Annotated in this window: 56 protein-coding genes (2 of these 56 cut by a window edge); 35 read left to right on the top strand and 21 right to left on the bottom strand. The window is 65.4% G+C overall.

What is annotated here, in order from left to right; translation table 11 throughout:
* On the top strand, positions 1 to 318 hold the 3' end of the coding sequence (locus AAEO60_RS14065) for a PQQ-dependent sugar dehydrogenase (RefSeq protein ID WP_341674338.1). It extends 1,143 nt beyond the left edge of the window; 318 of the gene's 1,461 nt are visible here — the last part of the coding sequence; its start codon lies beyond the left edge, outside the window; its stop codon occupies positions 316 to 318.
* A gap of 3 nt (positions 319 to 321) precedes the next feature.
* On the opposite strand, the gene AAEO60_RS14060 is transcribed toward AAEO60_RS14065, so the two are convergent.
* On the bottom strand, positions 322 to 1,149 hold the full coding sequence (locus AAEO60_RS14060; protein WP_341674337.1) for an ATP-binding protein: 828 nt from the start codon (positions 1,147 to 1,149) through the stop codon (positions 322 to 324).
* A 26-nt stretch (positions 1,150 to 1,175) separates the two neighbouring features.
* On the opposite strand from AAEO60_RS14060, the gene AAEO60_RS14055 reads away from it, so the two are divergent.
* Positions 1,176 to 2,117, top strand: coding sequence for an L-threonylcarbamoyladenylate synthase (locus AAEO60_RS14055; protein WP_341674336.1), 942 nt, complete (start codon positions 1,176 to 1,178; stop codon positions 2,115 to 2,117).
* On the opposite strand, the gene AAEO60_RS14050 is transcribed toward AAEO60_RS14055, so the two are convergent.
* The 6 genes from AAEO60_RS14050 to AAEO60_RS14025 form a co-directional block, all read right to left on the bottom strand.
* The gene (locus AAEO60_RS14050; RefSeq protein WP_341674335.1) at positions 2,114 to 2,443 is read right to left on the bottom strand and encodes a hypothetical protein; all 330 of its coding nucleotides are present in this window, start codon (positions 2,441 to 2,443) and stop codon (positions 2,114 to 2,116) included. The two genes, AAEO60_RS14055 and AAEO60_RS14050, sit on opposite strands and share 4 nt — an antisense overlap.
* 134 nt (positions 2,444 to 2,577) lie before the next feature.
* Positions 2,578 to 3,318, bottom strand: a complete 741-nt coding sequence (locus AAEO60_RS14045) for a head GIN domain-containing protein (RefSeq protein ID WP_341674334.1) — start codon at positions 3,316 to 3,318, stop codon at positions 2,578 to 2,580.
* 183 nt (positions 3,319 to 3,501) lie between these two features.
* The gene (locus tag AAEO60_RS14040; protein ID WP_341674333.1) at positions 3,502 to 4,035 is read right to left on the bottom strand and encodes a CarD family transcriptional regulator; all 534 of its coding nucleotides are present in this window, start codon (positions 4,033 to 4,035) and stop codon (positions 3,502 to 3,504) included.
* 262 nt (positions 4,036 to 4,297) lie between these two features.
* Positions 4,298 to 4,636: a ferredoxin FdxA gene (fdxA, locus tag AAEO60_RS14035; protein ID WP_341674332.1), complete on the bottom strand. Its 339-nt coding sequence runs from the start codon at positions 4,634 to 4,636 to the stop codon at positions 4,298 to 4,300.
* 38 nt (positions 4,637 to 4,674) lie between these two features.
* A complete protein-coding gene (locus AAEO60_RS14030) occupies positions 4,675 to 4,968 on the bottom strand; it encodes a S4 domain-containing protein (RefSeq protein WP_341674331.1) in 294 nt (97 codons plus the stop codon).
* Positions 4,968 to 7,619, bottom strand: coding sequence for a helicase-related protein (locus AAEO60_RS14025; RefSeq protein WP_423970203.1), 2,652 nt, complete (start codon positions 7,617 to 7,619; stop codon positions 4,968 to 4,970). The genes AAEO60_RS14030 and AAEO60_RS14025 overlap by 1 nt, the downstream gene beginning before the upstream one ends.
* Positions 7,620 to 7,814: 195 nt before the next feature.
* Between AAEO60_RS14025 and AAEO60_RS14020 the strand changes: the two genes are divergently transcribed.
* Genes AAEO60_RS14020 through AAEO60_RS13995 form a run of 6 tightly spaced genes read left to right on the top strand, consistent with a single transcriptional unit; the run spans position 7,815 to position 14,088 of the window.
* Entirely contained in the window at positions 7,815 to 9,431 is a 1,617-nt protein-coding gene (locus AAEO60_RS14020) for a M23 family metallopeptidase (RefSeq protein WP_341674330.1), read from the top strand.
* 52 nt (positions 9,432 to 9,483) lie between these two features.
* Positions 9,484 to 10,479: a porphobilinogen synthase gene (gene hemB / locus AAEO60_RS14015; RefSeq protein ID WP_341674329.1), complete on the top strand. Its 996-nt coding sequence runs from the start codon at positions 9,484 to 9,486 to the stop codon at positions 10,477 to 10,479.
* The gene (locus AAEO60_RS14010) at positions 10,472 to 11,047 is read left to right on the top strand and encodes a GNAT family N-acetyltransferase (protein ID WP_341674328.1); all 576 of its coding nucleotides are present in this window, start codon (positions 10,472 to 10,474) and stop codon (positions 11,045 to 11,047) included. Before hemB ends, AAEO60_RS14010 begins: the two co-directional genes overlap by 8 nt.
* Positions 11,044 to 13,248 (top strand): spermidine synthase, encoded by a 2,205-nt coding sequence (locus AAEO60_RS14005; protein ID WP_341674327.1) that lies wholly within the window; start codon positions 11,044 to 11,046, stop codon positions 13,246 to 13,248. The genes AAEO60_RS14010 and AAEO60_RS14005 overlap by 4 nt, the downstream gene beginning before the upstream one ends.
* 41 nt (positions 13,249 to 13,289) lie before the next feature.
* Positions 13,290 to 13,829: a gamma carbonic anhydrase family protein gene (locus tag AAEO60_RS14000; RefSeq protein ID WP_341674700.1), complete on the top strand. Its 540-nt coding sequence runs from the start codon at positions 13,290 to 13,292 to the stop codon at positions 13,827 to 13,829.
* Positions 13,810 to 14,088 carry a DUF167 domain-containing protein gene (locus tag AAEO60_RS13995; RefSeq protein WP_341674326.1) on the top strand — a complete coding sequence of 93 codons (279 nt, stop codon included), beginning with the start codon at positions 13,810 to 13,812 and terminating at the stop codon, positions 14,086 to 14,088. Before AAEO60_RS14000 ends, AAEO60_RS13995 begins: the two co-directional genes overlap by 20 nt.
* Here the strand turns inward: AAEO60_RS13995 and AAEO60_RS13990 are convergent.
* The 4 genes from AAEO60_RS13990 to AAEO60_RS13975 all read right to left on the bottom strand — a co-directional run bounded on the left by AAEO60_RS13990 (position 14,085) and on the right by AAEO60_RS13975 (position 19,892).
* The gene (locus AAEO60_RS13990; protein ID WP_341674325.1) at positions 14,085 to 15,347 is read right to left on the bottom strand and encodes a SulP family inorganic anion transporter; all 1,263 of its coding nucleotides are present in this window, start codon (positions 15,345 to 15,347) and stop codon (positions 14,085 to 14,087) included. The genes AAEO60_RS13995 and AAEO60_RS13990 overlap by 4 nt on opposite strands.
* A gap of 46 nt (positions 15,348 to 15,393) precedes the next feature.
* Positions 15,394 to 17,091: a M1 family metallopeptidase gene (locus AAEO60_RS13985; RefSeq protein WP_341674324.1), complete on the bottom strand. Its 1,698-nt coding sequence runs from the start codon at positions 17,089 to 17,091 to the stop codon at positions 15,394 to 15,396.
* 32 nt (positions 17,092 to 17,123) lie between these two features.
* Positions 17,124 to 19,517: an ATP-dependent Clp protease ATP-binding subunit ClpA gene (gene clpA, locus AAEO60_RS13980; RefSeq protein WP_341674323.1), complete on the bottom strand. Its 2,394-nt coding sequence runs from the start codon at positions 19,515 to 19,517 to the stop codon at positions 17,124 to 17,126.
* 168 nt (positions 19,518 to 19,685) lie between these two features.
* Complete coding sequence (locus AAEO60_RS13975) at positions 19,686 to 19,892, bottom strand: DUF1192 domain-containing protein (protein WP_341674322.1); 207 nt, start codon at positions 19,890 to 19,892, stop codon at positions 19,686 to 19,688.
* Between the two features lie 115 nt (positions 19,893 to 20,007).
* Between AAEO60_RS13975 and AAEO60_RS13970 the strand changes: the two genes are divergently transcribed.
* The 5 genes from AAEO60_RS13970 (at position 20,008) to AAEO60_RS13950 (ending at position 24,826) form a co-directional block, all read left to right on the top strand.
* On the top strand, positions 20,008 to 21,000 hold the full coding sequence (locus AAEO60_RS13970) for an NAD(P)H-quinone oxidoreductase (RefSeq protein WP_341674321.1): 993 nt from the start codon (positions 20,008 to 20,010) through the stop codon (positions 20,998 to 21,000).
* Between the two features lie 2 nt (positions 21,001 to 21,002).
* Positions 21,003 to 21,884 (top strand): DUF8021 domain-containing protein, encoded by an 882-nt coding sequence (locus tag AAEO60_RS13965; protein WP_341674320.1) that lies wholly within the window; start codon positions 21,003 to 21,005, stop codon positions 21,882 to 21,884.
* Between the two features lie 111 nt (positions 21,885 to 21,995).
* Positions 21,996 to 22,910, top strand: a complete 915-nt coding sequence (locus tag AAEO60_RS13960; protein ID WP_341674319.1) for a UDP-2,3-diacylglucosamine diphosphatase — start codon at positions 21,996 to 21,998, stop codon at positions 22,908 to 22,910.
* A 19-nt stretch (positions 22,911 to 22,929) separates the two neighbouring features.
* A complete protein-coding gene (locus AAEO60_RS13955) occupies positions 22,930 to 23,973 on the top strand; it encodes a glycosyltransferase family 4 protein (RefSeq protein WP_341674318.1) in 1,044 nt (347 codons plus the stop codon).
* A gap of 124 nt (positions 23,974 to 24,097) precedes the next feature.
* Positions 24,098 to 24,826, top strand: coding sequence for a cell cycle transcriptional regulator TrcR (locus AAEO60_RS13950; protein ID WP_341674699.1), 729 nt, complete (start codon positions 24,098 to 24,100; stop codon positions 24,824 to 24,826).
* A gap of 72 nt (positions 24,827 to 24,898) precedes the next feature.
* Here AAEO60_RS13950 and AAEO60_RS13945 read toward each other — a convergent pair whose 3' ends face one another.
* Together AAEO60_RS13945 and AAEO60_RS13940 are read right to left on the bottom strand one after the other, a co-directional pair.
* Positions 24,899 to 25,306 (bottom strand): bactofilin family protein, encoded by a 408-nt coding sequence (locus tag AAEO60_RS13945; protein WP_341674317.1) that lies wholly within the window; start codon positions 25,304 to 25,306, stop codon positions 24,899 to 24,901.
* Entirely contained in the window at positions 25,299 to 26,420 is a 1,122-nt protein-coding gene (locus tag AAEO60_RS13940; protein WP_341674316.1) for a M23 family metallopeptidase, read from the bottom strand. The genes AAEO60_RS13945 and AAEO60_RS13940 overlap by 8 nt, the downstream gene beginning before the upstream one ends.
* 315 nt (positions 26,421 to 26,735) lie before the next feature.
* On the opposite strand from AAEO60_RS13940, the gene AAEO60_RS13935 reads away from it, so the two are divergent.
* The 10 genes from AAEO60_RS13935 to AAEO60_RS13890 all read left to right on the top strand — a co-directional run bounded on the left by AAEO60_RS13935 (position 26,736) and on the right by AAEO60_RS13890 (position 35,448).
* Positions 26,736 to 28,010 (top strand): glutamate-5-semialdehyde dehydrogenase, encoded by a 1,275-nt coding sequence (locus AAEO60_RS13935; RefSeq protein WP_341674315.1) that lies wholly within the window; start codon positions 26,736 to 26,738, stop codon positions 28,008 to 28,010.
* Between the two features lie 24 nt (positions 28,011 to 28,034).
* Positions 28,035 to 29,096 carry an aldo/keto reductase gene (locus AAEO60_RS13930; RefSeq protein ID WP_341674314.1) on the top strand — a complete coding sequence of 354 codons (1,062 nt, stop codon included), beginning with the start codon at positions 28,035 to 28,037 and terminating at the stop codon, positions 29,094 to 29,096.
* Positions 29,096 to 29,755: a nicotinate-nucleotide adenylyltransferase gene (locus AAEO60_RS13925; RefSeq protein ID WP_341674313.1), complete on the top strand. Its 660-nt coding sequence runs from the start codon at positions 29,096 to 29,098 to the stop codon at positions 29,753 to 29,755. Before AAEO60_RS13930 ends, AAEO60_RS13925 begins: the two co-directional genes overlap by 1 nt.
* Before the next feature lie 134 nt (positions 29,756 to 29,889).
* The gene (rsfS, locus tag AAEO60_RS13920) at positions 29,890 to 30,273 is read left to right on the top strand and encodes a ribosome silencing factor (protein ID WP_341674312.1); all 384 of its coding nucleotides are present in this window, start codon (positions 29,890 to 29,892) and stop codon (positions 30,271 to 30,273) included.
* Between the two features lie 281 nt (positions 30,274 to 30,554).
* Positions 30,555 to 30,977, top strand: a complete 423-nt coding sequence (locus tag AAEO60_RS13915) for a 23S rRNA (pseudouridine(1915)-N(3))-methyltransferase RlmH (RefSeq protein WP_341674698.1) — start codon at positions 30,555 to 30,557, stop codon at positions 30,975 to 30,977.
* 5 nt (positions 30,978 to 30,982) lie between these two features.
* Positions 30,983 to 32,188: a murein hydrolase activator EnvC family protein gene (locus tag AAEO60_RS13910; protein ID WP_341674311.1), complete on the top strand. Its 1,206-nt coding sequence runs from the start codon at positions 30,983 to 30,985 to the stop codon at positions 32,186 to 32,188.
* Between the two features lie 109 nt (positions 32,189 to 32,297).
* Complete coding sequence (locus AAEO60_RS13905; RefSeq protein ID WP_341674309.1) at positions 32,298 to 33,635, top strand: S41 family peptidase; 1,338 nt, start codon at positions 32,298 to 32,300, stop codon at positions 33,633 to 33,635.
* A gap of 123 nt (positions 33,636 to 33,758) precedes the next feature.
* Entirely contained in the window at positions 33,759 to 34,229 is a 471-nt protein-coding gene (locus tag AAEO60_RS13900; RefSeq protein ID WP_341674308.1) for a disulfide bond formation protein B, read from the top strand.
* Positions 34,226 to 34,744, top strand: a complete 519-nt coding sequence (locus AAEO60_RS13895; protein ID WP_341674307.1) for a demethoxyubiquinone hydroxylase family protein — start codon at positions 34,226 to 34,228, stop codon at positions 34,742 to 34,744. The genes AAEO60_RS13900 and AAEO60_RS13895 overlap by 4 nt, the downstream gene beginning before the upstream one ends.
* Before the next feature lie 104 nt (positions 34,745 to 34,848).
* The gene (locus AAEO60_RS13890) at positions 34,849 to 35,448 is read left to right on the top strand and encodes a hypothetical protein (RefSeq protein ID WP_341674306.1); all 600 of its coding nucleotides are present in this window, start codon (positions 34,849 to 34,851) and stop codon (positions 35,446 to 35,448) included.
* Between the two features lie 19 nt (positions 35,449 to 35,467).
* Here AAEO60_RS13890 and fabI read toward each other — a convergent pair whose 3' ends face one another.
* The 3 genes from fabI to AAEO60_RS13875 are packed head-to-tail and all read right to left on the bottom strand — an operon-like array spanning position 35,468 to position 38,300.
* Complete coding sequence (fabI, locus tag AAEO60_RS13885) at positions 35,468 to 36,271, bottom strand: enoyl-ACP reductase FabI (RefSeq protein ID WP_341674305.1); 804 nt, start codon at positions 36,269 to 36,271, stop codon at positions 35,468 to 35,470.
* Positions 36,268 to 37,293: a YihY/virulence factor BrkB family protein gene (locus AAEO60_RS13880; protein ID WP_341674303.1), complete on the bottom strand. Its 1,026-nt coding sequence runs from the start codon at positions 37,291 to 37,293 to the stop codon at positions 36,268 to 36,270. Before AAEO60_RS13880 ends, fabI begins: the two co-directional genes overlap by 4 nt.
* 53 nt (positions 37,294 to 37,346) lie before the next feature.
* Entirely contained in the window at positions 37,347 to 38,300 is a 954-nt protein-coding gene (locus AAEO60_RS13875; RefSeq protein ID WP_341674302.1) for a DnaJ C-terminal domain-containing protein, read from the bottom strand.
* Positions 38,301 to 38,517: 217 nt separating this feature from the next.
* On the opposite strand from AAEO60_RS13875, the gene pdxH reads away from it, so the two are divergent.
* The 3 genes from pdxH to AAEO60_RS13860 are packed head-to-tail and all read left to right on the top strand — an operon-like array spanning position 38,518 to position 40,891.
* Complete coding sequence (gene pdxH / locus AAEO60_RS13870) at positions 38,518 to 39,132, top strand: pyridoxamine 5'-phosphate oxidase (RefSeq protein ID WP_341674301.1); 615 nt, start codon at positions 38,518 to 38,520, stop codon at positions 39,130 to 39,132.
* Positions 39,129 to 40,076, top strand: coding sequence for a cation diffusion facilitator family transporter (locus AAEO60_RS13865; protein WP_341674300.1), 948 nt, complete (start codon positions 39,129 to 39,131; stop codon positions 40,074 to 40,076). The genes pdxH and AAEO60_RS13865 overlap by 4 nt, the downstream gene beginning before the upstream one ends.
* Entirely contained in the window at positions 40,073 to 40,891 is an 819-nt protein-coding gene (locus AAEO60_RS13860) for a PhzF family phenazine biosynthesis protein (protein WP_341674299.1), read from the top strand. The genes AAEO60_RS13865 and AAEO60_RS13860 overlap by 4 nt, the downstream gene beginning before the upstream one ends.
* Here AAEO60_RS13860 and AAEO60_RS13855 read toward each other — a convergent pair.
* Positions 40,876 to 42,018, bottom strand: coding sequence for a serine hydrolase domain-containing protein (locus AAEO60_RS13855; RefSeq protein ID WP_341674298.1), 1,143 nt, complete (start codon positions 42,016 to 42,018; stop codon positions 40,876 to 40,878). The genes AAEO60_RS13860 and AAEO60_RS13855 overlap by 16 nt on opposite strands.
* Before the next feature lie 32 nt (positions 42,019 to 42,050).
* On the opposite strand from AAEO60_RS13855, the gene AAEO60_RS13850 reads away from it, so the two are divergent.
* Positions 42,051 to 42,398, top strand: a complete 348-nt coding sequence (locus tag AAEO60_RS13850; protein WP_341674297.1) for a hypothetical protein — start codon at positions 42,051 to 42,053, stop codon at positions 42,396 to 42,398.
* Here AAEO60_RS13850 and mnmA read toward each other — a convergent pair.
* Entirely contained in the window at positions 42,395 to 43,546 is a 1,152-nt protein-coding gene (mnmA, locus tag AAEO60_RS13845) for a tRNA 2-thiouridine(34) synthase MnmA (protein WP_341674296.1), read from the bottom strand. The genes AAEO60_RS13850 and mnmA overlap by 4 nt on opposite strands.
* Positions 43,547 to 43,662: 116 nt before the next feature.
* Between mnmA and AAEO60_RS13840 the strand changes: the two genes are divergently transcribed.
* From AAEO60_RS13840 to AAEO60_RS13810, 7 genes are all read left to right on the top strand, one after another.
* A complete protein-coding gene (locus AAEO60_RS13840; protein WP_341674295.1) occupies positions 43,663 to 44,001 on the top strand; it encodes a hypothetical protein in 339 nt (112 codons plus the stop codon).
* A complete protein-coding gene (gene sciP, locus AAEO60_RS13835) occupies positions 43,998 to 44,297 on the top strand; it encodes a CtrA inhibitor SciP (RefSeq protein ID WP_120076290.1) in 300 nt (99 codons plus the stop codon). Before AAEO60_RS13840 ends, sciP begins: the two co-directional genes overlap by 4 nt.
* Positions 44,298 to 44,420: 123 nt before the next feature.
* On the top strand, positions 44,421 to 44,687 hold the full coding sequence (locus AAEO60_RS13830) for a GlsB/YeaQ/YmgE family stress response membrane protein (RefSeq protein WP_341674294.1): 267 nt from the start codon (positions 44,421 to 44,423) through the stop codon (positions 44,685 to 44,687).
* A 154-nt stretch (positions 44,688 to 44,841) separates the two neighbouring features.
* Positions 44,842 to 45,108, top strand: coding sequence for a GlsB/YeaQ/YmgE family stress response membrane protein (locus tag AAEO60_RS13825; RefSeq protein ID WP_341674293.1), 267 nt, complete (start codon positions 44,842 to 44,844; stop codon positions 45,106 to 45,108).
* Positions 45,109 to 45,361: 253 nt separating this feature from the next.
* On the top strand, positions 45,362 to 46,537 hold the full coding sequence (locus AAEO60_RS13820; RefSeq protein WP_341674292.1) for an efflux RND transporter periplasmic adaptor subunit: 1,176 nt from the start codon (positions 45,362 to 45,364) through the stop codon (positions 46,535 to 46,537).
* A 10-nt stretch (positions 46,538 to 46,547) separates the two neighbouring features.
* Positions 46,548 to 49,973, top strand: coding sequence for an efflux RND transporter permease subunit (locus AAEO60_RS13815; protein WP_341674291.1), 3,426 nt, complete (start codon positions 46,548 to 46,550; stop codon positions 49,971 to 49,973).
* A 55-nt stretch (positions 49,974 to 50,028) separates the two neighbouring features.
* Complete coding sequence (locus AAEO60_RS13810) at positions 50,029 to 51,237, top strand: DUF445 domain-containing protein (RefSeq protein ID WP_341674290.1); 1,209 nt, start codon at positions 50,029 to 50,031, stop codon at positions 51,235 to 51,237.
* Here AAEO60_RS13810 and AAEO60_RS13805 read toward each other — a convergent pair.
* The 3 genes from AAEO60_RS13805 to AAEO60_RS13795 form a co-directional block, all read right to left on the bottom strand.
* The gene (locus AAEO60_RS13805; protein WP_341674289.1) at positions 51,234 to 52,145 is read right to left on the bottom strand and encodes a hypothetical protein; all 912 of its coding nucleotides are present in this window, start codon (positions 52,143 to 52,145) and stop codon (positions 51,234 to 51,236) included. The genes AAEO60_RS13810 and AAEO60_RS13805 overlap by 4 nt on opposite strands.
* 71 nt (positions 52,146 to 52,216) lie before the next feature.
* Positions 52,217 to 53,143 carry an electron transfer flavoprotein subunit alpha/FixB family protein gene (locus tag AAEO60_RS13800; RefSeq protein WP_341674288.1) on the bottom strand — a complete coding sequence of 309 codons (927 nt, stop codon included), beginning with the start codon at positions 53,141 to 53,143 and terminating at the stop codon, positions 52,217 to 52,219.
* On the bottom strand, positions 53,143 to 53,889 hold the full coding sequence (locus tag AAEO60_RS13795) for an electron transfer flavoprotein subunit beta/FixA family protein (RefSeq protein ID WP_341674287.1): 747 nt from the start codon (positions 53,887 to 53,889) through the stop codon (positions 53,143 to 53,145). The genes AAEO60_RS13800 and AAEO60_RS13795 overlap by 1 nt, the downstream gene beginning before the upstream one ends.
* A gap of 134 nt (positions 53,890 to 54,023) precedes the next feature.
* Between AAEO60_RS13795 and AAEO60_RS13790 the strand changes: the two genes are divergently transcribed.
* Positions 54,024 to 54,702 carry the 5' portion of a DUF6265 family protein gene (locus tag AAEO60_RS13790; protein WP_341674286.1) on the top strand. The gene runs 200 nt beyond the window's last position, so the window shows 679 of its 879 coding nt (coding positions 1–679); its start codon is at positions 54,024 to 54,026; the stop codon falls past the right edge of the window.

The following is a 54,702-nucleotide window of genomic DNA, read 5'->3' as shown; positions in this document are numbered from 1 at the left end:
GGCTATGACGTGGTCTTCGTGCGCTTCACCGATCGCGGCAGCCCCGAGGGCATGCCGGTTCCGGTGCTCACCGGCTTCCTGACCGGCGAGGGACAGACCCGTGGCCGCCCGACCTGGGTGGAATGGGACCAGACCGGCGCCCTGCTGGTGAGCGATGACACCGGCAACATCATCTGGCGCGTTACCGCACCGGGTGCCGAGGGTGCCCCGGCGATCGGACGCAACACCGGTGAGCCGTTGCCGCCGCGCCGCGAGCTGATCGGCGATCCGGCCCGCGCGTTCGAGGAAGGCGCGGTCTCCATGGAAGATATTTTCTAACGGCTAGTCGAGCGTCTTGCCGGCGCGTCCTGCCAGTTCGGTGATGAAGTGCCATGCCACGCGGCCCGAGCGTGCACCGCGCCGCTTCGACCATTCGAGCGCCTCGGCCTCATCGAGATCGAGGCCCAATTCCTCGGCATAACCGCGCAATATGGCAAGGTAGTCGTCCTGGCTGGCGTTGTGGAACCCCAGCGACAGCCCGAACCGGTCTGCCAGCGCAAGGTTGTCGTCCACAGCATCGCGCGGGTTGATCGGATCGTCCTGCTCGCTGCCATGGCGCGAAAGGATCGCCCGGCGGTTCGAGGTAACGGCAATGCGCACATTTTCCGGGCGCGCTTCCACTCCGCCATCGAGCCAAGAGCGCAAGTGCCGCGGGGATACCGTGTCCCCTTCGGCAAAGCCGAGGTCGTCGATATAGACGAGGAAATTCCGTTTAATTCCAGATAATTGGTTGAATAGCGCGGGTAGTGACGTCACGGCGTCCGTTGCCACCTGGACCAGGGCGATATTGCCGCCGCTCGCCTGGGCATCGGCCACGGCAGAACGCACCGTCGCCGACTTGCCCATGCCGCGCGCCCCCCACAGCAGCATGTCGTGCGCCGGGTGGCCCGCCGCCATGCGCGCGACATTGGTGGTGACGGCGACCTTCTGCTTGTCGATCCCGCGCAGCAGGCCAAGCGCGGGTGCGTCGATCGCGGATACGCCGCGCGCGCCGTGCCGGTCCCAGACATAGGCGGGAAAGGCGCTCCAGTCCGTGGTTGCGGCCGCGGCGGGCACCAGGCGCTCAAGCGCATCGGCAATGCGGGCGAGGAGTTGGGCTTGGTCTTCCATCGACTTCGTCACTATAGGCGGGCGTAATGAGCGGCAAGCAACACCTCCTGGAACCGGACGATGCAGGAATCGCCAAGGCGGTCGACACCATCCGTGCGGGAGGGCTCGTCGCCATGCCGACCGAAACGGTCTACGGGCTGGCTGCACGGGCGGATAGCGTCAAGGCAGTAGCCGAGATCTACCGCACCAAGGGGCGGCCCGATTTCAACCCGCTGATCGTCCACGTCGCCTCGCTCGACATGGCCCGCGAACTGGCGGTGTTCGACCAGGTCGCGGAGGACCTGGCCGCGCGTTACTGGCCCGGGCCGCTCACACTGGTGCTGCCCCTGCGCAAGGGCGCGCCAATTGCCCCTGCTGTTACTGCCGGACTGCCGACCATCGCCTTGCGCCAGCCCGCACATCCGCTTGCCTCGCGGCTGCTGGCCGAATTGCAGCTGCCCGTCGCCGCGCCGTCCGCCAATCGCAGTGGCGCGCTCAGCCCGACGCGGCCCGAGCACGTGCTGCAAAGCTTCGGCGAGGCGAGTCCATTGGTGCTCGACGGCGGCGCCTGCGATGCGGGGCTCGAATCAACGATCATCGCCGTGCGCCCCGAAGGCGGGTGGAAGCTGCTGCGTCCGGGCCCCATCACCGGGGAGGAGTTGTCTGACATGCTCGGCCCGGAAGCGGAGTCGCGCGGCGCGACTATCGAATCTCCGGGGCAGCTGGCGGCGCACTATTCGCCCGGCAAGCCGGTGCACCTGCACCGTCGCGAGCCGGTGCCCGGCAGCTACATGATCGGCTTTGGCGCCATACCGGGCGACGTGAACCTCTCACCCACAGGCGACAAGGCCGAGGCAGCCGCGCGGCTTTACGAATGCCTGCACTTGGCGGCAGCTTCGGACAAGGCGGAGATTTCGGTGGCGGAGATCGACCCCGAAGGGCTGGGCCGCGCCATCAATGACCGACTGGTGCGCGCGGCGGCGGGCTAGTCCTCCGGTTCTACCGGGATGCCTGCCCGCAATTCGTCCATCTCCGCCCGCATGGCAACGGCTTCACGGCAAGCTTCGTTGTCGCCGTCGAGGCAGTCTTCCTGCAGTTCCTGGTAGTCTTCGGACAGTTCGCCCAACCGTTCCTCGCGGCGGCGGATCTCGCGGCCGCGTTCGCGGTCAGCCTCGTCCTGGCTGGTCGTGGCCCAATCCGCGGCTTGTCCCGCCGCACGCACCGGTGCGGTCGCAACGTTGACCAGAGTTCGTGCCACGCAGCCGCTCAGGGTCAGGGCAGCTAGCGGGATGACAAGGTGGGAAGTTCGAAGCATTGCGGGCCCAGGATAGCGGAACTTCCGCCATCATGGACCCGCAAGTTTCGGCTGGCAATGCAGCCCTGTCGGCGCTGTGGGGGAGACCGGGGGCAAGGCCTCCTCTTCCCTGGCCCCCGATCAAACCGTGCCGTTTATTCGCCGCTGTCGCAGACCAAGGTGCCCGAACCCATCGATTCGACCGAGCAATTGGCCGACCCGCTGACGCGCACCGTTCCCGAACCCATGACCTGGGCTTCGACTGCGCCATCCGACGCGAATTCGGCGCTGCCCGAACCGGCGATGGTCACGTCCGCATTGTCGACCTGCAGGTCGGCCATGTTGGCATTGCCGCTGCCCAGGACATTGAGATCGAGCGTGCCGACCGTGCCCGAAGCCGTCAGCGTGCCGCTCCCGGCGATGGTTACGTCGAGGCTGTCCGCCGCCACGCCCGTCGCCGTGGCCGAACCGGTGCCGGCGATGGTCACGTCGGCATCGCTGCTGAGGCCGTCGGTGGTCAGTGAGCCCGAACCGGCGATCACGATAGTGTTGGGCGGCGGCATGGTGACATTGATGGTGGCCCCATCGCCGACCGACCAGTCGCCTTCGCGCATTACGGCAAAGGTGCCGTCTTCGAGCGAGAAGCGCATGTTATCCTGCGCTTCCTGCGAACCTTCGACATCGACGGAGAAATCTTCTCCCGTGGTGATGACCACGGTGTCAGGGCCTGCCAGCACGATGCCTTCCGGCGCATCGCCGCTCATGTCGAGTTCGGACAGCGGCACGCCGTCACCTTCGTTGACACGGACATCGACGCCATCGCAGGCGGACAGCCCCACCAAGGCCACGGCGGCGAAGGCTCCAGCGGCCTTTCCAATAATCTTGCCCAAACGCATTCCCACTTCTCCTGTCTTTGCGTGTTATCTTACTAATACACAGGAAGTGGAGTGCAAGCAAAGCCGTTGGTCGAAGTGATTCGGCAATTGGCAGAGGCGGTTGCCGGGGCAAAGGAAAGGGGCCGCTCGCACCTGGCGAACAGCCCCTGGAACCTTGTCAGACCTCTTCGGACCCCGTTGGGATCAGGCGTCTTCGGTGTTCTCGTAGTACTGCGGAGCATGTTCCTTCAGCACGTCGAGGATCTTGGTGAGCGCGGTCGGCTCGTCGGTCTTTTCCATGGCAGCCAGCTCACGGGCGAGACGCGACGAAGCGGCCTCGAAGATCTGGCGTTCGGAATAGGACTGTTCCGGCTGGTCTTCCGGACGGAACAGGTCGCGCGTCACTTCGGCGATCGACACCAGGTCGCCCGAGTTGATCTTCGCTTCGTATTCCTGTGCGCGGCGGCTCCACATGGTGCGCTTGACCTTGGGCTTGCCCTTCAGCGTTTCCATGGCCTCCTTAAGGGTCTTGTCGCTCGACAGCTTGCGCATGCCGATCGATTCGACCTTGTTGACCGGGACGCGCAGCGTCATGCGTTCCTTCTCGAAGCGGAGCACGTAAAGCTCCAGCTGCATACCGGCGATTTCCTCGTTCTGCAGCTCGATCACACGGCCAACGCCGTGCTTGGGGTAAACAACGTAATCACCAACATCAAAACCGGGCGCATTCGCAGCCATGGACATTCCTTTCTTCAGCGGCCCCACAGCGAAAGGCTCCTCTACGCCGCAAGAATTAGCGGCGTACATGGAGTGCCAATACTGTTGCTAAAAGCGGGGACCTGCCTTCCTATCCGCCTGCTTTCCCCCAAAGGGACCAGCAGTTGCGGTAAGTATATAACACAATCGGGACATAATTGCGAGTCCTGCAACACACACGAAATGCGCCGCCGGACTCGTGTCCGGCAGCGGTGCATTTCAGGCTCGAATTGTAGCGGTTCGACTAGTCGCCTTCGCCGGGTTCGGCGGAGAAGAACTTCTCGTACTTGCCGTCTTCGCCCTTGTGTTCGTCGGCGTCGGCAGGCGGGTCTTTCTTCTCGGTAATGTTCGGCCATTCGGCGGAGAACTTGGTATTGATCTCCAGCCACTTCTCCAGCCCGCCTTCGGTATCCGGCAGGATCGCTTCGGCCGGGCATTCAGGCTCGCACACGCCGCAGTCGATGCACTCGCTGGGGTTGATGACGAGCATGTTCTCGCCCTCGTAGAAGCAGTCGACCGGGCAGACCTCGACGCAGTCGGTATATTTGCATTTGATGCAGGCGTCGGTGACGACATAGGTCATGGTAGCAATTGTCCTTCAAACTCGCCCGGCTGCGGGCGTTACGGCGACCCTGCTATGGCGATAGAACGCGAGGCGTCAAGATCACGATAGCAAGCCCGGGCCTCGGCTGGCGGACCTCGGCGCTCGGGTAAAGCAAGGATTTCTATCACCCGGACAGCCCGCGCCGAAGACAGGAGCGGGGGGAGTGTGAGCACGTCGCCAACTTCCACGGCGTGATTCGCAGCAGTGACGCGCTGGCCGTTGCAGCGCATGTGCGCTTCGCCGATCCACCGCTGGGCGACCCTGCGACTCCTGGCGAATCGCAAGCGCACCAGCAGCAGGTCGAGCCGCATCAGTCCTTCTTGAGCAGGTCAGCCAGGCCGGCGAAGGCCTGTCCGCCATCGCCGGTCGGCTCACGCCGACGGGGTGGCGGTTTGCCGCGATTGTCCTGTTGCTTGCCCTGAACCTTGCCCTGGGGCTTGCCTTGTTGCTTGCCCCTCGGCTTGCCCTTGTGCTGGCGCGCAGGCAGCCGTTCGCCGTGGCCGAAGTCCTTGCGCGGGGCGCGCCATGTCCACAGCACAGGGCGCGGCGGGCCGTACATGCCTTCGGCCAGCTCCTGCGCCTGACCCGGACGGAACCCTGCGTCCTTCATCAGGCTGCGATAGCTTTCGGGCAGCAGGCCCATCGAGGTCGGCAAGGCCAGGTCGATCGGGAAACCGCGCTGGTCCCTTTTCTGGTCAGCGCTCTGCGATGCCTTGGCGCGCTGTTCGTGCGCGGCGCGGAACAGCTTTTCCGCCATGTCGATGCGGATCGCCTGCTTGCCAGCGCGGCGGTAGCCTGCCGGAACGTGCTGGGCGCCTTCGATCACGGCAGCCATGTTTTCCTGCAAGGACCGGTTGTCGAGCCCCAACCGCTTCAGCAGCGCACGCGGTGCGGGCTTGAGCAGGGCGGACACGAAGACGTCGAGCGAGCCGATGGTGACGCCAAGCCGCCGCAGGAAGGGGCGCTTTTCCTTGGGAACATGCGCGAGGCCGGCATCCTCGCGGCGCGTGGTGCCGTTGCGATCGGCGAGGGTCAGCAGCAAGGCGCGCACTTCGGTGCCGGCTTCGGGATCGAGCGCCGCCTCTTCCAGCGCGCGCAGCGGGGCGAGCGGGGCGAGCTGGCCTTCGAGCCAGTGCTCCAGCGCTCCTTCCAGCCGTGAGCGGTGCGCGGGATCCAGCTGGCCCAACTCCTTCGCCATGACCAGCCGCGGGCGGCTGGGGCTCTTGCCCTTTTCCAGCGTGCCGACAAGCTGGTCGCCGCGCAGGATCTGCCCGCGCTCGATCCGCAGGTCTCCCAGTTCGTCGGCCACCAGCTTCTGCGCCTTGGCTGCCAGCAAGGCCGCCATGTGCTTTTCGGCAGCGGCAAGCATCAGCTTGCGCTCTTCCGAACTCGCATCGGCGTCCACCACGAAGCGGAATCCCTCGAGATGGCCGATCGGCTGGTCTTCCACCATCACCCTGCCATCGTCTTCAAGCTTTACGCGCAAGAGGCCTGCATCCTTTCCCATTCCCTTCATCAATACAGAGGTTCGCCGGTTCACGAAACGCTCGGTCAGCCGCTGGTGCAAGGCGTCGGAGAGCTTTGCTTCGGCTGCCCGCGCTCTGGCGGCCATTTCGTCGCGTGCCAAGACCCAGTCGGGCCGCTGGCAGATATAGGCCCATGAGCGGATCGCGGCGAGACGGCCCTGGAGGGTGTCGATATCGCCTGACACATTGCCCAGTTCGCCAATGCGCGCGGCAACAAAGTCCGCGCCGATGTGTCCGCCCTGCAGGTCGGCCCACAGGCGGGCCACGAAGCGGGCGTGGGCATCCGCGCCTTGCTGGCGGAAATCGGGCAGCTGGCAGGCCTCCCAGAAGCGTCGCACGAGGCCGGGCGAGGTGAGGCCGGCGGCGATCTGCGGGTTTTCCGCCAGCCGCTTGAGCACGGCAAGGTCGATGGCTTCGGGCGCGGGCACCAGCCCTTCGACCTGCGGTTTCGCCTCGAGATCGCCGATCAGCACTTCGAGCCGGTCGAAACGCGGATCGGGTTCGCGCCAGAACAGCCTGGTGACAGGCGCGAACCGGTGGTTCTCGATGGCATAGACCTCGTCCTCGCTCATTTCGAGCGGGGCGCCGCGCCGGTTGCCGGACAGGGTGCCGAAGCTGCCATCGGTCTGGTGCCGCCCGGCGCGTCCGGCGATCTGGCCCATCTCCGCCGGAGTCAGCCGCCGCTGTTTCAACCCGTCGAATTTCGACAGCGCGGCGAAGGCGACGTGGCGCACGTCGAGGTTGAGGCCCATGCCGATGGCATCCGTGGCGACAATATAGTCAACCTCGCCAGATTGGAACAATTCGACCTGCCGGTTTCGCGTATCCGGTGAAAGCGCCCCCATGACCACGGCGGCGCCGCCACGGAAGCGGCGCAGCAGTTCGGCCATCTGGTAAACCTGCTCCACCGAGAAGGCGACGACGGCGGAGCGCGGCGGCAGGCGCGAAAGCTTGGTGCTGCCGGCATATGTCAGGGTGGAAAATCGCGGACGCTCTTCCACGTGGGCTTCGGGCACCAGCTGCCGCACCATCGGCTCCAGCGTGCCGGATCCCAGCAGCATCGTCTCTTCCCGCCCGCGCGCATGCAGCAGGCGGTCGGTGAAGATATGGCCGCGCTCGCGGTCCGCGCCCAATTGTGCTTCGTCCAAAGCCACGAAGGCCTTGCCGCCCCCGTCGCGCGGCATCGCCTCCGCAGTGCAGAGGAAATAGCGCGCGTTCGGGGGTTCGATCCGCTCTTCGCCGGTGATCAGCGCGACCTGGTTCTCACCCTTGATGCGGCAGACCTTGTCGTAGACCTCGCGCGCCAGCAGGCGCAGCGGAAAGCCGATCACGCCGCTCGAATGGCCGCACATGCGCTCGATGGCGAGATGGGTCTTGCCGGTATTGGTCGGCCCCAGGACCGCGCGAATCCGGCTGTCTGCAGGAGGTCGATTCACGATGCCCCAGACATGGCGACATAGAGCGGTATGCGCAACCGGACTCGCTTCGGCGCTCCAGCGACTCGACTCATCGCCGTTAATTGCAAATTTACTTTATTGCGGCACGCTTTGTGACAATTACTCGGAGCCAGGACCGGGTCGTACCGCAGTCCAGACGGAAAGCGGAGTTGCGCGGCCGCAAGGAGGGCGCGTTTGTACAAGGATCGCGACAGCGAGGATGCCAAGACGGCGGAGGGCAACTACCCTCCCGCTGACCTGTCGCATGCGCATGTCGTGACCGATGCCCAGACCACCCCTGCCAAACGCAAGCGGCGCAGCTCCAGCCTCGGCGAAAGCCTGGGCAACTGGCGTTCGCGCATGTCGGCCAGGCTGGAAGACGTAGACCTGGCGCCGGACCTCGCCCGCGATATCGGCTCGAAGCGCTGGCTGCGCGGAGCGGCTACCTTGCTGGGCCTGTCCGCCATCGCGCTGGCCGGCTGGCCGGGCTTCTCTGCCGTGGAAGCCGCACCCGCGATGCGGATCGACGACCGCGTCCGCGACGAATTCCGCAGCCAGATGATCATGCCGCTCGCGTTGGGCGGCGACAGTGGACGCCGCATGGGCGCTACGCTGGCGGTGCAGCCGCTGGCCAGCGCTCCCGAACGTCCGCGGATCGACCTCGTGGCGACGCTGGCCCAAGGTGACGGCTTCGACCGCATGCTGCGCCGCGCTGGCGTGAGCCAGGACGAAGCCCTGCAAATCGCTTCCATGGTGGGCGATGCGATCCCGCTGGCTGATATCGAACCCGGCACGCAGGTAGACATTACCCTTGGCCGCCGCGCCGGACCCGATGCACCGCGCCCGGTCGATGCCATGTCGTTCCGTGCCCGCTTCGACCTGCAACTCGCGGTCGAACGTCGCGGTGACCAGCTCGTGCTCGATCCGCGCCCGATCAATGTCGATTCAACCCCCTTGCGTATCCGCGGTACGGTGGGCGACAGTCTCTATCGTTCCGCCCGCGCAGCCGGAGCCCCGGCCGGTGCCGTGCAGGAGTTCCTGCGCACCATCGGGGCGGAGATGGACGTAAACCGCGAGATCGGTGCCAATGACCAGTTCGACCTGATCGTCGAATATCGCCGTGCCGCCACTGGCGAAGTGGAGGTGGGCGACCTCCTCTATGCCTCGATCATCCGTGACGAGCGCCCGCGCAAGCAGCTGATGCGTTTTGGCCGAGAGGGCCGCTTCTACGATGCGGCAGGCGAAGGCGTGCAGACCGAAGGCCTGATGGCTCCGGTCCCGGGCGTGATCCTTTCGCGCTACGGCATGCGCCGTCACCCGGTGCTGGGCTATCGCCGCATGCATTCGGGTCTCGATTACCGCGCCCGCACCGGAACGCCGATCGTGGCTGTCGCCGATGGCCGGGTCAGCAGTGCCGGGCGTGCCGGCGGCTGCGGCAATGCCGTACGGCTCAACCATGCTGCCGGCCTTTCGACCCGCTATTGCCACATGAGCCGGATGGCCGTGCGCACGGGGGACCAGGTCCGCCGCGGTCAGATCATCGGCTATGCCGGGGCCACCGGCCTCGTGACCGGTCCGCACCTGCACTACGAGATGTATCGCAATGGCCAGGCAATCGACCCCGCCTCGGTACGTTACGTCAACCGTGCGCAGCTGACCGGGCAGGAACTGGCCAGTTTCCGCGAACAGCTGGTGCGACTGCAACTGGTTGAACCTGGCGCAGCCCTGGCAGACCTGCCACCCGATCCGAGCCAGTCCGAAGAGCCGGTGCGCGAGATCGACCGCATCGAGAATCGCCAGCGCGTCAGCTAGGGCGCTTGAACCGATTGCCCACCTGCGGCTTTTCCGGCAGGAGTCCCGCCCGATGACCTGCAGCTATCCCAACACCCGCCTTCGCCGCACGCGCACCCACGGCTGGAGCCGTGCCATGCACCGCGAAACCGTGCTGACGCCGGCTGACCTGATCTGGCCCCTGTTCATCACCGATGGAAAGGGCGTCGAAGAACCCGTCGCCAGCCTCCCCGGCGTATCGCGCTGGTCTGTCGACGGCATAGCCAAGCGCGCGAAAGAGGCGGTCGACCTCGGCATTCCCTGCATAGCGCTGTTTCCCAACACCCAGGCGGGCCTGCGCAGCGACAAGGGAGACGAGGCGCTCAACCCCGACAACCTGATGTGCCGCGCGATCCGCGCCGTGCGCGATGCCTGCGGCAACGACGTGGGTATCCTGACCGACGTCGCGCTCGATCCCTATACCAGCCACGGGCAGGACGGGCTGGTCGACGAGGCCGGCTATGTCGTGAACGACGATACCGTGGCCGTGCTGGTCGACCAGGCTATCAACCAGGCGGAGGCCGGCGCCGATATCGTCGCCCCGTCCGACATGATGGACGGACGCGTGAAGGCAATCCGCATGGCGCTGGAAATGGGCGGGCATCACAATGTCCAGATCATGGCCTATGCGGCCAAGTACGCGAGCGCCTTCTACGGTCCGTTCCGCGACGCCGTGGGCTCGGGCGGACTGCTGAAAGGCGACAAGAAGACCTACCAGATGGATCCGGCCAATGGCGACGAAGCGCTGGCAGAGATCGCCATGGACATTGCCGAGGGTGCGGATTCGGTAATGGTGAAGCCGGGCCTTGCCTATCTCGACATCATCTGGCGCGCGAAGCAGCAATTCGGCGTGCCGGTTTTCGCCTACCAGGTCAGCGGCGAATATGCCCTCATCGAAGCGGGTGCGGCCGCCGGGGTGGGTGACCGCGACGGGCTGCTGATGGAAAAGCTGGTGGCCTTCAAGCGCGCGGGCTGTTCGGGCGTGCTGACCTACCATGCCCCGGTGGCGGCGCGATTGCTGAATGGCTGACTTTCGTCGTGAGACGGAACGGCTGGTCCTGCGCGACTGGCGCGATGGCGATTGGGAGGCGCAATGGCGCGTCACCAACACGCCGACGGTCATGCGCTGGCTGGGCGGCGTGCTCGATGACGAAGGGATCGCCAAGCAGATCGCCCGGGTGGAGACCTGCCAGGCGAACAACGGCTTCTGCTTCTGGGTGGTCGAGCGCAAGGACGACGGCGGCCATCTCTCGGGCGAGATGCTCGGCATGTGCGGCCTCAAGCGCGCCGATGCTCCCGGCAGTAGCGTAACCGGCACGATGGAGATCGGCTGGCGCATGCGTGAAGAGGCCTGGGGGCACGGCTACGCGAAGGAAGCCGCCATGGCTGCCATGGAACTGGGCTTTACCCGTTTCGGGGCGGACCAGATCGTTGCGCTGACCGTCCAGGGGAATGAACCAAGCTGGGGCCTGATGCTGCGCCTCGGCATGACCCGGCGCCAGGATCTCGACTACGAAGACACCCGCTATTCGGCGGAGCTTAATCCCACCATCGTATACGCGATCGCGAAGGACGAATGGGAGCAGCAGGCACAATGACCGTAACACCGGGCGCACCACGCCGCTGGCTGTTCACGCTGACCATCCTCGCGGGCAGCTTCCTGCTGTTCCTGGTGCAGCCCATGGTCGCGCGCATGGCCCTGCCGCAGCTTGGCGGTGCGCCCAACGTCTGGAACAGCGCCATGCTGGTCTACCAGGCCCTGTTGCTGGGCGGTTACGCCTATGCCCACGTGATCGGGCGCTTCTCGCTGCTGAAGCAGGGGATCATTCACCTGGGGGTACTGGGACTTGGTGCGCTGACCTTGCCCCTCGCGCTGGCTGAAATTGCCCCGGCGACGTCCGGATACGAGGCACTGTGGGTGCCATGGCTGTTCCTGCTGACGGTTGGTCCGGCCTTTTTCGCCGTTTCCGCCCAGGCACCGCTGGTGCAGCGCTGGTTCGCCGCGCACCCGCATGCCGGCAATCCCTATCCGCTCTACGCCGCCAGCAATCTCGGCAGTTTTGCTGGCCTGCTGACCTATCCGCTGATCGCCGAACCGTTGCTGCCGCTGGGCGAGCAATCGTTGTTCTGGGCCTTCGGCTATGTCGCGCTGATCGTGCTGGTGGCTGTCGCCGTGTTCAGCCGCCGCGGCGTGGCCGATATTCCGCGTCCGGCACCGGAGGAGGACGATCACGCGCCTGCTACCGGGTGGAAGACCATTGGCCTGTGGCTGGCGCTGTCTGCCGTACCGTCCGGTCTGATGCTGTCGACCACGACCTTCCTCACCACTGACATCATGGCCATACCCCTGCTGTGGGTGATCCCGCTGGGGCTCTACCTGCTCAGCTTCTCCATTGCCTTTGCCGAGAGCCGGGCGATTGCGGCCGTCTTCGTCTTCCTCGCGCCGGTGATCCTGCTGCTCGACGGCGGGCTGTCGATGTTCGCGGCAGACCGGTCGGACCTGCTGGCCGCCTTCGCCAGCGTTATCCTGCTGTTCGTCACCGCCGTTGCCCTGCACGCGCGGCTCTACGACCTGCGGCCGCACCCGTCGCAGCTGACGCGGTTCTACCTCGTCATGTCAGCGGGCGGCGCGCTGGGCGGGCTGTTCACCGCGCTGGTGGCACCGGTGGTGTTCGACTGGACCTGGGAGCACCCGCTGCTCATCCTTGCGGCGGCCGCGCTCGTCCCTCTCGGTCCGTGGCAGCACCTGTTGGCGCGTTTCAGCAAGAACCCCCAGACCACGCGGACCGTGCTGATCGTCAGCGTCTTCGTACTCTTCAACGCCGCCATGCTGCTGTACGACGACGTGCGCGGCAAGGCATCGCTCGAACCGCTCGAGTGGCTGGCGCTGGGCGGCATCCTGCTGGTCGCCGTGCTGATGGCAGCGCGGCGCTGGTCCTACACGCTGGCCACGCTCGCGCTACTGGTGGCGCTCGGCGGGCTGACCAACGTGAAGATGAGCCTCGAAGGCATGCGCGAGCGCAGCTATTTCGGCATCTATTCGGTGCGCGAGCAGTCCGATGGCGACAAGGTGCTGATGCACGGCACCACCATCCACGGCATCCAGCGCACGGGCGAGAACCACCTCGAACCCACGGCTTACTACGGCCGTGCTTCAGGGGTGGGCCTGGCGCTCGCCACGGCGGGCGACCAGTTCGGCTCCGGTGCGCGGATCGGCGTTGTCGGCCTGGGTGTGGGCACGCTCGCCTGTTACCACCAGCCCGGCCAGCACTGGACCTTCTTCGAGATCGACCCGGTCGTGCTGTCCTACTCGCGCGACGGCCAGTTCACCTTCATCGAGCAATGCGCGCCCGATGCGGACATGGTGATCGGCGACGCGCGGATCGAATTGCAGCAGCTGCCTGCCGACAGCTTCGACGTGCTGGTGATCGACGCCTTCTCCTCCGACGCCATCCCGCTGCACCTGCTGACGACCGAGGCGCTGGAGATCTACCAGCAGGCGCTCGCGCGCGAAGGCGTGCTGCTGATGCATATCTCCAACCGCTACATCAAGCTGGAGCCGATGATCGCGCGGCTGGTGGAGGCGCGCGGCCTGCAGGCCATGGTACTGGAAGACCCCGCGGACGAGGCAGAGGAACTCTATTCCTCCAGCTGGGTCGCCCTTGCGGAAACGCGCGCACCGCTGGATACCCTGTCCGCCACGGCCGACTGGCGCCTGCTGGTGGAACCCGAAGGCGAAGTCTGGACCGACGACTACGCCTCGATCCTGCCTTACCTCGTGTGGGAGAATTTCCTGTGAGCTTCGACGGCATCGACCCGCGCTTCCCCGGTGCGACCATCATGCCCTTCGCGGGCAAGGCGCCGCAGATCCACGAAAGCGCCTTCATCGCCCCCGGTGCGCGGATCATCGGCGATGTCACGATCGGGCCGGACGCCAGCGTCTGGTACAATTGCGTATTGCGCGGCGACATCCACCGCATCGTGGTGGGCGCGCGCAGCAATGTGCAGGATGGTTCGGTCTTCCATGTCGAGGGCCCGCGGCCCGATACCGAGGGCGAACCGACCATCATCGGTGAAGACTGCGTGATCGGCCACATGGCCGTGGTCCACGGCTGCCAGCTGGAAGACCGCGCCTTCGTGGGCATGGGTGCTGTCGCCATGGACGGTGCGCGCATTGCCGAGGGCGGCATGCTGGGAGCGGGCGCACTGCTCAGTCCCGGCAAGCAAATCGGCCCCGGCGAGATCTGGATCGGCCGCCCGGCCAAATACTACCGCACGCAGGACGAGGCGCAGATCGCGAAGATCAAGTTCCAGACCGACCGCTATTGCCAGCTCGCCAAGCGCCACCTGGCGCAAATCCATGGCACGCCCGAAGACTGACCTGCCGGATGCGGCTGCCGTCCGCGCGCTGGTCGATGGCGAGGGACGGTTGGCAGTGCGCGTCACGCCCGGAGCAAAGACCGAAGGCCTGGTGATCGAACAGGGCCGCCTGCTCGCCAAGGTGCGGGCCAAGCCGCAGGACGGCGCGGCCAACAAGGCGGTTGCCGGATTGATCGCGAAAGCTCTCGGGTGTGCACCTTCCAAGGTCGAATTGTCGCGCGGCGCAACTTCGCGCGAGAAGCAGTTCCGCGTCAGCTAGCGTTTGGGTTCGTCCCATTCAGGCGGCTTGCGCGAGCTTTCGCGAAGTCGCAGCGCCAGGCCGAGGGCAACCCCTACGCCAATCGCCACGGTAAGGTCTGCCACCACGGTCAGAACCAGGGTGAGCACCAGCAGGCCACGCTCTTCCACGGGGGAGCGCCAGTAGTCTGCCCACTTGTGCGGTTCGGTCATGTTCCATGCGGTTAGGATCAGCAGCGCGGCGAGCGCCGGCATGGCCATGTATCCGGCCAACGGTGCAGCCAGAAGCAGGACCAGGAGGATCGCCAGGGCGTGGACAATGCCGGCAACCGGCGTTCGCCCCCCGGCGCTGACATTCGTGGCGGTGCGCGCGATGGCACCCGTCGCCGGAAGCCCGCCAAACAGCGCCGAGCCGATATTCGCACACCCCTGGGCCAGAACCTCGGCATTGGGGCGATGCTGTCCCTCGATCATGCGATCGGCGACCATGGCGGAGAGCAGCGATTCGATGGCGGCGAGGAAAGCGATCACCAGCGCGCTGGGCAGCAGTTCGACCATGCGGTCCACGGTTATCGCAGGCAGGCTGGGTGCGGGAAGGCCGCGCGGCAGCTCGCCGTAGCGCGATGCGATGGTGTCGGTATCGAAGCCGAACAGCGCGATTGCGGCCGAAACCAGCGCCACGGCGATAATCGGGCCGGGCACACGGGCCGACAGGCGCCTCAGCGCGACAATCAGCACCAGCGCCGCCAGCCCCACACCGAAGGCGGTGACATCGAGGGTGTCTCGCGCTGCCCACAGCACGGCAACCTTGTCGAGGAAATCCGCCGGGACGCTGTCGACACCCAGGCCAAGGAAGTCCTTCAGCTGGCTGGCGCCGATGATAACGCCGATACCGATGGTAAAGCCGTTGACGACAGCCTGCGGGACGTAGGCGACCAGGCTTCCGGCGCGAAGCAGGGCGGCGACCAGCAGGATTCCCCCGGCCATCAGGGTTGCCAGCACCAGGCCATCATAGCCGTGTTCGACGATCACCGAATAGACGACCACGATGAAGGCGCCAGTCGGCCCGCCGATCTGCACCCGGCTGCCGCCAAGCGCAGATATCAGCAGGCCGCCGACAATCGCGGTGATAAGCCCGGTTTCAGGTGCCGCGCCCGAGGCGATGGCGATCGCTATGCTCAGCGGGATCGCCACCATGGCCACGGTCACCCCGGCAAGCGCATCGGAGGCGAACTGCGGTGCGGAATAGTCCTGCAGCGTGGTCAGCAGTTTGGGTTTCATTGCGGGCGGGCCATGTCACGGGTGGCCGGGCGACGAGCCACGGCCATTATCTGTTGCGGTTCTGGTAGGCCTCGACGGCCGCATCGTAGCGCAGCACGCGGTTGGCGGGATCGAGCAGGACGTGGCGTGATGTGCTTTCGAGCTCCAGCCTACCGCGCCCTCCGGTCATGGGCAGGGTGACGCGCTCGCCGTCGATCTCCACTTCCACCGGCATTTCGAAGGGCAGGTCCGAGGGCGTCTGCCATTCGAGCAGCAGGTCCGTGCCGTCATAGGCGGATTCGAGGCGCGGCAGCGGGGCCTGGTAGAAATAGGCGTCGAAGAACCATGCAAGGTCGCGTCCGCTCATTTCCTCCAGGATCGCGCGGAAGTCCTCGGTGGTGCGGTTCAACGGGCGGATTTCTCCCGGCTGCGGATCGTTGGTGCCATAGGTCAGGCGGGTGATCGCAGGGAACAGCACGTCGTCGCCCACCAGGTAGCGCAGGCTGTGCATGATCCACGCGCCCTTGAAGTAGATGTCGTCGCCCCATTGCGCCTGCCGGTCGTTGTAGTCGGGCAGCGTGCCTTCGGGCGGCACCAGCGGTACGCGGCTCCACACGCGCTGGCGGTTCTCCCACATCTCGGCATCGTAGAGCATCTCGCCGCGCGACCACTCGAGGTAGAGCGGCTGGGTCCAGGTGGTGATCCCTTCGTGCAGCCACATGTGGTTGATGCTGGCATGGGTCAGCTGGTTGGCGAACCATTCGTGGGCGAATTCGTGCTGCAGCAGCCAGTCGTGGCCATAGGCTTCGGGTTTGAACTGGTTGCCGTAGGCGTTGATCGTCTGGTGCTCCATGCCGAGGTGCGGGGTCTCGGCAATGCCCGCCTTCTCGTCGGCGAAGGGATAGGGCCCGAAGGTCGCTTCCATGAAGGCGATCTGGTCTTCCATCTCGTCCAGCAGGCGCTCGGCGCCCTCCTCGTTGCCCGGCAGGTGCCAGAAGCGCAGCGGGATCACGTTGCCGAAGCGGCTGGCATAGTCGCGCTGCGCAACTTCGTAGGGGCCGATCTGCAGCGTCACGCCGTAGTTCGACGGATCGCGCGCGCGCCAGTGGTAGGTGGTGGTGTCGTCCTCGTTCTCGGTGGTTTCGACCAGCCCGCCGTTGCCTGCCGCGACGAGACCGTCCGGCACGGTGACCAGCAGGTCGATCGTGTCAATCCGGTGCGCGGAGTGATCGATGCAGGGCCAGAAGGTGTCGCAGCCTTCGCCCTGGATGGCCGTGGCGATCCAGGGTTCCCCGTCCGGGGTTTCCGACCAGACGAAGCCGCCATCCCACGGCGGATTGGCCGCCACGTGCGGCTGCCCGGCATAGCGGACGGAAAGGTCCACCACGTCTCCGGCGCTGACGGGGTCCGGCAAGTCGATCTGCAGCAGGCCGTCGGGATTGCGCCAGGCGCTGGCCTCCAGTTCCGTCCCGCCCACGGCCACGCCGCTGATGGCGTACCGTGGATCAAGGTCCAGCGCGAGGTGATCGAGGTCCTGCGACACGGCGATGCGGTACCGGCCCTCGCCGCTGATGCGCTCGTTCTCGGGATCGACCGTGATCGCCAGCGTCACGTGGTCGAGATGCATCGCCGCCCGCGCGCCTTCCAGCGGCAAGTCGCTCTGCGCGGTGCGCTCGGCGAGCGGTTGCACTTCCTGGGCGGAAACGGAAACGGCGAGGGCACAGGCCCCCGCCGCTAGCGATGCGATGATGAAGCGTGGCGTCATGACGCAGGCTTAACCCGCACCAGCCGATCCGCCTAGTCTTCGCTGTCGTCCTTGGTCTCGTCAGCCTTATCGGCCGCCGAAGTATCGGGCTTCTTGGGTGCCGCCTTCTTCGCTGCCGGCTTGCGCTTGCGCTTGGGCCGGGCCTTGGGCGGAGCAGGCGTCAGTTCGAAGGCGAGCGCGTCGTCCTTCACGCTGACATGCACCTCGCCGCCGCTCGACAGCTTGCCGAACAGCAGTTCCTCGGCGAGCGGTTGCTTGACCTTTTCCTGGATCAGGCGCGACATCGGACGGGCACCCATCAGCTTGTCGTAGCCGCGCTTGCCCAGCCATTCGCGGGCATCGGTATCGAACTGGATGTGCACGTTCTGGTCTGCCAGCTGCAATTCCAGCTGGAGGATGAACTTGTCGACCACGCGGCTGACCGTTTCCGGGCCGAGATAGGCAAAGGGCACGATAGCATCGAGGCGATTGCGGAACTCGGGGGTGAACATCTTCTTCACCGCCTCTTCCGAAGCCTCGATCTTCTGCCCGGCACCGAAACCGATGCCCTGCTTGGCCGCGTCCGACGCGCCTGCGTTGGTCGTCATGATCAGCACGACGTTGCGGAAGTCGACCGTCTTGCCGTGATGGTCGGTAAGCGAACCGTTATCCATCACCTGCAGCAGGATGTTGAACAGGTCGGGGTGCGCCTTCTCGATCTCGTCGAGCAGCAGCACGCAATGCGGGTGCTGGTCGATGGCGTCGGTCAGAAGGCCGCCCTGGTCGTAGCCGACATAGCCGGGAGGCGCGCCGATCAGGCGGGAGACGCTGTGACGCTCCATGTATTCGGACATGTCGAACCGCTTCAGCTCGATCCCCATGATCGAGGCGAGCTGGCGCGCGACTTCGGTCTTGCCGACACCGGTGGGGCCGGAGAACAGGAACGAGCCGATCGGCTTGTCCGGATCGCGCAGGCCTGCGCGGCTCAGCTTCATCGCGGTGGACAGGCGGGTGATCGCCTCGTCCTGGCCGTAAACGACGCGCTTGAGGTCCCTCTCGAGGCTGCCGAGCGCCTTCTTGTCGTCCTTCGACACCGACTTCGGCGGGATGCGCGCCATGGTCGCCACGACCTTCTCGATCTCCTTGGCGGTGATCGTCTTGCGGCGGCGGCTGGGCGGCACCAGCATCTGCATCGCGCCGACTTCGTCGATCACGTCGATCGCCTTGTCGGGCAGCTTGCGGTCATTGATGTAGCGCGCGCTCATCTCGACCGCGGTCTTGATGGCATCGGGCGTGTACTTGACCTTGTGGTGCTCTTCGAAGGCCGAGCGCAGGCCCTTGAGGATCTTGATCGTGTCCTCGACCGTGGGTTCGTTCACATCGATCTTCTGGAACCGGCGCAGCAGGGCGCGATCCTTTTCGAAGTGGTTGCGGAATTCCTTGTAGGTGGTCGAACCGATGCAGCGGATCGTGCCCGACGACAGCGCGGGCTTGAGCAGGTTCGAGGCGTCCATGGCCCCGCCGCTGGTGGCACCGGCGCCGATCACCGTGTGGATCTCGTCGATGAACAGGATCGCCTCGGGCATCTTCTCGAGCTCGTTGACGACCTGCTTCAGCCGTTCCTCGAAATCGCCGCGATAGCGCGTGCCCGCCAGCAGCGCGCCCATGTCGAGCGCATAGATGACGGCTTCTTCCAGCACTTCGGGCACGTCGCCTTCGACGATCTTGCGCGCCAGGCCCTCGGCGATGGCCGTCTTGCCGACGCCTGGATCGCCGACATAGAGCGGGTTGTTCTTCGACCGGCGGCAGAGGATCTGCACCGTGCGGTCGACCTCGGGGCCGCGCCCGATCAGCGGATCGATGCGGCCGTCCAGTGCCTTCTGGTTGAGGTTGACGCAGAACTGGTCGAGCGCCGAGTCCTTCTTGTTCTTTTCCGGCTTTTCGTCGCTGTCGCGCGACTGCCCTTCCTCTTCCGCGCCGGTGGGGGGGCGGCCTTCCAGCTGGCGACCACCCTTGCCGATGCCGTGGCTGATGAAGCTGACGGCGTCGAGGCGGCTCATGTCCTGCTGCTGCAGGAAATAGACCGCGTAGCTGTCGCGTTCGGAGAACAGGGCGACCAGCACGTTGGCGCCGGTGACCGTGTCCTTGCCCGAAGACTGGACGTGCAGGATGGCGCGCTGGATCACCCGCTGGAAACCCGCCGTGGGTTGCGGATCGGCATCCTCATCCGTCTTAAGTGATTGATATTCCTGATCTAAATACTGGCGGACCACGGCGCCGAGTTCGTCCATGTCGACACCGCAGGCATTCATCACCTCGCCCGCTTCGGGATCGTCCACCAGCGCCAGCAGCAGGTGCTCCAGCGTCGCATATTCGTGCGCGCGGTCGATCGCGTGCTGGATCGCCGTGTGGAGGGTCTTTTCGAGGTTCTGTGCGAAACTTGGCATCTTGGTCCTTGGTGGGTCAGCGCGAGGATAGGCAGGCTGCGCCCGTTTTGGTGAACATGGCCCTAATGCGGGTGGTGAATTCCCCGAGAGGAGGGGGAATGGCTTGGCGAAATACCGATATGGTGCGCAACCGCGCGATTTCGAGGGGCGATGCGGGCCGGCGGCCCATCAATCGGTCTCTCGCGGCTTGAACAAGGCATCGGCCACCTTGCGATGGTCTGATGCCTTGGCATGATGGGCCTTTACTCGTGCGATTTCGGCTTCGAGCAATTGCACCCGCGCCATCAGTTCGTCTTGCGAATATGTGTCTAGGTCCTCCTTGGCGAGGAGGGCGGCCGCGTCCGAACGCATGCGGGGAAGGTCGTCGTCTTCCATTGCATTGCAACATTCCCCTCGCGACGCTTGCTGTCAATGGTCCTCCACCCTAGGACTGTGCATCGCCGGAGGGGCTCAACAGGGGAAGTAAGTGTCGGAGACATTGCCGAATAGGATGTCCGTGGTCGCGATCAGCGAACCGGGCGGACCAGAGGTGCTGTCGCTGGAAACGCGCGACGTGCCGCAACCGGGCAAGGGCGAAGTGCTGGTTCGGGTCAGCCATGCCGGGGTGAACCGCCCCGATTGCCTGCAACGCGCTGGCCGCTATCCGCCGCCCGCCAATGCCTCGCCGCTGCCAGGGCTGGAGATTGCGGGTGAAGTCGTAGCGCTTGGCGAAGGCGTCGATCCTGCCCAGCAAGGCAAGCAGGTCTGCGCGCTGGTGAATGGCGGCGGCTATGCCGAATACTGCATCGCGCGCCCCGAACATTGCCTGCCGGTGCCCGAAGGCCTCACCATGGCAGAGGCGGCCGCGATCCCCGAGACCCTCTTCACCGTGTGGCACAATCTCTTCCAGCGCGGCTATGCTCGCGACGGCGAGACGATCCTGATCCACGGCGGCACCAGCGGCATCGGCACCATGGCCACCATGCTTGCCAAGCTGTTCGACCTGACCGTCATCACCACCTGCGGGTCAGACGAGAAATGCGCCGCCTCGCTCTCGGTCGGTGCAGACCTGTCGCTCAACTACAAGGTCACCGATTTCGTCGAAGCCGCTCGCGACTTTACCGGCGGCAAGGGCGTGGACCTGCTGCTCGACGTGGTTTCGGGTGACTACACCCAGCGCAATCTCGATACGCTCGCCGAGGACGGCCGCCTGGTGGTGATTGCCACGCTTGGCGGGCCCGTGTCGGAGATCAATGTTGCCAAGATGATGGTGAAGCGGCAGTCGATCACCGGTTCCACGCTGCGCCCGCGCACCAACGTGTTCAAGGGCCTGCTGGCGGACGAGATATTCCGCGAGGTCTGGCCGCTGGTGGAAACCGGCGAACTGCGCCCCGTGATGGACAAGACCTTTGCCATGGCCGACGCGGCCAAGGCCCATACCCGCATGGAAGCGGGCGAGCACGTCGGGAAGATCGTGCTCGACATAACCGGAGAGACTGCCTGACCATGACTGACCGTGCCGACCTCTATGCCCATGTCGACGCCTATCTCGCTGCGCTGGCCAAGCGCGATTCGGCCAGCCTGCCCTGGGCGGACGATGCCGTGTTCACAGAGAACAATGTCCAGCTCGCGCTCGATGATGGCCTGTGGAACACGTGCGACGCGGTCGATCCGAACTATGACCTGAAGATTGCCGACACCAGGTCCGGCGAAGTCAGCTGGATCGGTCACGTGGTCGAAGGGCCGGACAGTTCGGTCATGTGCCTGCGGTTGAAGATTGCCGGCGGCAAGATCGTCGAAGCGGAGACAATCGTCTGCCGCCCACACGAGCTCGGACCCTTCCCGCTGGTGCAGCCCGATCGCCGCCCGCGCGAAATCTTCTTCGAGGACGTACCCGAAGGCGAGCGGAGCAGCCGTGAGGAGCTGATCCGCATTTCCGATGGCTACTTCGAAACTCTCGAGCTCAACGATGGCACGCTGCATTCCGAGTTCACGGATGATTGCGACCGTATCGAGAACGGGCTGCAGACCACCAATACCGAGATCGAAGGCTACCCCATCGCCCGCATGGGCTGCGCTGACCAGTTCCGCCTCGGCCAGTACCGCTACGACGATCGCCTGCGTGACCGCCGCTTCCCCCTCGTCGACGAGGAAAAGGGCGTGGTTCTGGCGGGCGGCTTCATCGACCATGCCGGCAAGCTGATCGACCTGACCTGGACCGACGGCAGCAAGCACAAGTCGATCTTCCACTTCCCGCACTCCTTCGTGCTGCTGGAAATGTTCAAGATCGTGGGCGGCAAGATTGCGGCGGTGGAGGCGGTCTTCGTTACCGTGCCGTACAACATGGCCTCGCCCTGGATCGCACCGCAGCCTTACGTGGTGCGCTGACTCCCGAATGTCATAGTGTCGCCGAACTGCCGCAGGACTGTGGCTGCCCTGTAACAAACAGGTCATACAGAATCGAAGCCAGACCCATGGTGACAAGGGATTCTGGCTTCCATGTTCGGCTCATACCTTGAAGGCGACTTCGGCAACGGCAGGCAGGTTTCGGCCTTCCCCGATCTGGAGCGACACCAGCCCAGCGTGCCCGAGCGCTCTCCCGAGAAGCGGCGCACCTATCGCACGGTGTGGATCTCCGACGTGCATCTCGGCACCAAGGGCTGCAATGCCGAGCTGCTGATCGACTTCCTCGACTCGGTCGACAGCGAGACCATGTACCTCGTCGGCGACATCATCGACGGCTGGCGGCTGAAGAAGCGGTTCTACTGGCCCGACGCGCACAACGATATCGTCTGGCGCCTGCTCAAGCGCGCCAAGCGCGGCACCCGCATCGTCTATATCCCCGGCAACCACGACGAGATGTTCCGCCAGTTTACCGGCATGCATTTCGGCGGGATCGAGATACGCCGTGCGGCCTTCCACGATACCGCCGACGGCCGGCGCCTGATGGTGCTGCACGGTGACGAGTTCGATGCCGTCATGCTGTCGCACCGCTGGCTCGCCTTCCTCGGTGACGCGCTCTACCACTTCATGATGGGGCTGAACCGCTGGGTGAACGCGGCGCGCAAGGCGCTGGGCCTGCCCTACTGGTCGCTCAGCAAGATGGCCAAGCACAAGGTGAAGAACGCAGTCGAGTTCATCGGCAAGTACGAAGAGGTGGTCGCCCGCGCTGCTGCCGAGCGCGGTGTCGACGGCGTCGTTTGCGGCCATATCCACACCGCGGAACACCGCATGTTTGTCCAGGACGGCAAGAGCATCGAATATTGGAACGACGGTGACTGGGTCGAGGGCTGCAATGCCCTGGTCGAACATGCCGATGGCAGGATGGAGATCCTCAACTGGCCCGAAGTGGTTGCCGCGCGCAAGGAAGCGGAGCTGCAAGGGGCCGAACCCGGGGTAGCGGCTGCTGCCTGAGGACAGCGGGAGCACTGGCATGCGGATAGCCCTCATCACCGATGCCTGGTTGCCGCAGGTCAACGGCGTGGTGCGCACGCTGACCACCGTGATCGCCGAACTGCGCAGCCGCGGGCACGTGGTCGAGGTGACCTCGCCAGACCTCTACCGCTCGATCCCCGCGCCCTCCTATTCCGAGATCCGGCTGGCACTGGTCGGCCCGCGAGCCGTGGCCAGGCGGATCGAGGCCTTCCGGCCCGACACGATCCATATCGCTACCGAAGGCCCGCTCGGTTGGGCGGCACGGCGTTACTGCCTGCACAAGAAGCTGCCATTCACCACGGCCTATCACACCCAGTTCCCTGACTATATCGCGCGCCGCACACGGCTGCCGGCGAGCTGGTTCTGGCCGTTCATCCGCTGCTTCCACGGTCCTGCCGCGCGCACCATGGTGGCGACCGGGACGATCCGCGCGCAGCTCCGCGAGCAAGGGGTGGAACCGCTGCACCACTGGAGCCGCGGCGTCGACGTCGGCACCTTCCACCCCGATTACCCACCGCCGGACCTGTTCTTCACCCTGCCGCGTCCGATCCAGCTCTATGTTGGCAGGGTGTCGGTGGAAAAGAATATCGAGGCCTTCCTTGGCAACGCGCATCCGGGTTCCAAGGTCGTGGTCGGTGCTGGCCCCGCGCTGGAGAAGCTGCAGGCAAGGTTCCCCGAAGCGCACTTCCTCGGCAAGCGCACCGGCGATGAGCTTGCGGCCTGTTACGCCGGCGCGGACGTCTTCGTCTTCCCGAGCAAGACCGATACGTTCGGCCTGGTGATGATCGAGGCGCTGGCTTGCGGCACGCCGGTGGCGGCCTATCCGGTGCCGGGACCGCTCGACGTGCTCGAGCCTGCCAGTGGCGTCATGGCGGAGCGGATCGAGGACGCGATCGCCGGTGCGCTCAGGCTGGATCGTGCTGCTTGCCACCAGCTGGGCAAGGCCTTCAGCTGGCACGCCAGCGCGGACCAGTTCGTCTCCGGGCTCGCGCCGATTGCCCGCGAAACAGCGTCCGCTCGCCTCGCCAAGGCGCCCGCCTGAGGCAAACGCTTGCCCACGGGCAGCAAACAGACTACATCGTACGCCACATAACGGCCGTCCCGCGAGGGGCGGCCCTTTTATTTCCAGACGGAGAAATGCCGTGGCTGATCAAGCCAAGCCCCTGATGCCTCATGCGACCGCCAGCTGGCTGGTCGACAACACTGCGCTGAGCTTCACGCAGATCGCCGACTTCTGCGGCCTGCACATCCTCGAAGTGCAGGCGATGGCGGACGACCTTGCCGGTGCCAAGTACACCGGCCGCGATCCGGTGCATTCGGGCGAACTGACGCACGCCGAGATCGAGCGCGGCCAGGCCGACCCGGACTATTCGCTGGTGATGCAGAAGGCTCCGGTCGACGTGAGCCGCACCAAGGGCCCGCGCTACACTCCGGTGTCGAAGCGCCAGGACAAGCCCGACGGCATTGCCTGGATCCTGCGCAACCACCCGGAAATCTCCGATGCGCAGATCGGCCGCCTGATCGGTACCACCCGCAACACCATCAACGCGATCCGCGAACGCAGTCACTGGAACATCCAGAACATCCAGCCGAAGGACCCGGTGACCCTGGGCCTGTGCTCGCAGCGCGAACTCGATGCGGCCGTGGCCAAGGCTGCCAAGCGCGCTGCCGCTGCGGCTCCCGAAGTCGAAAGCGAAGAGGCCGAAGCCGTTGCTCCTGTCTCGCCGCGTGACGACAAGCAGGAACTGATCGCCGAACTGCGCCGTGAGCGTGAAGAGGCCGTCAAGGCTGCCGCCGAAGCTGCGCAGGAAGCCGAAGCCGAAGCATGGCTCGAGAAGAAGCGCGCTGCCGAAGAGGCTGGCGAGACCGAAGAAGCCGACCCGACCGCGCTCTGATTTCGGTCAGCACATAAAAAGTGGGCGGCCTCGCGGGGCCGCCCATCCCTCCCAAACTGGAAGAACTGCCGGCTAGCCGGCCAGCGACATCTTGCGCTGGTCGTCTGCGGCTATCGGTGCCGGGCTGCCCTGCGCGGCTGCCTTTGTGGCAGCGGCCTTGGCGCGCAGCGGGGCGAAGCGGCCATCGACGGCTGCGCCCTGTTCGATGGTCAGCGTATCGTAGCTGACGTCGCCAGTGATCTTGGCGCTCTTGAGCACGATCAGGTCGCGAACTTCGATCGTGCCCTGCACTTCGCCTGACAGGCGGGCGCTCTCGGCCTTGATCTCGCCTTCGACGCGGCTCGATTCGCCCTGCACCAGGCTGGCGCAGGCGATGTTGCCGATAACCTTGCCGTCGACATGCAGGTCTACCGATGCCTCGATATCGCCGCGGATGGTGACATCGGGTCCGATGACCGAAAAGGTGCTGCCATTAGCCATCGACTTCGATCCCTGATTCGTTGGAGTTTTCGTTGGAGTTCGGGGCGAATTCCGCTCGGATTTGCTCGAGAACATGGGGGGCTGTCTCCAGGAAGGGCCGCGGGTTCACGGCGCGGCCGTTGATGCGCACTTCGAAGTGCAGGTGCGGACCGGTCGAGCGCCCGGTGCTGCCAATGGCCCCGATGAGGTCACCCGGATTTACCGGCTGGCCGCGCTGCGTGTTGAAGCGCGACATGTGGGCATAGCGGGTCACAAGGCCGGCACCGTGGTCGATTTCGACGACGTTGCCGTAGCCCGACTTGCGGCCCACGAACGATACGGTGCCTGCTGCAGCCGCCACGATCGGCGAGCCGGTCGGGCCGCGGAAATCGAGCCCGCTATGCATGGCAGCGCGACCGGTAAACGGGTCGCGGCGATAGCCGAAGCCGGAGCTGATCGAGCCGATATCGGCGGGCATGTACTGCGGGATCTGGTCAAGGCCGCGTTCCAGCGCGCTCATGCGGGCAAGGCTGAGGCCGAGCCGCTCGAAGCGCGGATCGAGCGAACCGTCACCTTCGGAGGCCATGCTTTCCATCGGACCACCCATGGCCGCCTCGTTGGCAGCAGCCACGGCGCGGGGATCGAGCCCGAGCTGGCGAATGGCCTGCTCGGCGCGAGCGGCGCGGCGATCGGCATAGAGGGTCATGCGTTCGACGAAGGCGAGCTGGCGCGCTTCCATCCGCGCAATACCTTCGGCTTCGGGGAAGGCATCGCGGATCATCGAGATCAGCTCTTCGCTTTCCGCAGAGGAGTCGGTGACGCTGTGGTCGGCGTTGCCCATTACGTCTTCGGGCAGCATTTCGACGATGCCGTCGAGCATGTTCTGCCGCGCCTGCAGGTCAGCCAGGGTGGCGTCGATATCTTCAGAATAGGCTTCGAACCGCTCTTCCGAGGTGGCGACCTGCGCCTCGCGCTCCAGCAGCGAAGCGCGTTCGTTGCTGGCTTGCCACTGGCTGATCGCCATGAAGCCCATCGAACCCGCCCAGCCGACGGCTACGGCAAGCGCCAGGCCTGCTGCACCCATCTGCATGCGTGTGGTGATTGTCAGGAAGCGAACCTGTCCCTGTGAACGCATGAAAAATTCGCGTTCCGGAAACATGGCCCGCAGGCGTGCCCAAAATCCGCCTGTGGTTTGTTGCGACAAAAGTGACCCCGTACGTCCCGTGTGTTCTTGTTGGGGCGTAGCGATAACGAGCGCACGGCTTACGTCGATAGCTGCGCGTTAACCTTTGGGGCGAATCGAACCCGAACTGCGATGAAACGTTTCGGCAGGAGAAATTTTCTTCCCGATCGTGGGAACCAATCGCGAATCCAGCGTTTGCGGCGGCGCAGAAAATTGCTTGCCGATTCGCCCCTGACTTGCGCGCTTCCGGATGATAGGTGCGCCTGCATGAACGACACACTGCACAATGACGACGACTATACCGCGCTGGTGAAAGACCTGGCGCTCAAGGGCCGCGCGGCGCAGCGTTTGCTGGCGCGCGCCACGGACGAACAGAAGGCCGAGGGCCTGCGGCAGGCCGCCAAGGCGATTCGCGCGCAGGCCGACGCGATCCTGGCTGCCAATGCCGAAGACCTGGCGGCGGGCGAGGCGCGCGGCCTTAGCCCGGCCATGCTCGATCGGCTCAAGCTGGACAAGGATCGGCTGGAAGGCATTGCCTCGGCGGTCGAGAATGTTGCCAGCTTGCCGGACCCGGTTGGCGAAGTGATCTCCAGCAGCGAAGCGCCCGCCGGGATGGTGCTGGAGCGCCGCCGGATTCCCATCGGCCTGATCGGGATCATCTACGAGAGCCGCCCCAACGTGACAGTCGACGCTGCCGCCCTGTGCCTACGCTCGGGCAATGCTGCGCTGCTGCGCGGGGGCAGCGAGGCGATCCATTCCAACAAGGCGCTGCACGCGGCCTTTACCGAAGGCCTGGAAGCGGCCGGCCTGCCTGCCGAGGCCATCCAGTTGATGCCAACGCAGGACCGCGCCGCCGTGGGCGCCATGCTCAAGGCTGCAGGCCTGGTCGACATGATCGTGCCGCGCGGCGGCAAGGGACTGGTGGAGCGGGTGCAGAACGATGCCCGCGTGCCCGTGCTCGCGCACCTCGACGGCATCTGCCACACCTATATCCACGCCTCGGCCGATCCGGCCATGGCGAAGCAGATCGCGGTGAACGCCAAGATGCGCCGCACCGGCATCTGCGGGGCCATGGAGACCCTGCTGATCGACACCAACTTCCCTGCCGCTGCTGACGTGCTGGATGCGCTGGCCGATGCCGGTTGCGAACTGCGCGGCAATGCCCGTGCGCAGGCCATCGATTCGCGGGTGAAGCCGGCCAGCGACGAGGACTGGGATACCGAATACCTCGCCGCCGTGCTTTCGGTCGCCGTGGTCGACGGCATCGACGAGGCGATGGAGCACATCGCGGAGCATTCTTCTGGCCATACCGAAGCCATCATCGCGGCGGACGAAGCGGCCGCCCAGCGCTTCCTCGACGAGGTCGACAGCGCCATCGTCATGCACAATGCTTCCAGCCAGTTTGCCGATGGCGGCGAGTTCGGCCTGGGCGCGGAAATCGGCATTGCCACAGGCCGCCTGCACGCACGCGGGCCAGTGGCGCTGGAAGGCCTGACCACATACAAGTGGCAGGTTCGCGGCCAGGGCCAGGCGAGGCCCTAGCAGGCCGCCAAGGGGAGGAAGGCAATGCGTTACAACCGGCTCGGCAATTCCGGACTCGTGGTCTCCGAGCTGTGTCTCGGCGCCATGACCTTCGGCAACACGCCCTCGGCCTTCTTCCAGCATGACCTCGACCAGGCGGGATCGACCGCGCTGATCAGGCAGGCGCTCGATGCCGGGGTGAACTTCATCGACACGGCCAACGTCTATTCGATGGGCCAGTCGGAAGAGTTCGTCGGCACCGCGCTGCATGACCTTGGCGTGGCGCGTGACCAGGTAGTAATTGCCACCAAGGGCATGGGGCCGATGGGCGAAGGACCCAACGATGGCGGCTATGGCCGCTATCACCTCCTGAACCAGGTCGACGCCAGCCTCGAACGGCTGGGGCTGGACAATGTCGATCTTTACCAGATCCACGGCTGGGACCCGAACACGCCGATCGAGGAGGGCCTGCGCGCGATGGAGGATATCGTCCGGTCGGGCCGGGCGCGCTACATCGGCGTCAGCAACTGGGCCGCCTGGCAGATCGCCAAGGCGCTGGGCATTGCCGAGCGGCGCGGGTGGGACAAATTTATCTCCAACCAGGCGCTTTATGCCGTGACCGCGCGCGAGCTCGAACGCGAACTGGTGCCGATGATGCTGTCCGAGGGCCTCGGGCTGATGGTCTGGAGCCCGCTGCTGGGCGGCCTGCTGTCGGGCAAGTACGATTTCGGCGGCCCGGATGGGACTGGCGGCGTGAGCGGCGAAGGCCGCCGCGCCAAGCTCGATTTCCCCAAGGCAGACAAGCACTTGGCAGAGAAAGCCGTCGAGGCCATGCGCCCCATGGCAGAGCAACGAGACGTTGCGGTTCCCGCCATCGCCCTGGCCTGGTTGCTGCACCAGCCTGTAACCGCTTCGGTTATTATTGGTGCAAAGCGAGAGGCGCAATTGGCACAGAACCTGGCCGCCACCGATATCGAACTGTCTTCCCACGAACTGGCTACGCTGAATGCCATCGGGCAGCTGGACCATGAATATCCATCATGGGCCATCGAGGCGCAGAACCACCGCCACGGCTTTCGCGTGTCCGAGCGGCGGCCCGCCGACTAATGCGCGGCCCCATCACCGGCCTGCTGGGCGGCAGTTTCAATCCCGCCCACAGGGGCCACCGGCGGATCACCCTGTTCACCCAGCGGGCGCTGGGGCTGGACGAGGTCTGGTGGATGGTTTCTCCCGGCAATCCGCTCAAGCCGCGCAAGGGCATGGCGCCGCTGGCTGCTCGCGTGCGCTCGGCGAAGGCGGCCAGCCGCAACGCGCCGATCCGGGTCACTGCCATCGAGCGCGAGCTGGGTACGCGCTACACCGTCGAAACCCTGCGTGCGCTCAAACGCCGCTTCCCGCGCCGCCGTTTCGTCTGGCTCATGGGGGCGGACAACCTCGCGCAATTCCACCAGTGGCGCAGCTGGCGGCAGATCGCGCGGGAAATGCCCATTGCCGTGATCGCCCGCCCGGGGTATGACGACAAGGCCTTGGCGAGCCCCGCCATGGCCTGGCTGCGACGTTACCGGTTACCCGCAGCCGGCTTACGCAACCGGGGCGAATGGAGCGCACCCGCGCTGATAGAGCTGCGTTTCGATCCCGATCCGCGTTCGGCTACACAGATACGCCGGGCGGATCCGCAATGGACAGACCGGTTTTCCGGGCCTGCTCCACGGGATGAAGTGACGCATTCCCTCATTCATGACAGCCAACAGGGGGTGGACGCGTGAGGCGTACAGCCCTTTACGCTTTTGTCCTTCACCCCATATACGGAGCATGACTATTCGCGATGACATCAGCCAATTCTGGGGCGCCCCTGCGCTCCGCCGCACACGGCAGCACCGCAAAAGCAACTATCATTTCCATGCCTGATCTCGATACCACCATCACCGCCGAGCCCGGCTCGCTGCTCGAACTGATCCTGACCCAGCTCGACGACGACCAGGCGCAGGAAATCGTCTCCATCCCGCTCGAAGGCAAGAGCTCGATCGCCGACTTCATGGTCGTCGCCTCGGGCCGCTCGACCCGGCAGGTCGCCGCCATGGCCTCCAAGCTGGCCGAGAAGCTGAAGCAGGCCGGCGAACCGAGCCCGCGCGTGGAAGGCCTTCCGGCTGCAGACTGGGTGCTGATCGATGCCGGCGACGTTGTCGTCCACCTGTTCCGCCCGGAAGTGCGCAGCTTCTACAACCTGGAACGGATGTGGGGCTTCGGCGAGGACGGCGAAACGCGGCAGATGGGCACGGCCTAGCTTGTTCTTCGCTCACGCCTCCGCGTGAGCGTCCTCGATGCAGTTTGCTCGCGGCACCTGCGGTCACGCGGTCACGCTCGCTGGCCGCGACCGAGTTCATCGCCAGACAGCTATAACGCTCTGGGATCGGCCCCAAAGGGGCCGCAAGGCCGACTGGCCGCCCGCAGCGGGCACGCAGCGAAGCGGAGCGCGTTGAGCGAGGATGCAAGCGCGCAGGCGCTTGCGAAAAACAACCATTTCGCGGAAACTTGGCGCAACGCCCCCGGCAAGGACCAATCACCATCCTTCTCCACGTCATCGCTCGCGGAAAGATTGCCCGCTCGCCCGAGGAAGACCTCGTCGAGCGCTATGCCAAGCGTATCACCTGGCCGCTCAAGCTGACCGAATTGCCCGAAACCGGCGGGCGTATTCCTGAACCGGCTACCCCGTACAAGACCGTCCTGCTCGACGAGAAGGGCAAGAACCTCGGCTCCGAGGAATTCGCCGCGAACCTCGGTCGCTGGCGGGACGATGGCATGCGCGAATGCCGCTTTGTCATCGGCGCGGCTGACGGCCATTCCGATGCCGAACGCGCCGAGGCGGACCTGCTGCTGTCCTTCGGCAAGGCCACCTGGCCGCACCTGCTCGCCCGCGCCATGCTGGCCGAACAGCTGTTCCGCGCCACGGCAATCCTTGCAGGCCATCCCTATCATCGGGCAGGATAGCAGCCATGCATCGCATGCTCCTCCTCATCGGTTCCTTCGCCTTCTGCGCGGCAGCGGCATGGGGCCAACGCGTGCCGGCCCGTGAAGATTCGGAGGAAATGCGCGCCGCCCTCGCCGAAGCCCTCGCCGAGCGGGAGAATGCCGAGGCCCGCAGCCAGCGTTTCGAACAAGAGGCACAGGAGGCCGAAGACGCGGCCGAACGCGCTGCACGCGAAGCCGCTGCGCTTGCCGCGCGCGTGCAGCAGGCCGAAGCGGGTATTGCTGTTGCCCGCGCGCGCATTGCCATGATCGACCGCGAGCAGGCAGAGCTGCGCGAAGAGCTGGGCCGCGAGCAGCAGCCGGTGGTGGAACTCACCGCCGCGCTCCAGCAATTCTCCCGCCGCCCCATCGCCCTTTCGCTGCTGCGTCCGGGATCGGTGAAGGACGTCGTCTACCTGCGCGCCTTGCTGCACGACCGCGTGCCGCAAGTGCAGGCGAGCACCAGCGACCTGCGCGGCCGTATCGACCATGCCCGCGAGCTGCGGCGCGAAGCCCTCGCGGCAGCCGAGGTGCTGCAAGCCGAGGAAGTGGCACTCGCCGCCCGGCGCGAGGAACTGGCTGATATCGAAACCCGCCAACGCCTTGCCGCGCGCGCCGCGGGCAGCTCCGCCAACCGTGAGGCCGAACGCGTGCTGGCGCTGGCCGAGGAGGTGCGCGACCTCGACGGGCTGGTGGACGAGCTGGACCGTGCCGCCACCTTGCGCGCGCAATTGGCCGCCCTGCCGGGTCCGCGCTTGCGGCCTGCCCAGCCGGAGAGCAACCAGCTTGCGGCAGCGCCGTCTCCCGCACCTTCGCAGGCCAATGCCGATGCCCCGTCGCCCTATATCCTGCCCGTTGCCGGACGCACGCTGACCGGCTTCGGCGCACCGCAGCCTTCGGGGCTCAGCCAAGGGCTGACGCTAGCTCCCATCGGCGGCGCACAGGTCGTCGCCCCGGCGGCTGGCCGCGTGGCCTTCGCCGGCCCCTATCGCGGCTATGGCCGGATCGTGATCATCGAGCACCCCGGCGGCTGGACCAGCCTTGTCACCGGCCTCGTCCGCAGCGATGTCGAGGTGGGCGAAGCGGTAGTCAGCGGCTCGCCGCTCGGAGTCGCCGGACCGAGCGACCCGAGCATCTCGCTGGAACTCCGCCGCGATGGCGAACCCGTAAATCCCGCGCTCTACGTGGGCTAAACGGGATTCTGCCCGTTTCTGGGGCCCCTGCATCCCTCATCTGGCGTTAAGCGATGGGGTGCTATAAATAGCTCTCTGGGACTCCCTCCTTGTCGAGGACGACACGAATATGAAGTTTGCACCCGCCATCCGCGCTGCTGCCCTGTGCACGGCCGTTGCGCTCGTTCCCGCCACCACGGCTGCCATTGCCCAGGTCGAAGGCCGCGCATCGCCTGAATTTGCGCGCCTGTTCGCCACTTACCAGCGGATCAAGGCCAGCTACGTGGAACCGGTCGAGGACGAAGTGCTGATTCGCGGCGCGATCGACGGGATGCTGGCAGCACTCGATCCGCACTCGGCTTACCTCGACGGGGCCGCGCTCGAGCGACTCAACACCATGATCGACGGCAACTACCAGGGCCTCGGCATCTCGGTGCAGATGGAAGACGGCGCGGTCAAGGTGATCTCGCCCTTCCGCGGCAGCCCGGCAGAAGCAGCCGGCATCAAGGCAGGGGACTTCATTACCCACATCAACGGCGAGCTGATCTACGGCCTCGAACTCAACGATGCCGTGGAGCAGATGCGCGGTCCGGCAGGGTCTGACATCGAGGTCACGATCTTCCGTCCGGGACGCGAAGACAGCTTCGAAGTCACCGTGACGCGCGGCGTGATCGAGCTGGAGCCGGTGACCTGGGAACTGCTCGAAGGCAATATCGGCCACATCAGCGTGAACGAGTTTTCTGCCGATGTCGGCGCCGACGTGCGCACCGGCATTCGCGAGCTGCAGGAGCAGGCGACGGGCCGCATGGCCGGCCTGGTGCTGGACCTGCGCCGCAATCCCGGCGGTGCGCTGAACGAAGCCGTCGCCCTGTCCGACCTGTTCCTGTCCGAAGGACAGATCGTCTCGCAGCGCGGTCGCAACCGCCGCGACACGGTCTACTACGATGCCGAGACGGTCTATCGTGGTGACGTGGTCGAAGGCATGCCGATCATCGTGCTGATCGACGAGGGCTCGGCTTCGGCCAGCGAAATCGTCGCCGGTGCCCTGCAGGATCATCGCCGGGCGCTGGTCATGGGTGAGCGCAGCTTCGGCAAGGGCTCCGTCCAGACGCTGTTGCCGCTCGCCAGCGACGCCGCGCTCAAGCTGACCACCGCGCGCTATTACACGCCGGCGGGTCGCTCGGTGCAGGAAGGCGGTATCGAACCCGATATCCGCGTGCCGCAGCTGAGCGATCCGGATGCCGAGCGCCGCCAGCGCCTCGCCCTGCGCGAAAGCGACCTGCGCGGCCATCTCGTCAACGAAGTCGGCAGCGGGGACGAGAACCTCGAGCGCGACCGGCTTGACGATCCGCGCTTCCAGCTGACCGCGGCCGAGCTCGAAGAGCAGGGCATCGACGACTTCCAGCTCGACTACGCCGTGCGCACCCTGCGCCGCACTGCGAGCGTGAACGTCGCGTCACGCCGGTAGGATCTCTGTTATGCGCAGCCGCCTCCGCGGCTTCGTCCTCGCCATGCGCGCAGGCAAGCTGCGCCCGCTGCGGGCGGCCGGTCGGCCTTGCGGTCGATTGAACATCGACCGATAAGGCACTCCATGACGACTCCCTTGCCCCTGTCCGACAAGTACGCCCGCCTGCTGGCGCTGGCCGTGCCCGCGCTGCTGCTGGGCGGCGCCTATATCTCCGAGTACGGGTTCGGCCTGTTCCCCTGCGAGCTGTGCTGGTGGCAGCGTTATCCGCATTTCGTGGCGCTGGTGCTGGCGATCCTGTCCTTTGCCATGCCGCCCAAGCGCGTCTGGGTGGCCCTCGCCGGCCTCGCCATCGCGGTTTCGGGCGCCATCGGTGTGTTCCATGCCGGGGTCGAATACCATTGGTGGGAAAGCCCGCTCGGCTGCACCGCCACCGATCCCTTCGCCATCGAATTCGTGCGCTGCGACGAAGCAGCCTGGACCTTGTGGGGCGTCTCCCTCGCGGGTTTCAATGCGCTCTTCTCTCTCGGCAGCGCGATCGCCATATGGGTACTGCTGCTGGCCCGGGAAAAGGCTGTTGGGGAGAAGCGGGCATGACCAAGGATCGCTCCGAAATGATCCGTGTCGACCAGGCGGGAGAGTTCGGTGCCACGCGCATCTACGCCGGCCAGCTGGCGGTGATGGGTGATCGCGCGCCGCATTCGGCGGAAATTCGCGCCATGGCCGAACAGGAAAAGGGCCACCGCGCCGAATTCGACGCCCTGATGGCAGAGCGCGGCGTGCGGCCCACGGCCCTGCAGCCGTTCTGGGATGTCGCGGGCTTTGCACTGGGCGCGGGTACGGCCTTGCTCGGCCCGGAAGCCGCCATGGCCTGCACCGCCGCCATCGAGACCGAGATCGACGAACACTATACGCGCCAGCTGGAAGAGCTGGAAAAAGACGGCGACGATCCGGAACTCGCGGACATGATCCATCGTTTCCGGGAAGACGAGCGGGAACACCGCGACGCCGCTTTCGCTCACGGTGCGGAGCGAGCGCCGGCCTATCCGCTACTGTCAACGGCGATCCGGCTCGGGTGCCGCGCGGCTATCCGCCTGTCCGAGAAGATCTGACCGGCAGAGATTTGACGCCAGAATATTTGACTGAGGCCAATTTCATCGCGCGTTCAACCGCTAGGGTGCCAAGTGCCCACGAACGCCAGACCTAAGGATCGACCATGATTCGCAAGCTTGCCCTTACCGCCACGACTGCCATCGCCATGGCAATGATCGCCACGCCTGCCGCTGCGCAGGATGAAGGCGGCGACCGGGTCAACACCGTCATCATCTACGGCGATGACGAGTGCCCGCAGTCGACCGACGAGATGATTACCGTCTGTGCGCGGCTGGACGAGAGCGAACGCTATCGTATCCCCTCGCGCCTGCGCCAGTCGAGCTCGCCCGAGAACGAAAGCTGGACCCAGCGCGCGCTGGCCCTCGAAGCCGTGGGCGATTTCGGACCGCTCAGCTGCACGCCTGTCGGGATCGGCGGAGACCTCGGCTGCACGGTCGACATGATCGAACAGGCTTATGCCGAGCGCGCCAGCTCGTCCGACGTGCGCTTTTCCCAGCTGATCGCCGAAGAGCGTGCCGAGCGCCTCGCCACGATCGACGCCGATGCCGCGTTGACGCAGGCCCGCGTCGAGGAACTGGAACGGATAGAAATGGAACGTCGCAGCCGGGCGCAGGGCGAAGACCTGCCGGGCGAGGATGAAGCGGGTGAAGTCGAAGAGGTCGATCCCGACGCGATCCCGGAAGGCCCGCCTCCCGGCCCGTAAGGCCGAGACTGGCTGGCTATCAGGCCAGCGAGATATCCGGAGCGTCTTCCTGCTTCATCCCGACGACGTGGTAGCCCGCATCGACGTGGTGCACTTCGCCGGTCACGCCCGATGACAGGTCCGACAGGAAGTACAGTCCCGAACCGCCGACGTCCTCGATGGTGACATTGCGGCGCAGCGGTGCGTTGAGCTCGTTCCACTTCAGGATGTAGCGGAAATCGCCGATGCCGCTGGCAGCCAGCGTCTTGATCGGTCCGGCGCTGATCGCGTTGACGCGGATATTTTCCGGCCCCAGGTCATTGGCGAGATACTGCACGCTGGTTTCCAGCGCGGCCTTGGCCACGCCCATCACGTTATAGTGCGGCACGACCTTCTCGGCCCCGTAATAGGTCAGCGTGATGATCGATCCGCCGTCCTTCATCAGCGGCCGCGCGCGCTTGGCGGCGGCGACCAGCGAATAGGCGGAGATGTTCATCGTCATCAGGAAGTTGTCGAGGCTGGTGTCGACATATTTCCCGCGCAGTTCGTTCTTGTCGGAAAAGCCGATGGCGTGGACGAGGAAGTCCAGCTTGCCCCACCTCTCCTCGATCTTGGCAAAGGCGGCGTCCATGGCGTCCATGTCGCCAACATCGCATTCTATCAGGAAATCGCTGCCCACCCGTTCGGCCAGCGGACCGACGCGCTTGGCCAGCGCTTCGCCGGGATAGGAAAAGGCCATCTCCGCGCCGTGCTCGTACAGCTTCTGCGCGATCCCCCAAGCCAGCGACTTGTCGTTGGCCAGGCCCATGATCAGCCCCTTCTTACCCTGCATCAGTCCACTCATGTGGCCTTGTCCTCCGCTTTTCCTGCCGTGCCGTCCACTTCGCCCTGTTCCTGCGCCAGCCGATCTTTCTCCTCTTCGGGAGTTTCGGCCAGCGCTGCGTTGAGCTCGGCACCTGCAACTATCCCTAAGCCCACCAGCCAGAAAAAGAAAAGCGTGATCATGAAGCCGGCGAGCGATCCGTAGGTGAGATTGTAGGCAAACACGCTGCGCAGGATTGGCGGGAACGCCGCCGTGACCAGCAGCCACCATACCGTGACCAGCAGGGCGCCCGGCCACTTGTGATAGCGCCGCGCGCGATATTCCGGCGGCACCAGGGCGATGAACAGGATCCAGATCGATCCGAACAGCGCGAGCGCGGTAACCAGCCGCGACAGCGTCAGCTCGGCTAGCGCATGGCCGAGATCGGGGAAATAGACGGCAATCGAATCCTGCGCGGCAGAGATGACGACCTGCGCCACCAGCGACACGATGAGCAACAGCACCCCGCCGACGATGATGCCGATCGAACCGATGCGGTATTTCCAGAACGGCTGCGACGCCTTGATGCCGTACGACCGGCGCAGGATGTCACGGATCGTCTCGATCAGGCTGCCCGCGGTCCACAGGCCGACCACCGCACCGACCCACAGCAACAGGCCGCTGCGCGCTTCGACCACGTCGCGTGCGACCGGGCCGATCACGTTGGCAACGGTGGGTGGCAGGGCGGAAACGAAAGCGTTGATGGTCGCCATGCGATCGGCATCTTCACCCAGCGCGGAAAAGATCGCTGCTGCCGTGATGAAGAAGGGGAAGATCGCCAGCAAAGACATGTAGGCCAGGTTGCCCGCATGGATCGTGCCATCGCTGAAACAGCCGACCACCACCCGGCGGATGACTTCGAAGAAACGGCTGTCACGTCCGAACTTGTGGTGGAAGGTGGTGACATGGCCACCGGATTGCACGAGGCGGCGACGCGCCTCGGGCGAAATGTCCGAAGGAGGGCGAGAGGTCGTCTCGTCGTCGGGGAGTGCCTTGTGCACCATCAGGTCCGGGTTCTATCAGCCACGGCGCTGCTGTCGAGGCGGCAGCAAGGGGATCAGACGCCCATCGACTCGCGCGGGTTGTCCTTGTCCTGCCAGCCTTCGAGGCGGGAGGAGAGGTCGGACAGGTCTTCCGGCAAGTGGATTTCCAGCGTCACCAGCTGGTCGCCGCGGCCGCCGCTTTTCTTGCTGAAGCCCTTGCCCTTCATCCGCAGGACCTTGCCCGAGCTGGACCCGGCTGCGACGGTGAGCATGACCGGGCCGTCGACCGTGGGTACCTTGATCTTGGCCCCGTTCACCGCCTCGTTGAGGCGGATCGGCAGGTCCAGCCGCACGTCATCGCCTTCGCGGTAGAAGAACGGATGCGCCTGCACGTCGATCACCACGATGCCGTCGCCATTGCCGCCGGGGCCCGCCTGGCCCTTGCCCTTCAGGCGCATGGTGGTGCCATCCTCGACCCCGGCCGGCAGGGCCAGATCGATGGTCTTGCCGTCAGCCAGGGTGATGCGCTGCTTGGTGCGCGTGGCTGCATCCACGAAAGGCACGGCCAGCTTGTAGCGAATGTCCGCACCCTTGCGCGGGGGCGGAGGCGGCGGAGAGCGGAAGCCCGACTGCTGGCGCCGGCTACCGGGGCCGCCGCCGCGTCCGAACAGGCCTTCGAACAGGTCGGAAAGGTCCATTTCCTCGCCGCCGCCGAAGCCTTCGAAATCGCGCGGCGAATATCCGCCGGCGCCATTGCCGCCGGTGCGTCCGCCATAACCGCCGCCCATACCGAAGGGCATGGAGGGGTTGCCCTCGGCGTCGATCTCGCCGCGGTCGAACTGTGCGCGCTTGTCCTTGTCGGACAGCAGGTCGTAAGCCTGCGTGACCTTGCTGAACTTCTCCGCGGCCTGCGGATTGTCCTTGTTGCGGTCCGGATGCAGTTCCTTGGCGAGCTTGCGATAGGCAGACTTGATGTCTGCCTCGCTCGCGGAACGGCTCACGCCGAGAAGTGTATAGGGGTCGCCCATGGTGTGTTAGCTAGGTAATGCGGGGGCATTAGGCAAGAAGAAGCCTTCCCTACGCCTTTAGGGCGCGATAGGTGCGGCGACATGACAGTTGTTCCTGCCATTTCGCGTCTCGGGCTTGCCAGCGCGCGGTGCGGCGGGATTTCTTATTCAGGACACTGTCACACCTGTAACACCTTGGGGCCTAACCCCTTGATCGGCAACGAAATGGATCGTGACGATGGCTGACAATGCGCTTCCCGATAGCGACCCCATGGGCCTGTTCGACGCCTGGTTCGCCGAAGCGCGCGAAACCGAGCCCAACGATTCCAACGCCATGGCGCTGGCCACCGCCACCCCCGATGCCGTGCCGTCGGTGCGCATGGTGCTGCTGAAGGGCCATGATGATCGCGGCTTCGTCTTCTACACCAATGCCCAGAGCCGCAAGGGCGGCGAGGTGCTGGCCAATCCGCAGGCCGCGCTGCTGTTCCACTGGAAGAGCCTGCGCCGCCAGGTCCGCATCGAAGGCCCGCTGGAGGAAGTGACGGCGGAAGAGGCCGACGCCTACTTCCACTCGCGCCCCTTCGTCAGCCAGGTCGGCTCGGCCGCCAGCGACCAGTCGCGCCCGCTGGATAGCCGCAGCACCTATACCGACCGTGTCGATGCCCTGCGCGCAGAATACGAGCCTGCGGGCGAAGTGCCGCGCCCGCCGCACTGGACCGGCTTCCGGGTCAAGCCGGTGGCGATCGAATTCTGGATCGACCGGCCCAACCGCCTGCACGAACGGCGCCGGTTTACGCGCGATGACAGTGGCGAAAATGGGGGCGGCTGGACCAGCACGCTGCTCTACCCGTGACGACGTCGATCCACGAACGCGCCAAGCTGACGCGCAGCGCGGCCATCGCCTCCATCGTCACGGCGCTGTTCCTGGCGGGCATGAAGATCTGGGCTGTCCTGCAGACCGATTCGACCGCCATGCTCGGCAGCCTGGCCGACACCTCGCTCGACCTGATTGCCAGCGTGGGAACGCTCGTCGGCGTGTGGATCGCAGCCCGGCCTGCGGACGAGACCCACCGCTTCGGCCACGGCAAGGCAGAGGCGCTGGCCGCCATGTTCCAGGTGGTGCTGATCGCCATGTCGGCGGTGGGCCTCGCCTACCGCGCCATTGACCAACTTCTGCTGGGGGCCCGCCCGACCGGCGCTGACGAGGGCATCATCGTCTCCGTGCTGGCCATTGTCGGCACGCTCGCGCTGCTGGCATGGCAGCGGCACGTGATCCGCAAGACGGGCAGCCTGGCGATCTCGACCGATCACCTGCACTACAAGTCGGACCTGCTGCTCAACCTTGCGGTGATCGCGGCGCTGGTGCTCGACACCTACCTCGCGGTTTCCGGCGCGGACGCGCTGTTCGGCCTGGCAATTGCGCTGTGGCTGGCCTGGGGCGCCTGGCGCGCCGCGGGCGAGGCCATCGACCACCTGATGGACAAGGAATGGCCCGAGGAGAAGCGCGAGGCTTTCCTCGAAGTGCTCGCACGCCATCCCGAGCTGCGCGGCGTGCACGACCTGCGCACCCGCACCAGCGGTGCGCACGACTTCGTGCAGTTCCATGCTTCGGTCGATCCGTCGATGACGGTGGCCGAAGCCCACCGGATCATGGACGAGATCGAAGAACGCATCGAGGTCGAGTTCCCCGGGGTCGAGGTGCTGATCCACCCCGATCCGGAAGGGCTGTTCGACGAGACCGGCATTGCGGTGGAGGAACTGCTGCCCGGTGTGCGTGAAGAAAAGGAAGACGAATGAGCCGCCAATCGATCCCCTACTGGCACGTCGATGCCTTCGCTGGCCAGCCTTTCGCGGGGAACCAGGCGGCGGTGGTGGTCTTCGAAGACAGCTATCCGGACGATGCCGTGCTGCTCGCGATTGCCGAGGAGAACCAGTTCGCCGAGACTGCCTTCCTGCTGCGCGATGCGAGCGGCGAAGCAGATTGGGAACTGCGCTGGTTCACCCCGGCCATGGAGATTCGCCTCTGCGGCCACGCCACCCTGGCGAGCGGCCACGTCCTGCTGGAGCGGGACCGCGGCGAGCAGGTCACCTTCCGTACGCGCAAGGCCGGTATCCTGAAGGTAAGTCGCGATGGGAAAGGCTATGCGCTGGCCTTGCCGGCCATTCCAACCGAGCCGGGCGAATGGCCCGAGGCTGTCGAACTGCTGGGTGCCACGCCGCGCGAGGTCTGGCTCAACCCCGATCGCTACGGCGTCTACCTGTTCGACAGCGCCGATGAGGTGCTCGCACTCGATCCGGACTTGCGCGGGCTGAAGGCCCTGGGCGACGACCAGTTCATCTGCACCGCTCCGGGCAAGGATACCGACGTGGTCAGCCGCGTCTTCGTGCCGGGCGGCGGCGTGGACGAAGACAGCTTCACCGGCTCGGCCCATGCCGTGCTGACCCCGTTCTGGACCCGGCGGCTGGGGCGCGACAGCTTCACCGCCTTCCAGGCCTCGCAGCGCGGCGGGCATGCGACCTGCACGCTGGCCAAAGATCCGTCAGGCGACCGCGCCGTGCTCGGCGGGGACTGCGTGACGGTGGTGGAAGGACGCTTCTACCTCGAGGGGTAAAGCGCCACGAGCCGCTCCAGCGCGTCGACCAGCGCGACGCGGTCCTCGTTGTCGGTCTTGCCGAGGTGCACGACGGTCAGCTGCTGGCGCGGCGATACGATCACGTATTGGCCAAGGTGGCCGACGGCGGCGAAAATGCCGTCGTCGATGGCGCCGCCGAACAGCTCTTCGCGGTCCGTTTCGCTCGGCCGGTTGAGCCAGAGCTGCGCGCCGTAGTCTGGCGAGGCAGGGCTCGGACGGCGCATGAACTCGATCCAGTTGCGCGGCACAAGCTGCACCCCGCGCACCGATCCGCCGTTGCGCAGGAACTCGCCGAACCGCGCCCAGTCGCGCGGGGTGGCCCAGAAGTGGCTGCCGCCCACCAGCGTGCCGCTGGCATCGAACTCTCCGGTCAGCGAATCCATGCCCAGCGGTGCGGCCAGCCGGGCCTCGATGAACTGCTCCATCTCCCGCTGCCGCTCGTCGGGAGAGGCGTCGGGGGCCAGGGTGTTGCCGGCAATGTCGGAGAGGATGACTGAAGTCGCAGTCGAAAAGGCAAAGGTGCTGCCGGGCTCGTACTCGAGCGACTGCGCTTCGGCCCATCCGGCCATGTCGTCGCGCCCGTCGAGGAACAGCATGCGCACTTCGTCCGACTTGTAAGCGGGTTCGCGGGCTTCCTCGTGATGCAGGCCGGAGCGCATCTGCAGCAGGTGGCGCAGGGTAATGCCGCTGCGCGGGTCGCCCGCACGCTGCCACAGCGGGACCGGTGCCGGGTCGTCCAGCCGCAAGCGGCCGTCGGCGACCATCATGCCGAGCAGGACTGCGGTCACGGACTTGGACATGGACCAGCCGGTGAAGCGCATGTCCGCGTCGTAGCCTTCGCCGTAGCGTTCGGCGACCACCTCGCCCTGGTGCAGGACCAGCAGGGCGCGGGTATCGCCAAGGTCTTCGGCGGTGAACAGTTGGTCGATCGCGCGGGCGAGGGGCTCGCGCGGCACGCCCGGGTCTTCGCTGACGGCTTCCATGGCGGCCGCGGGCAAGGGGGGCTCCGGCGGCGGACCGTTCTGCGAACAAGCCGCCAGCAGCGCCAGCGCAATGAGGCTTGGCGCGCGGGTGGAGAGGCGGCTAGGGAACAGGAGAAGCGTCATCGGCGCACCGTCTTTCCTGCAGGACCTTGCAAATGGCAACCGCAAATCAGGCTGGCCCGCACCGCAGAGGCCGCCGGCTCAAATGGCTGCTGCTCCCGGCCGCCGTGCTGGGCGCGGGCGGCTGGTACTTCCGCGCCGAGATCGACGGCTTTTCGCAGGCCGGAACAGGCTATGCTGCCAAGACCGCCTGCTCCTGCCGTTATGTCGGCGGGCGCGCGCTGGGGCAGTGCGAGGATGACCTGCTGCCGTCCATGTGGGCTATCTGGCTGACCGAGGACGAGGCCGAACGGAGCGTCACCGCGCGGATCCCGCTGATCGAGAGCACGACCGCCACCTACGACGAGAACTACGGCTGCGTGCTGGAGCCTTGGGAAGGTTAGGCCTTCTCGGTCCCTTCGATCCAGCCGCCACCGACCACCCGGTCACCGGCGTAGATCACCGCAGCCTGGCCCGGCGCCACACCGAATTCGGGTGTCGCAAAACGGATCGTCGCCGCCGCGCCATCGCCCAGCGAGCCTTCCAGCGTGATCGGCACCGGCCTGGACATCGAGCGGACCTTGGCGGTCAGCGGGACGTCAGGCAGGGGGCCGATGCGGTTGGTCTCGACGATCTGCGCGGCGGACACGGCGAGCATGCGCTTGGGCCCCACCAGCACCTGCGCGGCTTCGGGGTCGAGGCCGACCACGTAGAGCGGTTCCGGCTGGCCGCCGATCTCCAGCCCGCGACGCTGGCCGACGGTGTAGTGGATGATGCCCGGATGCTGTCCCAGCACCTCGCCGCTTTCGGCATGGACGATCTCGCCCGCCCTGGCTCCTTCGGGCCGCATCTTCTTCACGATCTTGGCATAGTCGCCATCGGGCACGAAGCAGATGTCCTGGCTGTCCGGCTTGTTCGCCACCACGAGGCCGAACGCCTCGGCAATGGCGCGGACCTCGGTCTTGGGCAGGCCGCCCAGTGGAAAGCGCAGGTAGTCAAGCTGCGCTTCGGTGGTGGCATAGAGGAAATAGGACTGGTCGCGTGCGGGATCGAGCGCGCGGTGAAGCTCGACGCCATGATCGGTCTCGACCCGGCGGACATAGTGGCCGGTGGCCAGGCAATCGGCACCAAGCTCCTTCGCCATGCGCAGCAAGTCCGTGAACTTGGGCCCCATGTTGCAACGGATACAGGGGATCGGCGTGCGTCCGGCGAGGTATTCGTCGGCAAAGGTCTCGACCACTTCCTCGCGAAAGCTCGACTCGTGATCGAACACGTAATGGGCGATGCCCAGCTTGTCTGCCACCATGCGTGCGTCGCGAATATCGTCACCCGCGCAGCAGGCGCCCTTGCGGCCCGTCGCCGCGCCATAGTCGTACAGCTGCAGGGTAATGCCCATCACCTCTGCACCCGTGGCGGCAGCGAGCGCGGCCACTACCGACGAATCGACACCGCCCGACATGGCGACCACGATCCGGCATTCGGCAGCAGGCCGGGGCAGGTCGAACAGGGTTTCGGGGTTAACCGAAACCGGGAGATCGGCGGCAATGGTCATGACGCGGCGGCGCATACACGCAGCAGCGCATAGGTGAAACCCCGTCTGCACCCCTCAAGGTTCGGTTAAGAGGTTCTTTACCGCATGTTGACAGTTGCCCCCTAAAGCTTGTCACCATGTTCGAGGGAAAGCCTCCATTTTCGCCTGAAGCGCCCAGTGCAGCCGCCGAAGAAACGGCGGGGGATGCACTGTCCGAACTGACTTGGTCGGACCTTGTGGCCAAGTTGGAGGCAGCGCGTGATCTGCGCGCTTCTCTGGCGACAGCCGAAGACGCGACCCTGGCCAGCTTCGACGCGGGGTCGGCGCGGCACCTTGCGCTGCATCAAGAACCGACGCGGCACGAGGAGTACGAACGGAGCGTTAACCATGATGATTTAGGCAATGGCAAAGGGGCATGCGGCAAAGCAACTGAAGGCGCTGACCGTACGCAACCTGCCATCCGAGGTAATACATGATTGAGAACCAGAAAATCCGACCGGCGCAGGTGATTGGCCCCCTTGGTGAGCCGCTCACCATTGATGATCTTCCTTCGCCGAAGACAAAACGCTGGGTCGTACGGCGCAAGGCCGAGGTCGTGGCTGCGGTCAACGGTGGCCTGCTCACCATCGACGAGGTGCTCGAGCGCTACAACCTGACGCTTGAAGAATTCGCCGGCTGGCAGCGCGCGGTCGACCGCTCGGGCATGCAGGGCCTGCGCGTCACGCGCATCCAGCACTACCGCGACCTATACGAGCGCCAGCTCAAGTACTGAGTTCCTCGCGGCGGCCGACAGCGCCAACGGACCAATAGCAGCGCACTCTCGGAACAGAGCGCCCCCGACAACGTTCTTTTACCTGTTAGCCCCATCGAGGGCGAGGCAGAATGAGGAAACGTTATGGGCTGGATTGTTGCAATTATCGTCGGCGGTGTGATTGGCTGGATTGCCAGCATGATCATGGCCCGTGATGCCTCCATGGGCATTCTCTGGAATATCGTGGTCGGCCTCATTGGCTCGCTCTTGGGCGGGTGGATCGGTTCGACCTTTCTCGGCATTGGTGCGACGTTGACCGCATTCAGCCTTCCCGGACTGCTGATGAGCCTGATCGGCGCTGTGGTGTTGCTGGCCATCGTGAACCTGATCCAGCGAGGCCGCGTGCGCTAAGCGCCAAAGGCGTCAGCCAAATTCAAGATAGGGAAAGAGGCGGATGGCTACGGCTTTCCGCCTTTTTCAATTGTAGATCGCACGCCTGCCTATATGCTCGCCTCGACAGGAGGGGAGTCGCCGCGCGGCTGCCCCGGCAAGGGGAGGACTGACAATGGACCTTTTTGTTGAACATGGCTGGCTCGGCTGGATCATCGTCGGCGGCCTGGCAGGGGCACTCGCCAAGCTGCTGATGCCCGGCAAGGATGGCGGCAGTATCATCATGACAATCCTGCTCGGCATTGCCGGCGCAGCAGTGGCCGGTTTCCTCGGCAATGCGATCGGCTGGTACGAGCAGGGCGAAGGCCCGGGCTTCATCGCTGCCGTTGTCGGCGCGCTGATCCTGCTGGTGATCTATCGCCAGGTGAAGAAGCGGGGTTAGTCCCGGCCTGTTGCGGAAGGCTTTTTCGCAGACAATTTGTTACAAATGCGAAGAGGGTGGAAAACCGCTGTTTTCCGCCCTTTTTCGCGCTTGAAATACCGTTTCATCGAACCGGATCGCTGCTTTGCAGAAGCCTGCATTGCGCCTTGCCGTCCATCGGCGCTATGGGGCGGCTCTACGGCCATTGGGGCTGGTCGCGCCGCCTGCGCGCCTGTGCTAGGCCTGCGCTTGCAATGGATAAGGCATTTAGCCGATGAATTACGAGACGACGGTGGACCTTTCCGACACCGAAAACGGTATGACGCTGGACGAACAGGCCGCGCGCCGCAAGCGCATGTGGGTCGTCTTGGCCATCGTGCTGGCTGGCGCGCTCATCGCGGCGCTCATGTTCAGCCGCGGCGAGGAAGAAGTTCCGTTCGCTGCTGAGGGCCGCGAGACCATTCCCGCCGTTACCGTGGTCTCGCCGGGTGCCGGGACTCTGGAGGGCGTTATCAATGCTACTGGTACGCTCGCCGCTCGCCGCGAAATGCCCGTCGGCGTTACCGGTGAAGGTGGCCGCGTCGTGTCCGTCGCTGTTGAGCCGGGTGACTGGGTCAACGCCGGACAGGTACTGGCCGTCATCGACCGCTCCGTGCAGAGCCAGCAGGCCAACGCGCAGGCAGCGCAGATCGAAGTTGCACAAGCTGACGCCAACCTTGCCCAGGCCAATCTCGACCGTGCGATGCAGCTGGTGGAGCGCGGCTTCATCAGCCAGGCCGATATCGATCGCCTGACCGCCACACGCGACGCGGCCGTGGCGCGTGTCGCGGTTGCCCGTGCGCAGCTGGCAGAGCGCCGTGCGCGTAACGCCCAACTCAATATCGTCGCTCCGGCCGCTGGGCTGGTGTTGACACGCGAAGTCGAGCCGGGACAGACGGTCAGCGCCGGTTCGGGCGTGTTGTTCAGCATAGCCCGCGGCGGTGAAATGGAGCTGTTGGCGCAGATCGGTGAAGCCGAGCTGGCCGAAATCGGCCTCGGCGCAACGGGCCGCGTAACGCCAGTGGGCACCGATGAATCTTTCGCCTGCCAGGTGTGGCAGAAGTCCCCCGTGATCAACGAGCAGACCCGGCAGGGCACTGCGCGCTGCGCCTTGCCGTACAATGCCGCGCTGCGTCCGGGCGGCTTTGCCTCGATCGAGCTGGCCAGTGAAACCGTGGTCGCGCCGCGCCTGCCCGAAAGCGCCGTGCTGTCGGATGACCGCGGCAACTATGTCTATATTATCGACGACACCAACCACGTTGTCCGCCGCCCTGTCGAGCTCGGCATGATCCGCGATGACGGCATCGTCATTGCCTCCGGCCTGACCGGCGACGAGCGCGTGGTGATGCGGGCTGGCGGCTTCCTGAGCGAGGGCGAAGAAGTTCGCCCTGTTACCGAAGCGGCAGACTGAGGCCGACAAGGTGGATTTCCGCAACATCTCCGCTTGGTCGATCCGGAACCCGATCGTCCCCATCCTGGCCTTTATCGGCCTGATGCTGGCTGGCATCTTCGCTTTCCAGGACATGGACATCCAGGACCAGCCGGACATCGAATTCCCGGTGGTGCAGGTCAGCATTTCGCAGCCGGGTGCCGCCCCGCCCGAAGTCGAAAACCAGATCACCCAGCGCGTCGAAGCTGCCGTGCAGACGCTCGACGGGATCGAGAGCATCCGGTCGACCGCGTCAGAAGGCAGCTCGTTTACGCGCATCGAGTTCGCGCTCGGCACCGACATCGCCGAGGCGGTGAACGAGGTGAAGAGCGAGATCGACAACATTCGCGGCGAACTGCCTGACGGCATTCTCGAACCGCGCGTGTTCAAGCAGCAAACCAGCTCGCAGCCGATCGTCTCGTTTGGCGTTGCCGCTGACGACATGACGATCGAGCAGCTCAGCTGGTTCATCGACGACACGGTGACCAAGGCACTGTTGACGGTCGATGGCCTTGCCGAGGTCAGCCGCAGCGGCGGCGTCGACCGCGAGATCCTGGTGATCCTCGATCCGGGCCGGATGCAGTCGCTCGGCGTCACTGCCAGCCAGGTCAACTCGGCGTTGCGCCAGCTCAACCTGAACGCTGCGGGTGGCCAGGCCGAGATCGCCGGTTCGCGCCAGTCGGTGCGCGTGCTGGGTAATGCCGAAGATGCCTACGCGTTGTCGCAGGCGCAGATTGCGATCGGCGGTGGCCGCACGGTCAAGCTGTCCGATATCGCCGAGGTTACCGATTCCTACGGCGAGATCACCACGGTCGCCAAGGTCGACGGCAAGCAGGTCGTCACCTTCTCGATCACCCGCGCGCGCGGCGAAAGCGACGTGCGCGTCTACGACGAGGCGATCGAAGTCCTGCAACAGCTGGAAGAAGCCAACCCTGGCGTCACCTTCACCCGCCTCTTCACCGAAGTCGACTACACCCGCGACCAGTACGAAAGCTCGATGGCATTGCTCGTCGAAGGCGCGTTGCTGGCCGTGGTCGTGGTGTTCCTGTTCCTGCGCGACTGGCGAGCCACCATCATCGCCGCGCTGGCGATTCCGCTGTCGGCCATTCCGACCTTCTATTTCATGGACCTGCTGGGCTTCTCGCTCAACACGATGTCGCTGCTCGCACTCGGTCTGGTGGCCGGTGTCCTTGTCGATGACGCCATTGTCGAGATCGAGAATATCGTGCGCCACATGCGCATGGGCAAAAGCGCCTACCAGGCCTCTATCGATGCGGCCGACGAAATCGGCCTGCCGGTGGTGGCGACCACCTTCTGTATCGTCGCGGTGTTCCTGCCCGTCGGCCTGATGCCCGGCATTTCCGGACAGTTCTTCAAGAACTTCGGCCTGACCGTGGTCGCCTCCGTGCTGATGAGCCTTGCCGTTGCGCGACTGATCACGCCCATGGTGGCGGCCTATTTCCTCAAGGCCAAGGGCATTGCCGAACACGGCGAAGGCCCGATGATGGACCGCTACATGAAGGTCCTGCGGTGGTCGCTCGACACCACGGCCTTCCGCAGGATGCGCGAGCGCATCGGCTTCACGCCCACGCACTGGGTAATACAGTCTGCGGCCGTGGTAACAGGCTTGGCGATCCTGGCCGTGCTGCTGGGCCCCACTGGCCTGCTTGGTTGGCTTGGTCTGGCCGATGGAATCGGTCTGGGCACACCGTTCATGTTCCTCTTCACGCTGTTGGCGGCTTACATTGCCGGCGGCCTGCTGATGTTTGTTGTCGGCCTGCTGGTGGGGCTGGTTGTTGGCTATGACAGCAATCACTTCACCCGGCGGACGCGTTATCTTGCCGCCCGCTTCCTCGACCACCGCGTGTGGATGATGCTGGTGGGCATGGTCGCCTTGCTCCTGACGGTCCTGATCGCGGCCAGCGTCCCACAGCAGTTCTTCCCCAACAACGACAGCGACTTCAGCCGCGTCAGCGTTTCGATGGTGCCGGGCACGACGCTCGAGCAGACCGAAGAAGTGGTCGACCGGATCGCCGCGCGCCTGAGCGAGGAGCAGGAGGTTGCACTGGCGCTGGGCATTGCCAACGAAGGCTCGGGCCGTATCAGCCTGGTCCTGCGCGATGACCGAGAGCGCACCTCCATGCAGTTCGAACAGGAATTGACGCCGGTCCTGCAGGATATCCCTGACGCCCGCATCAATTTCCAGAACCAGCAGGGCGGCGGTGGCGGTACCGGTCGCGCCATCTCCATCATGCTCTCCGGCTCCGATCCCGAGGTGCTGTTCGACGCGGCGGGCATCCTGGTGGAGCAGATGGAAACGGTTGAAGGTGCGGTTGCCCCGCGCATCGACTATGACTTGCAGCGCCCCGAGCTTATCATCGAACCGCGTACCGACCTTGCCGCGTCGCTGGGAGTCACGACCTCGGCGCTGAGCCAAGCGATCCGCATCGCCACGCTGGGCGATATCGACCAGAACGTGGCCAAGTTCTCGCTGTCGGACCGGCAGATCCCGATCAGGGTGCGCCTGGCCGAAGGTGCCCGACGCGACCTGTCGACGATCCAGAACCTGCCGGTGCCCACCGCCAGCGGCGGTTCGGTGCCGCTCAGCCGGGTGGCGGACATCTCGCTCGGCATGGGTCCGACCTCGATCGAACGGTACAACCAGAACCGCCGCGTCTTTGTCGGCGTCGATATCGCGCCCAACGTGGCGCGCGGCAACGTGCTCAACGACATCAACGCCCTGCCGATCATGGAAAACCTCCCTACCGGCGTCTCCAACCAGCCGGTCGGCGCGGACGAGTGGCAGCAGGATCTGCTCAACAACTTCGTCACCGCCGTGGTGACAGGCCTGTTCCTCGTCTTTGCCGTACTGGTCCTGCTCTACCGCCGTCTCGTCTCGCCGCTGGTCAACATGACCTCGCTGGCACTGGCACCGCTGGGCGGCTTCATCGCGCTGGTGATTGCGGGCCTGCTCAAGGACGGGCAGCCGATGCCGGTCTCGCTGCCGGTGTTCATCGGTATGCTGATGCTGCTGGGCATCGTGGCCAAGAACTCGATCCTGCTGATCGACTTCGCTATCGAGGAAATGGAGGCAGGCAGGGACAAGCTGACAGCGATCATCGAAGCCGGTCACAAGCGTGCGCAGCCGATCGTCATGACCACCGTCGCCATGACGGCGGGCATGGTGCCGACCGCGCTCTCGCTCTCGGGTGACAGTGCCTGGCGCGCGCCCATGGGCACGGTGGTGATCGGCGGCCTGCTGCTGTCGACGGCGCTGACCCTGCTGATCGTGCCGGCTGGCTTCAGCCTGGCCGACGGGCTGGAGAAGAGGCTTGGCCCGTGGCTGCGCGATCGCCTGCTGACCTACAAGCCGGGTGACGAAATTCGCGGGAAACGGGAGCCGGAGCCTGCCGAGTAAGCGGAGCCTGACCGTGCAAGGCGGCGCTGCCCTGCCGCCCGATCGGGCGCGCCGCATGCGAATCACTGCCACCCTGCTGCTGGTAGGAATGGGCGGGGTTTTCCTCGGCGCGCACCAGATGCTGGGCGTCCACCCGGCCTGGGGTTACGTCCACGCTTTCGCCGAAGCGGCCATGGTTGGCGGGCTGGCAGACTGGTTCGCCGTCACCGCCCTTTTCCGCCACCCGCTGGGCATCCCGATCCCGCACACCGCGATCATCCCGTCCAACAAGGACCGGATTGCCGACACCATGGCGCAGTTCCTGCAGACCAACTTCCTCACGCCGGTGGTGGTGGCGCGGCGCATGCGCGAGATGAACGTGGCGAAGGCGGCGGGCGACTTCCTCGTCAAGCGTGGCGACAGCACCGAAGGCCGCCTGCGCGCGGGCGCGGCGCAGCTGTTCGTGGACTTGCTCGAATCGCTCGATCCGGACCGGTTGGGCATGCAGGTAAAGGCAGGCCTCGCGCGGCAGGCGGAGAAGATCGACATATCCCCGCTACTTGGCCGCATGCTCGAAGCGGCCATTGCCGACAATCGCCACCAGCCACTGATGGACGGGATGATCCGCTGGGCGGGCCTGACGCTGGAAGACAACGAGGAAATGGTGCGCGACATGGTGCAGGAGCGCGCCAATGCCGTGATCCGCTGGACGGGCCTCGACGGTCGGCTGGCCAACTCGGTGCTCGACGGGCTCTATCGCCTGCTGGCCGAGATCCTCGTCAATCCCGATCATCCGCTACGCGGCAAGGTGCAGGAAGGGCTGGAAAAGCTGGCGCATGACCTGCAGCACGATCCCGAGACGCGCGCCAAGATCGAGAAGCTGAAGAACGACTTGCTCGCCAACCCGGCGGTGTCCGACTGGTGGCAAGGCGTGTGGGAGCGCCTGCGCCTGTCGCTGATCGCATCGATCCGCAATCCGGACCAGGCCATGGGCGGCCAGGTCGGTCACAGCCTCGCCGAGCTGGGCGAGACGCTGCGCAGCGATCCGGTTCTACAAATGCAGGTCAACCGGTTTGCCCGCCGCACGCTGGTGGGCACGGTCAACCGTTACGGCGAACAGATCGTGGGCCTCGTCTCGCACACGGTGAAGAGCTGGGATGCCAGCACGGTCACCACCCGCATCGAGCGAGCCGTGGGGCGTGACCTGCAATTCATCCGCATCAACGGTACGCTGGTGGGTGGCCTCGTTGGCGTGACCATCCACCTGCTGACCGAAGTGCTCTAACGCCGCCGTCCGCCAAAGGGCCGCGTCAGGCCGAATATCGGGTCCACCGTCCAGTAGCTGGCAATGGGATTGCCCTCGGCATCGAGCGCGGGGGTGAACTCGCCGTTCTCCAAGATCTGCTCGCAGATGGATTCGTTGGTGTCCGCATCCAGCGAGGGCCAATGCACGTGGCAGGCCGTGGGCTCGCCCTCGGCGCTCACCATCACGCGCACGGGATTGGCGCCGCCGCCCAGCAGCGGGAAGTCCCCGAAGCCGATCGTGCCGCTTGCCAGCCACTCGTAGGCCGGGCCGACGGGCGCGGCGCGGCGTGTCATGGTCTGGTGCGCTTGGTAGTCGAGACCCCAGACGCGCAGCAGGTCGTCCGTGCACGCCTGCAGGGCTTGCATCGGTCCGCGCATGTAGCCGGTTTCGATCCTGATGGGTTGGCGGAGCCCTTCGTCGAGCAGCAAGGCATTGATGCCGGTGGCGAAGGCCAGCTCGTCTTCGCGATTGTAGACGGCGGTGAGGTCTGGCGGGCCTGACGGCACTTCGTCAAACTGGATCAGGCCGAGGTTGAAAAAGGCGCGTCCGTCCGCCGTTTCGGAACGCAGGAAACGCGCGGTGCGCTGCACGTTCTCGGGCTGGTAGCGATAGCCTATCTCTTCTGTGCCACGATAAGGCACAATGACGTCGCCAACCAGGATCAGGCGCGCGAAATTCTCCGCCCGATTACGTTCGAGCGCAAAGGCGATCTCGTCGCTGCCGTTGGCAAAAACCGCGGCGAGGCGGCAATAGTCATCGCCAGCATCAAGGCTCCACGAACCCTGCATGGTGAAACTGCGCGGCGATTCGTCCTGCGCAAATGCCGGTGTGGCGGTGACGGCCAGAAATGCCGATGCCGCAGTCGCAATTACCTTTCCGATAGCCATGTAAACTCTCCTCCCAGCGCGATTTTATCGCGCTGGGAGGAGGTTTCAATGACTTTGTCCGGAGTGGCTCGTCAGAGCTTTTCGGTCAGTTCCGGCACCGCGTTGAAGAGGTCTGCCACGAGACCGATGTCGGCGACCTGGAAGATCGGCGCATCGGGGTCCTTGTTGATGGCGACGATGGTCTTGGAGTCCTTCATCCCGGCAAGGTGCTGGATCGCGCCGGAGATGCCGATGGCGATGTAGACTTCGGGTGCCACGATCTTGCCGGTCTGGCCGACCTGGTAGTCGTTGGGCACATAGCCCGCGTCGACCGCCGCACGGCTCGCGCCGATGGCCGCGCCGAGCTTGTCTGCCAGGGGAGTGATGTACTGCTCGAAGGTTTCCGCGTCCTTCAGTGCGCGGCCGCCAGAGACGATGATCCCGGCACTGGTCAGCTCGGGACGGTCGCTCTTCACCGCGTCGAGGCCGACGAACTCGGACAGGCCGGCATCGCCGGGGCCGCTGGCCGCTTCGGTGCTGGCGCTGCCGCCGCTGGCCTCGGCCTTGTCGAAGGCCGTGGTGCGTACGGTGATCACCAGCTTGGAATCGCTGCTCTCGACGGTAGCGATGGCATTACCGGCATAGATCGGACGCTTGAAGGCCTTCGGGCCTTCGACGCTGATAATGTCCGAGACCTGCATCACGTCAAGCTGGGCAGCAACGCGTGGCAGCACGTTCTTGCCCGTGGTCGTGGCAGGTGCGAGCACGGCATCGTAGCCATCCATCAGGCCTGCGATCAGCGGCGCGACGTTTTCGGCCAGGCCTTGGGCATAGGCAGCATCGTCAGCCACCAGCACCTTGTCGACACCGGCGATCGCGGCATGGGCCTCACCGGCAGCGGAGGAGCCGGCCACCAGCACGTGCACCGGACCGCCGAGGGCAGCGGCAGCGGTTACGGTAGCGAGCGTGGCATCGGCGATATCGTCGCCATGCGGTTCAGCAAGTACAAGAGCAGTCATCAAATGGCTCCCAGGGCTTTGAGCTTGGCGACCAGCGCATCGACGTCTTCCACGATCTCGCCGGCCTGACGGACGGGCGGTTCGGAGACGTTGGTGATGGCGAGGCGCGGAACGATATCGACGCCGTAATCGGCGGGGGTCTTGGTATCGAGCGGCTTCTTCTTCGCCTTCATGATGTTGGGCAGCGACGCATAGCGCGGCTCGTTGAGGCGCAGGTCGGTGGTGATGATCGCGGGCAGCGACAGCTTCACCGTCTCCAGGCCGCCATCGACTTCGCGGGTGACCGATACGCTGTCGCCATCAATCTCAACCTTGCTCGCGAAGGTGCCCTGCGGGCGGTTCATGAGGGCTGCCAGCATCTGTCCGGTCTGGTTGCTGTCATCGTCGATCGCCTGCTTGCCGAGCATCACGATGCCGGGCTTTTCTTCCTCGGCAATCGCCTTGAGGATCTTGGCCACCGCGAGCGGCTCGACCGCTTCGTCGGTCTCGACCAGCACCGCGCGGTCCGCGCCCATGGCGAGCGCCGTGCGCAGGGTTTCCTGCGCCTTGGCCGGGCCGATGCTCACGGCCACGACTTCCTCGGCCTTGCCGGCCTCTTTCAGGCGCAAGGCTTCTTCGACGGCAATCTCGTCGAACGGATTCATGCTCATCTTGACGTTGGCAAGATCGACGCCCGATCCGTCCGCCTTCACGCGCGGCTTCACATTGTAGTCAATCACCCGCTTCACGGGGACGAGGATTTTCATGGTCCTGCCTTCTCCACAGTGTCTTGTGTGCCGCTTATGTAAACGACTTAACGTATAGGTCAAGCAACAGTGCTTTACCGTTCAGGGCACTGGCCTTAGCCTGATTTGCCAGCGACTGTAAGAAGGACTCGCCGATGCGCCTGCACGTTCCCGCAATGCTGCTTCTCGCGAGCCTAGCCTTCCCCGCCGCGGCGCAGGAAACGCGCGTCGCCGAAGCGGGGCACGTAGCCCCCGCTGCCACGGTGGAAGACCTTGCCTGGCTGTCCGGTGGATGGAGCGGTCCGGGCATTGGCGGCGCGCTATCGCACGAGAGCTGGCTGCCGCCGGCCGGTGACACGATGGTCGGCCTGTTCGTGCAGGAAGACGGCGACGGCGGCCTGATGTTCACCGAGCACATGTACATTGTCGAGGAGGAGAACGGCTCGCTCGCGGTCCTGCTCAAGCACTTCAACGCGGACCTGACCGGCTGGGAAGAGCGCGACGACATGGTCCGTTTCCCGCTCGTCGCGCTGGAGGACTGCGCGGCCTACTTCAATGGCCTCACCTATCGCTGCGATGGCGACGACGGGCTGGTAGTCGCCGTGCGCATGAGCAATTCCGATGGCACCACCGGCGAGCTGGTGTTCAACTTCCGCCGCGCCGAGACGGCAATGCGGCCGACGCTCTGCCCCGATGCCATGACCACCGTCGATCTCGACCAATGCCACGTCGAAGTTCTCGCCCGCGCCGAGGAGCAGCGCGCGACCTACCTCGCGGCAGCGCTGGAACAGTACGCGGACGAGCCCGATGTGGCAGATCGCATCCGCGCTTCTG

Origin of the sequence: Aurantiacibacter gilvus (assembly GCF_038289935.1) — a bacterium.
GTDB lineage: Bacteria > Pseudomonadota > Alphaproteobacteria > Sphingomonadales > Sphingomonadaceae > Alteraurantiacibacter > Alteraurantiacibacter gilvus.
This window is presented reverse-complemented; position numbering and strand designations above follow the sequence as displayed.

What these genes read in the sequence shown, in the direction of transcription:
- AAEO60_RS13900 (WP_341674308.1), top strand. Translation starts at nt 33,759, where the DNA reads ATGACGACTCCCTTGCCCCTGTCCGACAAGTACGCCCGCCTGCTGGCG.
- AAEO60_RS14040 (WP_341674333.1), bottom strand. Translation starts at nt 4,035, where the DNA reads ATGGCTGCGAATGCGCCCGGTTTTGATGTTGGTGATTACGTTGTTTAC.
- fdxA (WP_341674332.1), bottom strand. Translation starts at nt 4,636, where the DNA reads ATGACCTATGTCGTCACCGACGCCTGCATCAAATGCAAATATACCGAC.
- AAEO60_RS13975 (WP_341674322.1), bottom strand. Translation starts at nt 19,892, where the DNA reads ATGGAAGACGACGACCTTCCCCGCATGCGTTCGGACGCGGCCGCCCTC.
- AAEO60_RS13970 (WP_341674321.1), top strand. Translation starts at nt 20,008, where the DNA reads ATGTCCGTGGTCGCGATCAGCGAACCGGGCGGACCAGAGGTGCTGTCG.
- AAEO60_RS13995 (WP_341674326.1), top strand. Translation starts at nt 13,810, where the DNA reads ATGGCACGCCCGAAGACTGACCTGCCGGATGCGGCTGCCGTCCGCGCG.
- AAEO60_RS13875 (WP_341674302.1), bottom strand. Translation starts at nt 38,300, where the DNA reads ATGGGCGACCCCTATACACTTCTCGGCGTGAGCCGTTCCGCGAGCGAG.
- AAEO60_RS14050 (WP_341674335.1), bottom strand. Translation starts at nt 2,443, where the DNA reads ATGCTTCGAACTTCCCACCTTGTCATCCCGCTAGCTGCCCTGACCCTG.
- AAEO60_RS13850 (WP_341674297.1), top strand. Translation starts at nt 42,051, where the DNA reads ATGGCAACCGCAAATCAGGCTGGCCCGCACCGCAGAGGCCGCCGGCTC.
- AAEO60_RS13960 (WP_341674319.1), top strand. Translation starts at nt 21,996, where the DNA reads ATGTTCGGCTCATACCTTGAAGGCGACTTCGGCAACGGCAGGCAGGTT.
- pdxH (WP_341674301.1), top strand. Translation starts at nt 38,518, where the DNA reads ATGGCTGACAATGCGCTTCCCGATAGCGACCCCATGGGCCTGTTCGAC.
- AAEO60_RS13950 (WP_341674699.1), top strand. Translation starts at nt 24,098, where the DNA reads ATGCCTCATGCGACCGCCAGCTGGCTGGTCGACAACACTGCGCTGAGC.
- AAEO60_RS13840 (WP_341674295.1), top strand. Translation starts at nt 43,663, where the DNA reads ATGTTCGAGGGAAAGCCTCCATTTTCGCCTGAAGCGCCCAGTGCAGCC.
- clpA (WP_341674323.1), bottom strand. Translation starts at nt 19,517, where the DNA reads ATGCCAAGTTTCGCACAGAACCTCGAAAAGACCCTCCACACGGCGATC.
- AAEO60_RS13805 (WP_341674289.1), bottom strand. Translation starts at nt 52,145, where the DNA reads ATGGCTATCGGAAAGGTAATTGCGACTGCGGCATCGGCATTTCTGGCC.
- AAEO60_RS14010 (WP_341674328.1), top strand. Translation starts at nt 10,472, where the DNA reads ATGGCTGACTTTCGTCGTGAGACGGAACGGCTGGTCCTGCGCGACTGG.
- AAEO60_RS13880 (WP_341674303.1), bottom strand. Translation starts at nt 37,293, where the DNA reads ATGGTGCACAAGGCACTCCCCGACGACGAGACGACCTCTCGCCCTCCT.
- fabI (WP_341674305.1), bottom strand. Translation starts at nt 36,271, where the DNA reads ATGAGTGGACTGATGCAGGGTAAGAAGGGGCTGATCATGGGCCTGGCC.
- AAEO60_RS13860 (WP_341674299.1), top strand. Translation starts at nt 40,073, where the DNA reads ATGAGCCGCCAATCGATCCCCTACTGGCACGTCGATGCCTTCGCTGGC.
- AAEO60_RS13945 (WP_341674317.1), bottom strand. Translation starts at nt 25,306, where the DNA reads ATGGCTAATGGCAGCACCTTTTCGGTCATCGGACCCGATGTCACCATC.
- AAEO60_RS13825 (WP_341674293.1), top strand. Translation starts at nt 44,842, where the DNA reads ATGGACCTTTTTGTTGAACATGGCTGGCTCGGCTGGATCATCGTCGGC.
- AAEO60_RS13965 (WP_341674320.1), top strand. Translation starts at nt 21,003, where the DNA reads ATGACTGACCGTGCCGACCTCTATGCCCATGTCGACGCCTATCTCGCT.
- AAEO60_RS13940 (WP_341674316.1), bottom strand. Translation starts at nt 26,420, where the DNA reads ATGCGTTCACAGGGACAGGTTCGCTTCCTGACAATCACCACACGCATG.
- AAEO60_RS13810 (WP_341674290.1), top strand. Translation starts at nt 50,029, where the DNA reads ATGCGAATCACTGCCACCCTGCTGCTGGTAGGAATGGGCGGGGTTTTC.
- AAEO60_RS13930 (WP_341674314.1), top strand. Translation starts at nt 28,035, where the DNA reads ATGCGTTACAACCGGCTCGGCAATTCCGGACTCGTGGTCTCCGAGCTG.
- AAEO60_RS13990 (WP_341674325.1), bottom strand. Translation starts at nt 15,347, where the DNA reads ATGAAACCCAAACTGCTGACCACGCTGCAGGACTATTCCGCACCGCAG.
- AAEO60_RS14045 (WP_341674334.1), bottom strand. Translation starts at nt 3,318, where the DNA reads ATGCGTTTGGGCAAGATTATTGGAAAGGCCGCTGGAGCCTTCGCCGCC.
- AAEO60_RS13830 (WP_341674294.1), top strand. Translation starts at nt 44,421, where the DNA reads ATGGGCTGGATTGTTGCAATTATCGTCGGCGGTGTGATTGGCTGGATT.
- AAEO60_RS14030 (WP_341674331.1), bottom strand. Translation starts at nt 4,968, where the DNA reads ATGCGGCTCGACCTGCTGCTGGTGCGCTTGCGATTCGCCAGGAGTCGC.
- AAEO60_RS13820 (WP_341674292.1), top strand. Translation starts at nt 45,362, where the DNA reads ATGAATTACGAGACGACGGTGGACCTTTCCGACACCGAAAACGGTATG.
- AAEO60_RS13955 (WP_341674318.1), top strand. Translation starts at nt 22,930, where the DNA reads ATGCGGATAGCCCTCATCACCGATGCCTGGTTGCCGCAGGTCAACGGC.
- AAEO60_RS13935 (WP_341674315.1), top strand. Translation starts at nt 26,736, where the DNA reads ATGAACGACACACTGCACAATGACGACGACTATACCGCGCTGGTGAAA.
- AAEO60_RS13910 (WP_341674311.1), top strand. Translation starts at nt 30,983, where the DNA reads ATGCATCGCATGCTCCTCCTCATCGGTTCCTTCGCCTTCTGCGCGGCA.
- sciP (WP_120076290.1), top strand. Translation starts at nt 43,998, where the DNA reads ATGATTGAGAACCAGAAAATCCGACCGGCGCAGGTGATTGGCCCCCTT.
- AAEO60_RS14060 (WP_341674337.1), bottom strand. Translation starts at nt 1,149, where the DNA reads ATGGAAGACCAAGCCCAACTCCTCGCCCGCATTGCCGATGCGCTTGAG.
- hemB (WP_341674329.1), top strand. Translation starts at nt 9,484, where the DNA reads ATGACCTGCAGCTATCCCAACACCCGCCTTCGCCGCACGCGCACCCAC.
- AAEO60_RS13985 (WP_341674324.1), bottom strand. Translation starts at nt 17,091, where the DNA reads ATGACGCCACGCTTCATCATCGCATCGCTAGCGGCGGGGGCCTGTGCC.
- AAEO60_RS13795 (WP_341674287.1), bottom strand. Translation starts at nt 53,889, where the DNA reads ATGAAAATCCTCGTCCCCGTGAAGCGGGTGATTGACTACAATGTGAAG.
- AAEO60_RS13800 (WP_341674288.1), bottom strand. Translation starts at nt 53,143, where the DNA reads ATGACTGCTCTTGTACTTGCTGAACCGCATGGCGACGATATCGCCGAT.
- AAEO60_RS13855 (WP_341674298.1), bottom strand. Translation starts at nt 42,018, where the DNA reads ATGACGCTTCTCCTGTTCCCTAGCCGCCTCTCCACCCGCGCGCCAAGC.
- AAEO60_RS13895 (WP_341674307.1), top strand. Translation starts at nt 34,226, where the DNA reads ATGACCAAGGATCGCTCCGAAATGATCCGTGTCGACCAGGCGGGAGAG.
- mnmA (WP_341674296.1), bottom strand. Translation starts at nt 43,546, where the DNA reads ATGACCATTGCCGCCGATCTCCCGGTTTCGGTTAACCCCGAAACCCTG.
- AAEO60_RS14055 (WP_341674336.1), top strand. Translation starts at nt 1,176, where the DNA reads ATGAGCGGCAAGCAACACCTCCTGGAACCGGACGATGCAGGAATCGCC.
- rsfS (WP_341674312.1), top strand. Translation starts at nt 29,890, where the DNA reads ATGCCTGATCTCGATACCACCATCACCGCCGAGCCCGGCTCGCTGCTC.
- AAEO60_RS13890 (WP_341674306.1), top strand. Translation starts at nt 34,849, where the DNA reads ATGATTCGCAAGCTTGCCCTTACCGCCACGACTGCCATCGCCATGGCA.
- AAEO60_RS14005 (WP_341674327.1), top strand. Translation starts at nt 11,044, where the DNA reads ATGACCGTAACACCGGGCGCACCACGCCGCTGGCTGTTCACGCTGACC.
- AAEO60_RS13905 (WP_341674309.1), top strand. Translation starts at nt 32,298, where the DNA reads ATGAAGTTTGCACCCGCCATCCGCGCTGCTGCCCTGTGCACGGCCGTT.
- AAEO60_RS13925 (WP_341674313.1), top strand. Translation starts at nt 29,096, where the DNA reads ATGCGCGGCCCCATCACCGGCCTGCTGGGCGGCAGTTTCAATCCCGCC.
- AAEO60_RS14000 (WP_341674700.1), top strand. Translation starts at nt 13,290, where the DNA reads ATGCCCTTCGCGGGCAAGGCGCCGCAGATCCACGAAAGCGCCTTCATC.